Raw genomic sequence first — 57,671 nt, forward strand, 5'->3', positions numbered from 1 at the left:
TGCTATGCGGTGACGAGCTAGTTCTTGAAGCAGTGCGCGCGAAATTCCTTGGATGTAAAAGTTATAATAAAGATGCTCAAGCGTGCTTGCGTGCTTGTATTTGTTGCCCACTCGGTCGATGAGTTCGATATCTTTTTCACCTCCATTATCACCCTTGTCAAAGCTTTGCCAACACGTGCGAATCGCGTGCGAGCAGATATTAAGAGGAGTGAAATTTAGAAGTGTTACTTGCATTTTAGCTCTTTATTTATGAAATTTAATCTCGTAAATTTAGCTAAAATTTTTATGAAATTCAAGTCAGATCAGGGGCGTTGTATAGCCCCTATAATAGTAGATAATTAGTTTTTAAGCTGTAAGAGAGTGTTTAACATCTCGTTGCTTGTAGTGATCGTCTTTGAGTTAGCTTGAAATCCGCGCTGAACGACGATTAGCTGAGTTAGTGAGCGGCTTAGATCGACGTTACTCATCTCTAAGCTTGAAGCTGAAATTTTGCCGCGTCCGGAAGTATTAGCAGCACCTATTATCGGATCTCCTGAGTTTGCAGTCATTGCAAATAAGTTACCGCCTTCGCTTGTAAGACCTTCGTTATTTGTAAATTTAGCCACCGCAACTTGCGCAAGTCCCAAACTTCTACCGTTTGTAAATGTGCCTACAAGTGTACCTGACTCATCTATTCTAAGACCGTTTAATTCGCCTCCTGTATAACCGTCTTGGCTGATATTTGCAGTTGCTGAGTCGTTATCATAGCTTGTCATTCCGGTAAAGCCCATTGTATCGCCTAAATTTAGCTCTATATGTTGACCTGCCGATGAGCCGTTAGCCGCGCCAAATGTGATACTAGCAGGGCTATATGTGCCAAGCGAACCGTCGGCGTTAAATCTAATATATCCTGTTATTACATTTTCAGGTTTGCCGTCGAAATTTATCTTATTTGGCTCGGCAACTTGAATGATCATCGTCCATTCTGTTCCGTTATTTTCAGTGTAAGCACGTTTCGTAAAATCAATCTTTACGTTGTGTTTAGCGCCTAAACTATCGAATACATCTATGCTTGAGCTGTGGCTTGCCATATGCAGGCTATCTGTTACACGCTTTGATTCACCTGTGCTTAGTGAGCCTGCCAAAACGGCCATAGTTTTTTTGAATCCGATATTTTCAGTTATATTGTTTTTGGCATTACTTAGAGCTGTAACGGTTAAGTACATATTGTGGTCATTATCATCGGTATCATTGTTTGCAGTAGGTTTTGGATTATTAGTTGCAGGATCTATTGTGCCATCGGTTGCATCTGCGTCATCTTCATTAAATGCATCACCTTTTGGGTTTTTTATCTGAAATTGACCATATTCGTTTACAGTTACTTCTACGCCATCGTTTTTATTATCTGCTATTTTATCTGTGAAATCTGTTTGTTTAGGCGTGCCATCAGCTTCATTGCCGACTTTTTCTCCAATATAATTTACCCAAAGTCTTGCATCTTTTTGCATAGCTTCTCTTAAATCTTCTGTAGTTGTGACTTTTCTCTCTGTAGAGTCGTTATAAGTATGAGTTGAATTTGTCTTTGTTTTACTATACGTATATTGATAAGCTGTAATTATATTTGTAGTAACTAAATCTCCTATAGCTGTATTTGCTACAAGTTTTATATTTTTATTTTCAACTGATGCTCCTAAATTATTTCTGTTGGTTAATACAAGTTGATTTCCATTAGTTACGCTTGCTTCAACACCTGTTTTATTATATTTCTCATTTATTGCAGCTGCTAACTGGCTAATATTCTTAATATTGCCTAGTTTTATATTTTCTCCATTTAAAACAATATCAAGCGTTTGTGGAGCTGCAAAATTTCCAAGTGGGTCAGCACCTACGTTCAATGCTTTTGTCTTAGCATCAGAGTAGCTTATCCAAATGCCTTGACCATCTCTTAGATTATAAGCGTCTCCATCATTATTAAATAACACTCCTAGATCTGTTCCTCTTTCTCTTAGTCTTTGTTCACCAGTTTTTGTTACATAAAACTCATCTTCTCCAACATTATTTTCATCATGTATTTCATTATCTGTTTTAATGCTATCAAGAGGAGATTTTTCTACCCATCTAGTGTATTGATCAAGTTGATAGATAGGAATTTTTTTAGTTCCAACATCATCTCCACTATCTAAATTTGCTTTTAATGCTATCTCTTTAGTGGCTCTTGCCGGAGTCGTAAGTCCTGGCGGAATAATTATATTTTCTATCGGTCTTGTCGGATCTATCTCTCCCGTAGTTTCATCTCTCATCCAGCCTTGAACGATATGCCCGCCGTTATCTACGAAATTTCCGACACTGTCGCGTGAGAAGTCACCGTTTCTAGTATAAAGACGAGTTTTTCCACTATCTGGGCTAACTATAAAAAATCCATCGCCTTGAAGGGCAATATCGGTCTGTTTATCTGTAGTTTGAAGCGAGCCTTGCTTGAAAATTTTTGTAGTAGTATTAACCTGTGTTCCAAGGCCTACTTGCATAGAGTTTAAACCGCCATGTTTATTTTGAGGAGCGGTAGATACGCGAGAAGTTTGATATATAAGATCATCAAAATTTGCTCTACTATATTTAAAACCTATGGTGTTTACGTTTGCTATGTTATTACCTTCGACATCCATTGCTATTTGGTGAGCCTGAAGTCCCGTAACTCCAGACCAAAGAGATCTCATCATAATCTTATCCTTTTATGCAATTTTTAAAAGATAAAAGCAAAAGATGTTCCAAAAAATGTAAATAGAGTAAAGAATAGTAATTAAATTTTATAGCCTACCAGTCAAGTATAGCAGGCTATAAAATTATAGGGATTATAATATCATTGCTCCTATAATACCACCTATTATAAGTGGAATATTAAAGAAAATAAATGTCGGCACGCAAGTATCGTAGATATGGTTGTGCTGTCCATCGGCATTTAGACCTGCTGTTGGTCCGAGTGTGCTATCACTTGCAGGGCTTCCAGCATCCCCAAGTGCTGCAGCAATACCAACTAAAAGAATAATAGCCGGAAATGAAAATCCTAAAGATATAGAAAGCGGAACATAGATCGCAGCTATAATAGGTATGGTGCCAAAGCTAGTTCCTATGCCCATAGTTACAAGTAGTCCTATGGTTAGCATCATTATAGCTCCTCCTAATTTTCCACCAGCGATATTGCTAGCAAAATTTACAAGTTGTTCGATACCGCCACTCTCTCTTAAAACAGAGCCAAAGCCAGCTGCAACAAGCATAATAAATGCGATAAAGCCCATCATGGCTAGACCGCTATCCATGACTTTGTCTATCTTGTTATACTCTATGCCACCAAAAGCCACCATAACAAGAAGTCCCAAAAGTGCCCCAAGAGGCATACTTGATGTGTAAATTTGCACTACAAACGCTACTATGGCACCTCCTAACACCGCCCACTCTTTCTTTGTCATTTTTAGGCTTTTAGCTAATTCCGCTTCTTGCATCTCTAAATTTTCAAAGTTTGTATGTTTATATTCTCTTTTTTTAGAGTAAAATATAGAGATTGCCAAAAATAGGCCTACTAGCATTGAAAATCCGCCTATCCACATTACACTTTGAATATCTGAAATTTCTACATTTACGCCATTATTTGCAAGTTCTTTTTTTATAATACCGTGAAAAATAAGTCCAAAACCTACACTAAGGCTTACATAAGGCGCTTTTAAACCAAATGTCAGAGCTGTTGCTATAGCACGTCTATCTATATTTAATTTATTCATAAGAGGTAAAAGTGGTGGAATAAGTATAGGTATAAACGCTATGTGAACCGGGATTAAATTTTGAGAAAAACACGCTATTGCAGCAATTATTAATGAAAAATATGCACGAGTGCTGCTTAAAATTTTAGTTATACTATTTATTAAAATAGCCGTTAAATTCGTATTTGCGATAGCAGCCGCAAGAGCTCCTAATAAAATATAGCTAAGAGAAGTCTCTAAATTTCCTTTCATACCGGTAATTAGAGTAGAGGTAGTAGCTGTAAGGGCATCAAAAAATGCACTAAAGCTAGCAAATCCGTTATGATACATCAAACCGGCGACAAGCGCTGAAACCAGAATCGATAATAATACATTAAAGCGAAGCAGACAAAGCACAGTCATAATTACTATGCTTACAACAACGGGATTAGAGAGCATAAAATTTCCTTATTTTGATGAATAATTGGTTATTATACCTCTATTTGTCTTAAATTTATAAATTATTAAGTTTGATTTTGAAATAAATTTGAACAATAATTTATGTAAAAAAACATATTTCAAGCAAGGTAAGATTATTTTATACCTAATATAATAAAATAATTGATAAAATCTATAAAATTTTACTAAAAGGAAAGACATGAGAAGCGATATCATAAAAAAAGGCTACACAAGGGCGCCTCATCGCTCTCTTTTGCGTGCTACGGGGCTTAAGGACGAGGATTTTGATAAGCCATTTATCGGCATTGCAAACAGCTTTATAGAGATAATTCCGGGGCATTTTTTCCTAAATCGCTACTCTGGAATTTTAAAAGACGAAATTCGCAAAAACGGCTGTGTGCCGTTTGAATTTAACTGCATAGGCGTAGATGATGGTATCGCGATGGGTCACGGCGGTATGCTTTATAGCTTGCCAAGCCGCGAGATCATCGCAAATTCGGTTGAAACTGTCATGAACGCTCACAGCCTAGACGCGCTTGTGTGTATGCCAAACTGCGATAAGATCGTGCCTGGTATGATAATGGGTGCGCTTAGGGTAAATGTACCGACCGTATTTGTAAGCGGCGGACCGATGAAAAAGGGTTACACCAAAGACGGACGTCCGATCGACCTTGCTACGGCGTTTGAAGCGGTGGGCAAATTTGAGACTAAAGAGATAAGCGAAGCCGAGCTAAAAGATATCGAGTGCAACGCCTGTCCAAGCGGTGGAAGTTGCAGCGGAATGTTTACTGCAAATTCGATGAATACGCTTTGCGAGGCGATGGGTATAGCTCTAAGCGGCAACGGCACGATACTAGCACTTACACCTGAACGTGAGGAACTTGTGAGAAAAGCGGCGCGTAGAATTTGCGAGATCGCGCTTGATGAGAGATTTAAGATACGCAATATCCTAAACGCAAAGGCCGTTAGAAACGCACTTGTAGTTGATATGGCGATGGGCGGAAGCAGCAATACCGTGCTTCATATGCTAGCTATTGCGCGTGAGGCGGGAGTGGATCTGCAAATTTCAGAGTTAAATGAAATAAGCTCAAACATCGCTCACATAGCCAAGATAAGCCCAAGCTTGCCAAACGTGCACATGGAAGATATCGGGCGAGCGGGCGGAATGAACGCGGTTATAAAAGAAATTTCGCGCCGAGATAACGGAATGCTTCATTTAGAAAATTTAACCGTTTCGGGTGAAACTCTGGGCGAACGAGTCGGTGCTAGCGAGATAAAAGATGAAAGCGTGATCCATAAAGTCGAAAATGCTTATTCGCAGGTTGGCGGACTGGCGATTTTGTTTGGAAATTTAGCCGAGCAAGGATGTGTGATAAAGACGGCAGGCATCGTGGGAGAGCGTAAATTTAGCGGTAAAGCGGTCTGCTTTAACTCTCAAGATGAGGCGATAGAGGGAATTTCAAGCGGCAAGGTAAACAAGGGCGACGTGGTAGTTATCCGCTATGAAGGTCCGCGCGGAGGTCCCGGAATGCAAGAGATGCTAAGCCCTACTAGCCTAATCATGGGTCGCGGACTTGGTGCGGATGTGGCGCTGATAACGGACGGTAGGTTTAGCGGTGCCACAAGGGGACTAAGTATCGGACACGTAAGCCCTGAAGCGGCTGAAGGCGGTATGATAGGACTGCTTGAAGATGGCGACATAATCGATATAGACGTGGATACTTACAGCATAAATGTGCGACTAAACGAGGCTGAAATTTCAGCTCGCAAAGCGAAATTTAAACCGCTTGAAAAAGAGCTAAATTCTCGCTGGCTAAGACAATATCGTAAGCTTGTGACAAATGCGAGCAGCGGCGCGATTTTAGAAGCTTAAATTTCGGAGTTATATATGAAAAAAATCATAGTATTTTTAAGCTTTTTAGCAGTTCTTTTAGCAGATGAATGTATTGATGCAAATAGTTGTTTTGAAGAGGGTAGCAAGGCAGCATTTTCAGGAGATTATATGCTATCTAATAAATTTTATAAAAAAGCTTGTGAAATGGGGCATCAGGGTGCTTGTGAAAGAATGAAAGAGTATGAGGACAAAAAAGAGGCGATAAATATGCAAGTCTCTGCTGAGCAGTTTAATGTAGTTAAAAAATCCTGTGAAGGCGGAGATGTAAAACAGTGTGAGAGTCTGGCTACATTTTATATGTCCGGGAAAGGAACAAAACAAGATTATAAATCTGCTTACGAGATAGCTAAGAGTTGGTGCGATAAGGGAGAGACGAAATTTTGTACTCTTGCAGGAATGCTTAATGATGATGGAGTTCTTGGTGAGGCTAATTATCAAGAGGCTATGAAGTATTATGAAAAGGCTTGTGAAAAGCTAGATGCTCAAGCTTGTACAAATTTAGGTCTTATTTATATCTCTGGGCGTGGTGTGAGCGCCGATATGAATCTTGGAGTATCTTATATCAACAAAGGCTGCGAGAATGGCGATGTAAATGGCTGTGTGGTGCTTGGCGAATTTTATTTTAAAAATAAAGATTATGAAAAAGCCAAGCCGTATCTAAAGGCTACTTGCGAGAATGGAAACGGCGTTTCTTGCATGTATATGGGTATAGCCTTGATGCCAAAGGATTTTAGGGGTCAAATAAGCGTAGAGGCCGCTGCATACTTCGATAGAGCTTGTAAGCTAGGTATTAAAGAGGGGTGTTTGTAAATTAGCATTTGTTAGTTAAAATTTATAGGCGAAACTTAACGCCTATAAATTTGATTATAAGATATTATTTTAATTGCTCTTCTTTTCTTCTTCTAAATTTTCAAAGTATCTTTCAGGGTATTTTTCAACCTGATTTACATTTAAAAGTACGAATTTGTAGCTCAAAAAAAGAGCAAGTATCCAAAGAAAAAAGAAAATAATTGCAGTTGTCATATTTGTTCCTTAGTATGCGTGGTGATCGTTTTTGATCTCATCTTGAGTGATTTTGCGACTATCTATAGCTCTCCAAACCACAAAGATATATGCCAATACAAATGGCACAATAAGACTTACGTAAGCCATCACTCCAAGAGTGTAGTGGCTAGAGCTTGCATTCTTTATAGTTAGCGAGCTTTGCAAATTTGAAAAAGACGGATAAAAGGCCGTATTATTTAACCCCGCTATCAAAAATAGCCCCATTACTACAAATACTACTCCGATTCCGTAAGGAACTACTCCGTAAATGCTTTTAGTAAATGCGCCTTTATAAATTCCATATAGCACAAGTCCAAGTCCTATTAACATTATAAGAGTAACGATTGGCATTTTTACTAAATTTAGTGCGTATTTAAAGCCTACTAGGCTTACTATACCCTCTCCGTCATACTCAAAGCCTGTTTTTGTAAATATCCAGATTATAAAAAGCAAGAAAAACGGCAAAAACAAGATAGTATTTTTTAGAACAGCTTTTCTGGCTTTTGCTCTAAAATTTTCATCCGAGATATTATTGATTAGATATAAAGCCCCGCCTACGCGAGATAGGAAAAACATCGCAATTCCAAGGGGATAGAGTAGGGGATTGGCAAGTGCCTCAAGACCTCTATATGGAGTTTTCCACTCCACGAAGTTATGCTCGCCTAGTGCAAAGTCGCTTCCTGAAAAAAATGTGCTAACGGCCATTCCTATTAAAATAACTCCAAGCGAGCCGTTTATATAAAGAAAAATTTCATAAGTTTTTTGACCTAAAAAATTGTCCGGTTTTTTTCTATACTCGTAACTAACGGCTTGCAAAATAAAGCAAAATAAAATTGCCAGCCACACCCAATACGCCCCACCAAAGCTAGTAGCATAAAAGAGCGGAAATGCAGCAAAGCATGCTCCTCCGAACATGACAAGGGTAGTAAATGTAAGCTCCCATTTGCGACCCACGGAATTTATTATCATGTCTTTTTCTATTTCGCTCTTTGGTAATCCAAATATAAGTGTTTGCCCGCCTTGAACGAACATCATAAATACTAAAAGCCCGCCTAACAAGCTAACTATAACCCACCAATAAATTTGAAGTATTTCGTGTGATAAACTAAGCATGACTTTCAAATCCTATCTTTATTTGTTTTAGCATTATTTTTATCTCGGCTATTAGTAGTGCTGTAAAAAGCACCGCAAATAGAGTAAATGAGATTTTGACATTTACGCTACCTAAATTTGTCGCACCTACACCCACGGTCATCAGGTCTTGTATGGCCCACGGCTGACGCCCCACTTCGGCTACTATCCAGCCAGCTTCTGCTGCGATATACCCCAGAGGAATTGTCCACACGCATATCCAAAGGAGCTTTTTAAAGCTTTCGATATTATTTGCCATGCATAGATACATAACTACGAAAAATAGAGCTATAAAGTATGTGCCAAGCATAACCATAATTCTAAAGCTGTAAAAGGTCAATGCTACAGGAGGCACAGCATCTGTCGGTTTTTCTAGATATCCGTAGCCTAAGAAATTCATATTGGCTTCAAGAAGATTTTGCGCTTTCGCCATAGCCTCTTTATCACCTGCCTTTTTAGCCTCTTGATATGTTCTTAGTGCGTCTACGGCGATCTTACCCTTTGTCATCTTGCTACTTACGCTCTCTATATTACGCTTTTCATTTCCAAAAACTAAATCGTCAATACCGGGAATAAAAGCGTTTATATCTCTTTTGCCTATAAGCGAGAGCATATAAGGTATCTCTACGTCAAACATAAAAGGACTTTGTCCGTCTCCTGGTTGTTTGTCTGGCTTAAGCATTCCAAACATCACAAGTCCTTGTCTGCTATCTCCCTCGTAAAGTCCTTCCATGGCTGCAAGCTTCATCGGTTGAGTTCTAGTTACTTGAAATCCGCTCTCGTCACCGCTAAATAGCAAGAATAAAGAAGTTACAAGGCCAAAGCTCGCCGCTACTATCATGCTTTTTTTAGCCATTATAATATGTCTTCCTTTTAGGATAAACCAGGCTGAAATTCCTATCACAAATAGAGCCGAGATAACATATCCGCTTGTTACTGTGTGTAAAAATTTAATAATTCCAACAGGACTTAATGCCACTTCAAAGAAGTTTTGCATCTCCATTCTTGCGGTGTCCGGATTAAATTTCATCCCTATTGGATACTGCATCCAACCGTTTGCTATCAAAATCCAAAGTGCGCTTAAATTTGATCCTATAGCCACAAGCCATGTTGAGATTAGGTGAAATTTTTTGCTAACTTTATCCCAACCAAAGAACATAACCGCAAAAAATGTACTTTCAAGGAAGAATGCCAAAAGTCCTTCTATAGCAAGCGGTGCACCGAATATATCGCCTACGAACCAGCTATAGTTCGCCCAGTTTGTACCGAATTCAAACTCCATGATGATACCGGTCGCAACACCTATTGCAAAATTTATTGCAAAAAGTTTAAGCCAAAATTTAGTTATATGTTTCCACTGCTCATTTCCAGTTTTGACATAAATACTCTCCATAATAGCTATGATAAAGCTAAGTCCTAATGTCAGAGGAACGAACAGGAAGTGATAGATAGCAGTTAGTGCAAACTGCGCTCTAGACCAATCGACAGATGCTAATTCGGACATTTTATTCCTTTGTTAAATTTAATATAACGAAGTCAGCCTTTTCTTCGTTTGTATTAAATTTTGTATTTAAATTTTCATCAAAGATAAAGACTTTAAGTATCCCAAACATTATTACAAGTTTTATCGCTATAAGAAGCCATAAACTCTTGCCAAGCCTCATATTCTTAAAGCCTTCTATATATAGTTCGGATATGTTTTTAAGGTATTTTTTAATCATAATATTAGATTTTATAATAAATTAACTTAAAAAATAATTTTAAATTTTAATTCAAAATCAAATTATAAGCTCTCAACCAATTATAAATTTTAAAAAGCTATAATTTGTCATTAAAATAAAAATTTAGAGGAAATTTAATGGATGAAGTAAATAAAAAAGCTCAAGATTCTCAAACCAAGTATATTTTTATAACTGGTGGCGTTTTGAGTTCTCTTGGAAAGGGTATCGCGGCGGCAAGTATTGCAACCTTGCTTAAAAATACGGGATTAAAAGTAAGTATGCTCAAAGCGGATCCTTATATCAACGTAGACCCCGGCACTATGAGCCCTCTTGAGCATGGAGAGGTTTTTGTAACTGATGACGGTGCAGAGACCGATCTTGATCTGGGTCATTATGAGAGATTTTTGGATAAGAGTCTTAGTCAGGATAATAGCTTTACTACTGGTAGAGTATATAGCTCGGTTATCGAAAAAGAGCGCAGAGGCGATTATAAGGGCAAAACTATTCAAGTTATTCCTCATATCGTGGGTGAAATTGTAGAGCGTATCAAAAAGGCTGGCAGAGGACAAGATATCTTAATAGTAGAGATCGGCGGAACCGTAGGAGATATAGAAGGACTACCTTTTTTAGAGGCGATTCGAGCTCTACGTATAGAAGTAGGCAGAAAGAATGCGATGAATATTCATCTAACTCTTGTGCCTTTTATTAAAGTTGCGGGAGAGCTTAAAACTAAGCCCACTCAGCATAGCGTAGGAGAGCTAAGGCGTATAGGAATAAGTCCTGATATGATAATTTGCAGAAGCGAGCAGCCTTTAAATCGTGATCTTAAAGATAAGATAGCATCAAGTTGCGGAGTCGAGAGAAATTGCGTTATAGAAAGTCTTGATGCGCTTAGTATATATCAAGTGCCACTAGCGTTTTTAAAGCAAGACATTCTAACTCCTATTGCCGAACTTTTAGAGCTTGGAGATCTTAAAGTCAATATGGAGACTTGGGATAGCTTAGTAAAGCGAATAATAGCTCCTACCAAAGAGACTGCTATAGCCTTTGTAGGTAAATACGTAGATCTTAAAGAGAGTTATAAGAGTCTTACCGAGAGCATTATCCATGCGGGTGCGAATTTAGACACTAGAGTAAATTTAAAATGGATAGATAGCGAAAAAATAGAGTCTGAAAATGTCGATGAGCTATTAAGGGATGTCGATGGAGTATTGGTTGCCGGAGGATTTGGTGAACGCGGTATAAGCGGCAAGATAGAGGCTATTAAATTTGCTCGTGAACATAAAATTCCATACCTTGGAATTTGCCTTGGCATGCAGCTTGCAATGATAGAATTTGCTAAAAACGTGCTTCATTTAGAAGATGCAAATTCGGTCGAATTTAATCAAGAGTGTACAAATCCTATAATCTACCTTATCGATAGCTTTATCGATGCAAATGGAGAAAAGCAGATCAGGACCTATCAGACCCCAATAGGCGGCACTATGAGGCTTGGGGCTTATACTTGCGATATTAAGCCAAATTCGCTTTTGAGTAAAATTTATTCAGGCTCAAAACAAGTAAAAGAGCGTCATCGACATCGCTACGAGGCAAATCCTAAATATAGGGCGGAGTTTGAAGGTGCTGGAATGATAGTAAGTGGTGAGAGCGAGGGGCTAATAGAGGCTATAGAACTAAACTCGCATCCATGGTTTTTAGGCGTACAGTTTCACCCGGAGTTTACATCTCGCCTTGTAAAACCAAATCCCGTGATTTTAAGTTTTATTGATGCGTCAATAAAAAATCATGTTGAGTAAGAGTGATATTAGGGAGTTACTGAATCAAAGATTTAGCAAGGATTTGCACAAAAGGCTTTCAGAAATTCCCATGCCCTGCATGCTTAAAGATATTTACAAGGGCGCAAATCGCATAAAAGAGGCGATTGAAAATAGAGAGAAAATTGTCATAGTGGGTGACTATGATGTGGATGGTGTAGTTTCTAGTGTAATAATGGCCGAGTTTTTCGATGATTTAGGAGTAAGCGATTATTTTGTGCGTATTCCAAATCGATTTAGCGACGGATATGGATTAAACGGTCAAATTGTCGAAGAACTAAAAGACGTAAATCTTATTATTACAGTAGATAACGGAATATCGGCAAATGAAGCTGCTGAAATTTGTAAAAAACGTGGAATCGATCTTATTATAACAGATCATCATATGCCGCCTGAGGTTTTACCTGAGGCTTATGCGATAATTAATCCAAAGCAGAAGGATTGCGCCTTTCCTAATATAGAAATTTGCGGTGCGCAAGTGGCTTGGTATATGGTAGGTGCGCTAAAAGATGTGTTAAAAATAGAGTATGATATGGCCAAATTTTTAGATCTTTTAGCTATCGCGATAATTGCTGATATGATGGAGCTTAGGGATATGAACCGTATGCTTGTGCGTCTTGGAGTTAATAAATTAAATAGCTCGAATCGTGCCGCATTTACCGCTATTAAGCAATTTTACGGGAAAGAGAAATTTGAGTGCGATGATATAAGTTTTTTAATAGCTCCGCTTATAAATGCATCAGGTAGAATGGATGATGCGATAAATTCTTTTAATTTTTTGCATACAAAAAACATAGATAAGGCAAATGATTATCTTGATATGATAGTTGAATTTAATAATTCTAGAAAAGAGGAGGAGCGCACACTCTATGAGAGTTCTTTAAAGGATGTTAGCCATGAGGATCGCATCATAGTAACATGGGGTAAGGATTGGCACGAGGGGGTTATAGGTATCGTCGCAAGTCGTCTTGCTAAGCACTTTAAAAGACCCGCTATAGTATTTAGTATAGATGAAAATCGTGCAAAGGGTAGTGCAAGAAGTGTCGGAAAGCTCGATATTTTATCTTTAATAGCTCAGCACGAGAACTTGCTTGACGGATATGGCGGTCACAAAGGCGCAGCAGGTATCGTTATAGATCCAAATAATCTAGAGGCTTTTAAAATGGCTATAAACCAAACTTGTTTTTTGATGGATATACATGAATTTATAAATTCCGATGAGCTTTTAGGAGAGATAGATGCAAACGAGATTGATTTCGAGCTGCTTGAAATTTTAGAGTATTTTGAGCCTTACGGACAAAAAAATCCTCGTCCTTTATTTAGATTAAATGGAGTTTCGGTAAAAAATCATAAACTAATAGGCAGAGAGCAAAATCACTTAAAGCTTATATTACAAAAGGATAACAAATGCCTCGAGGCGTTGTTTTTTAACTTTACAAGACATCCTCATATAGGTGATAGTATCGATATAGTGGTATCTATATCTAAAAATTCCTTTAGGGGGCTTGTGACACCTCAGCTTTTGGTAAAAGAGATTGTGTAGATTAAATAAAGCTAAATAAAGGATAAGAGATTAAAAAATATATTTTTGCCTTATATGTTATATTTTTGAGTTCTAGTTTATTTGCATCTTGCGAAAGCACTCGGATGAAGGATATTGTGGGTATCTTAAATAAAAATACTCCTCAAAAATTAGATCGTGTGACTACATTTATTAGTGCCGTTTGCAATAATGGAAGCCTTATATTTATTAATGAATTAAGTAATGCGGATGAAGTTAGATTTAATAAGTTTGATAAGACCCAAATGCCTATTTTTAAAAAAATTCAATCTAGCGCACTTAAGAGTATTTATTGTGATTTGTTGTCAGAGATTCATGACTTTACAAATAGTATTATTTGGACATATAATTTGGCGGATAGTAAATTGCAGAGTTTGAGTTTACAAAATCAGATTGCAAAAGGTAAAATGTAAAATTTTACCTTATATACTCCTTTTATCCACTTTCTTGCGGATTTTATTTACAAATATATCTAGTTGCTCAATATTTTCAGCTTCACTCACTCCTAGTGGCTTAAGTGCGATATGGACATTTTTGATTATTTTTTTGATCTCAAGAGACTTTTTTATACATGTATTTACATCTCCGATTATGCCGTTTTTAAAGAATTTTTCTCCGTCAAAGAAATAATCTCTCTCTTTAATAATATCTTCGTATTTTGACCTATCGAAATTTGGAGATTTATTACAAGAAGATGCTGCGCGCATAGATTTTACAAAGTGATCTATCGCCGGAATAGCTCTTTCGTTCGCTTCTTCATCGCTATCTGCGGTAAAAAATGTTCTTAGTAAAACAACTTCAGGATCAAATCCGGCAATTTCTTTATATCTATTCACTACGCTTTGGCACTCATCAAGATCTACTCCTTGAGACAGTAGCAGTCCCCATCCTCTATGAGCTGCAAAATCAATCGTTTCCTTTGAAGCGAAAGTCGCTATATAGGTTGGAATATGATTTTGCAATGGTTTTGGTTCTATATCCACCTCTGAAAAACTTATGAAATCACCATTGAAACTAACGGGTCCTTTTGAATTTAGAAGTAAATTTATAGCCTCGGCACACTCTATTAGTTTTGGTCTCAAATTTTCAGTAGTTGTTTTAAAATGCTTAGAGTCAGGCGCGAAAGCCCCCTTGGCAAGACCTAAGTTTATCCGGCCATTGCTTAAAATATCTAACGTCGCCACCTCCTCGCTAAGCCTTATGGTGTTATAAAAAGGCGCCAAAAAACCAGCCATACCTAGGCGAATTTTTGTTGTCTGAGCAATAGCGTTAGCAAGTAGCAGCGATGGTGAAGGGCATAGACTAAAGTCGTTAAAATGATGCTCTGCGAACCAAGCCTCGTCCAGACCTATTTTTTCAGCATGTTTGACTAAATTTATCTGCTCTGAAATTGCCTTTTGATAGTTTTTTCAAAATTTTCAAATAGACAAAATATTCCACATTTCATATCTTACTCCCTGCCGCTTAAAAGCGGAACAAATAGACACTCGTCAAATACGCTCTCTTGGATATTTCCGTTTATATCTTTTTGAAATTTTACTATATACTGTTTGCCGTTTTTCTTTACCGGAGCTACCAAAATACCTCTGTTTTTTAGCTGATTAAATAAATTTTGTGGCACCTCCTCGGTTGCGGCTGAGAGCATTATCCTATCATATGGCGCATAGCTTTTCCAGCCGTTATTTCCATCATCATATCTAACATGAATATTTCTAATTTTAATCTTTTCAAAGCGTGCCTTTGCCTCTAATGCAAGCTTTTCTATTCGTTCTATGCTAAAAACCCTATGGGCAAGATGAGCCAATATGGCTGCTTGATATCCGCTTCCGCAACCTACTTCTAGGACATTATCGGCGTTTTCTGCTTCAAGCGCTAGAGTCATTTTGGCTACAGTAAGAGGGGAGCTTATCCATTGATTACCGCTTATTGGTTGTGCGTCAAGCTTGTATGCGTGCGTTCTAACGGGAGCAAATATCTCTCGCGGAGTTTCGCAAAAGGCCTTGTATAGCTTTGGGGAAAGATTGACATTATCGGCAATTTCATCTGCCATATTGATACATTTTGATTTTTCTAAAGGTGTCATTTTCTATAAAATTCCTAAATTTTCTTTTATTTTTATGATTAAATTTCTATCAAATTTTGCTTTATTTTTTAGCTCGCCGGTAGGCATAAAAACGCCTGCGAATTCAAGATCAAGCGAGCTTGAGGCTACTACAAAGCAGTTATTTGCAATAGCAAGTGCTTTACAAAGGCTTATGTAGGCATCTTTGCGCTCTTTGCCCCACATTGCCGGCACAAATATTATCTCGCACTCTTTTAGCTTAGCCCATAATTCGCTAAATCTAAGTTCGAAACAGATTAATGCGCCAAATTTTATGTCTTGAAAATTAAAATGCTCTATAGTCCTTTCATTTCCTTTGTCAAATTTTTTATCTTCTAAATTCGGTTTAAAAAGCTTGCATTTAGGCTGAGTATAAATAAGCCCGTCTTGGCTTAAAAAAGTAAATTGATTATATGATTTTTGATTTAAAGTATCTGATTTTTTGTGTTCATTGGCTAGGTATGTAAAAGTAAGGAATTTATTTTCCCCGAGAGCTCTTTGCAAATTTTGTATCAGATTTTCATTAAAGTTTTTATCAAGACCCTTAAAATCATATCCGCTTATGCAAAGTTCGCTTGCTGCTATTATTGAGTTTTTAGGAGCTTCTTTTATAAAATTTATCAGTTCGTCCGTGCGCTCCTTAATACTCTTTGCCCGTAACGATACGGGCAGCAAATTTAAGTCTTCGTTAGAAGTCGTCAAAGCTTAGGCTTCCTTTTGAGTAGTTTGTGACCTTGCTTTCAAAGAAATTTGCCTTTTGATCATTAAATTGAGCAAAGTCATCGACCCATTTTATAGGGTGTTTGGCATTGTATATTCTATTTAGTCCGATAGCCACAAGGCGCTGATCTATAAGATAGTGGATATACTCTTCGATAATATCGTCCGTAAAGCCCATGATTTGATTTTGAGTGATGTATTTTCCCCACTTTATCTCAAGCTCTCCGGCCTTTTTAAACATTTCGTAAATTTTGTCCTCTATTTCAGGAGTAAATAGATCGGGCCTCTCTTTTCTAACAGAATTTATCATATTTTGAAATAGTAAAAGGTGAGTTATCTCGTCTCTTTGAATGAAGCGTATCATCTGAGCCGAACCTAGCATCTTGCCCGCTCTTGCCAGGGCATAGATTGCCGTAAATCCGCTATAAAAATAAATTCCTTCTAAAATTTGATTTGCTACCATTGCAAGTAGAAGCTTTTCGTCTGTAACTTCTCCCGCAAGCTCCTCGTATACGCTTGAAATGTAATCGTTTTTCTCTCGCAAAACATCATCATATTTTTCCATTTCGTAGATGAGATCGGTGTTGTCGCAGATTGCCTCTACCATAACAGCATAGCTTTTGGAGTGGTTTGCCTCTTCGTAGGCTTGGCGAGCTAGGCAGGCGTTAATTTCTGGTGCTGTTATATATGGGTTTATATTATCGGCTAGGTTGTTTGTCTGAAAGCTGTCCATAGAGATGAGCTGGCTCCATACCAGATCATACATCCTCTTTTCAGCCTCCGTTAGATTGTGTGCATAGTCGCGCACATCGTCTGTCGTATCAACCTCTTTTGGAAACCATGTATTTGCCTCCATTAGATCCCAAAGCTTAAGCGCCCATTGATATTTTGCCTTGGTGAAATTTAAAATCCCGTGAGGATTTCCGTTAAATACGCGTCTATCTGTCAATGTCTCATTGGAATTTGGATTATAAATTCTTTTTCTATCCATAAAATTTGCCTTAAATATTGGTGTTTGAAATAAAGCGATTTTATCTAAAAGTTTTTGAAAACCTACTTTAGCGTAATTTGCTAGACTATCGCTTTAAATTTATTGCAGTTTTTATTAGATCGTCGCTTGTGGCTATGCTTTTTGCATTTGCATCATAGGCTTTTTGTATAGCTATTATCTCTGTTAGGGCTTGAGCGAGATTGACATTTGACATTTCAAGCATATTGCTTGCGATCTTTGATCCGTAAGTTGTCTTTCCCTCCGCATCTTTATAAAATATCGCATCTCCTGAGTTTGCGCTCTTTGCATAGATATTATCGCCTAGTTTGGTTAGCCCTTGGTCGTTTTGAAAGTGATACAGTGCAAGTTTGGCTACCGAAAGAACTCCGCCGTTGCTAAAGCTCGCCAGGATATTTCCACTGCTATTTGTATGATATTCTTTTATGATTCCCTCCATGGCGCCATCTTTTGTTACCGATAAGGTTTTTGGATTTGGAGTGCTTGTAAGCCCTGAATATCCGGCTGGAGTCTGTGAGCCAAAGTCAATTTTTAATGGTATTTCGCCGTTTTTTATATCACCTAATGTATTTTCTACTAAAGTTCCGTTTTCGCCAAAGGCTAATGTGCCTTTTGAGATTGAAATCACGCTTTTATCAGGCGCCGTAACTGTAGCCACAGCATCCCAAATAGTTGAATTTCCAGTTGCTGGAAGGCGTTTGGTGAAATCTATTGTAAGTAAGTTTTTGTCACCGTTTTTGGCGTATAGCTCGGTTACAAATTTCTCTTGATTTGCCTTCTCTTGAGTTGTGGTAAGAGTGGCTGATATGTTAAGCGGTTTAGTTAGATCAAAAGTTGATGGCAAAAGCTCATCTATCTTCCAGTTTCCGTCTTTGTCAATCGCGCTTATTAGTGTTGTTTTAACTCCGTTTGCATCGGTTAAATTTACCCTTACCATATTTCCCTCTTTGGGTTCAAATATGGTTTCGTTTGGAGTGATTTGTCCGCTTAATTTTATTCTTTTATTAGCCTCATCAACATTGCTTGTGTAGCTATTTTCATCTATCGCGACCTCTACTTGCTCTCTTATGCTTTCCGAATTCAGATTGCCTTTATAAGATACGTTTGTAGTGGCTTTAGCTGGCAAGTATAAGAAGTCAGGAAGCTTTATCTTGCCTTGAGAGCTTACGTCTCCTAAATCAAGATCGCCAAGTTCGCTTAGGGTATAGGCATCAAGATATGGTGTTACGGAATTCGTTTTACCAAAAATTTGCAGAGCGTTTTTACTTGGAGTGGCTTTTGAAAGGGTATTTTGAGTACCCATTACATATCTTCCCTCGTTATCTACTAAATATCCATCTTTATCTACGCCGAACGAACCGGCTCTTGTGTAGTATGTCTCTCCGTTACTATCCAAAACCCCGAAAAATCCTTCGCCTTGTATAGCCATATCAAGCTTATTATCTGTAGGCATCATTGAGCCTTGCTTATAAAAGCTAAGAGCTGTGGTAGCGCCCATAGAGCCAAGCCCTACTTGATCTGTCGTAGGATTATTGCCTGCGTTGGCCACACTTTGATAAAAGGTGTTTTTAAACTCTGGAATAGAGGCGGTAAATCCTACGTTATTTATATTAGAGATATTGGTTGCCCATACATCCATACCGAAGCTATGGGTTTTAATCCCGCTTATACCGTTGTAAAAACCTCTTATCATGACTTATCCCTCTTTTTTGGTTGGCTCTGTAAATTCTCTAATCTTATCCATTGCTACATATAGTCCGCCTACTTTTATCTGAGCCTCTCCGTTAACAAATTTGATCCCCTCCACAGGATACTTGCCTATGCTAGAATTGTGTTCTTTACCATCTTTATCCTGATAGCTTATCTCGACTCCGTAAACTCCGGCTTTTACTTCATTGCCGGATTGATCCTTGCCGTCCCATTCAAACTCCATAATACCAGCCTTCGCATTTCCGAATTCTATCTTTCTGATAATTTGTCCGTCTGTATTTTTTATTTTTATAGTTCCTGTTTTGCCGTCCGCTTCTAAAAACGCCATCGAGGTTATCGTAGACATGCCATCTTCTTTGATTATGGAGCTTTCGCCCAAAGTAGCCATTTTGCCAAGAGCGGAAACCGCATACATACTTGTGCTAGCCTTTAGCTGCTCGGCTAGCTTTTTCATCATCTGGTTTGTATTCTCTTGAGTTTCAAGTGTAGCAAGCTGCGAGGTTTGAGTTAGCATCTTTTCGCTATCCATCGGACTTGTGGGATCTTGATACTGAAGTTCTGTTAGTAAAAGTTTCATAAAAGCATCCTTATCAAGCTGTGCGCCGGGGTTTGTGCCATCAGCTTTAGCTAGAGCTTCAGCCTCTTTTTTTGCCTTTAGTTTATCAACTGTAAATTCGTTTGTAGGTATTTTATTATTTGTGTTTATGGCCATATTTTTATCCTTTTAAATTCTTATATGTATCTTGGTAATACGATTTCAAGCAAAGGCTGTTCCGCTATTTGCATCTCTTCGCTATCACTAAAATTTGATCCCTTATATGCCTTGCTTCCTTGCTCTCTTTTATGATTTTGATCGCTGAAATTCATCTCAAGCTCAGTAAAGCCCATATTTACTAGGCTGGCTTTAAATTCCGCCTGATTTTGCAAAAATAGATTCATGGTCTGAGTTGTGGAGTTGAAATTTATATGCAGATTGTTTCCGCGATTCACCATCGTGATCTCAACTTCGCCCAAATTTAGAGGATTAAGAGTTATATTAAACCTCATAAATGGCGATTTATAAGCATCTACTTGCTCTTTTAGAGTGGTATTAAAGTTATCAAAGGTCTGCCTTACAAGCTGTAAATTTTTACTCTGACTTCTAGCATTTTGCATTATCTCGCGCACTATTGAATTTAGCTCGCTTTCGCTATTTTGGCTATTTTGTTCGCTGCTATTTTCGCTTTGTTCTTTTTCTGGATAGAGCAGGGTTTGTAAATTTATCTTGCTTGAGTTTAAATTTTTCTCATCGCCTTTTAAATTCTCATTTTTAATCAGATCTGTTTTTGTAAACTCTTTTTGAGTATTTTGAGAAATTGCCTCTTTTATGGTTTCATTTGAGGCTACGCTTTTGTTCAAATTTTCATTTGAGAGTTGATTTTGGGACTGTAAAACCCGAACATCCTTTAAGGTTTCACTATTTTTTAGCATCTGCTTATCTTGTAACAAATTGGATTTAGCCTCATCGCCCATATCCTTAGAAATCTCTTTCAGTAGTCTATTTAATTTTGTAGCTTCATCGATACTTCTTGTGAGCTCAATCTCATCTTCTATTTTTGCTTTTAAATCAGCGTTAAATATCTGCTTTTGTGGAGTAACCTGAGTAAAAAAGTTATTTTTAGCCAAATTTGGAAATTTCGCGTTTAACTCGCTAACCTGTTCTTTTGTGACAGTTATCTTTTCGAGTCCTAAATTTAACTTTTTGGCTATATGGATAAGCTCTTTTATGTTTTTAGCATTTTTTAGCTCGTTTATATTGCTTTCGACAGATAAGACCTTGGCAAGCTGAGTGCTAAAATTTGGAAATTTACTTATCTTTTCTCCTCCGTTTAACATCTCTAAAATTTGCAAAAGCTGCATAAAGGTAGCATTTTCAAAAAGCTCTGAAGCCGCATCTTCTCCTAAAATTTCTTTTGCATTTATAATCTCTTTATTCTGCTTGGCTTGACTCTTTTTTTGAGCGGACATATTTACGGAATTTGCTATATCTTTTAGATCTTTTTCGCTTAAATTTTCACCCTTATTGGCTGCAGCCTCAAGAACCATGGATAAAAATTCGCCATTTTCCTCGTTGTTTTGATTGGTATTTGATTGCTGCTTGATACCTCCGGCTATACTGGCGTCAAAGGATAGGATACTATTTTCTGCGGTTTGCATAATTCGCCCCTTTAGATTTTTACTTCTAAAGTATATGCAAAATTTATTCCAAAATTGATTAGAATTAAAAATCGGATGAATTTATTTTTTGTAGTATTGTCAAAGGATATAAATACCCTTTGACAATTAAGCTTACCATCTATATTTGGCGGTCAAAGTGGCGCGCAATCCTTCGCCATAGTAGCAAAAGTATCCGTCGCATCCCGAAAAATACTCTTTATCTGTTAGATTATTTACGTTTATAGAAGCACTAAAATTTTTATATTGATACTCAGCCATTGCATCAAGCAAAGTATATGATGCGGACTCATATCCGCTTACGCTACCATCGGGAATAGAACTTGTATATCTTATACCGCCACCCAATTTTAAGTTTTGGTTATCGGATATATTAAATTTATATGTTAAAAACGATGATAGTGTGTTTTTAGGAACTAAAGGAGTTTTGGCTACTATATCTCCCTTTGCCCCGCTATGTGTTTTTGAGTCTATATAGTGAGTATATGATATAAGCCAATTTAAATTATCAACTAAGTTTAAATTTGAGCTTAGCTCCAACCCTTTTGTTTGTTGTTTTCCTGCTTGGCTTTGGATATATAGTCCGCCAACCATACCTCCTACAAGAGAGTTTTTCTCCTCTATATCAAAATACGATAGGCTAAATTCACCGTCAACAAAATCAGGAAGGTATTTTATGCCGACTTCATATTGTCTGCCTTCTATAGGCTTATATCCTACGGCACTGTTGCTGCCCACTACCGGAGTAAATGATTCGGAGTAGTTTATAAAAGGCATCAGTCCAAGCGTATCAAGATTATACATCAATCCTACTTGATAAGTGGTTTTTGATATGTCGTAGTCGTTTTTAGTGCCTAAAGTATCTGAATTCTCTTTTAATTTATCGCGGCGAACAGCTGAGGTGATTATTAGATTATCAAAAAATGTCGCTTGATTGTTTATATAAAAACCAAGCTGACTTTGATCCACTATGTAGTCATACGGAGCAGTTGTTCTTGCTACTATAGGTCTTTGTCCGATAGCAAAAGGTGTTATGCTATCAAATCCATATTTTCCGTTAGCTTTGATCTTGCGATAGTCTGTGCCTATAGTTAAACTATTTTTAAAATTTTGACTATCAAAGTCATACGTTAGACGGTTGTCAAAGGTATGGGTATTTACGTCCGCGTCTATTTGTGTGCGTCCAAAAAAGCCTACATATAGCGTAGCCATTTGCTCTTTTTCTTCTCTATTAAATTTATAGCTTGATGAAAATTTGAAGCTATCGTTAAATTTATGCGATAACTCATACCCTGCTGAATACTGCTCTCTATGCAAAAAATCGCTTGCAGAGCTAGTATTGTCTTTTCTTGAGCTTTTTTGCACGCTAGGATACGGATAAAAGCCCGTTACACCCGTGCCTTTATCTTTTGTATAGCTAGATAGAAGTGTTAAAGTTGTCTCATCTCCTATTAAAAAGAGCAACGACGGAGCTAAATAGTAGTGTTCGTTTTTTGTGAAATCCATATCTCCGTGCTTTTTCTCGTAATTTCCGACTAAGCGAAATTTTACTTTGTCGGTAGCCAGATTATCGCTAACATCAAAAAACACGCCTCGCTGATTTTTATTTCCGAGTTTAAGACCGACTTCTGCAAACGGGGTATTTGTCGGGCGTTTGCTAACTAAATTTATAACACCGCCCGTGCTGGAAGCACCATAAAGAAGCGAATTTGCACCCTTTACGATCTCGATACTCTCAAGTCCGTAAAGATCGTGTTGGGCACCTAAATATCCGCCCTTATACGGAGTTGAGCCGTCTAGCGTAACGGTTGCGTTAAATCCTCTAAGCTTAAGCCAATCGGTAGTATCTAAGTCTGTACCGTAAGGATTGATGAAGCCAGCTTCGTATTTAACGGCATTATCAAGTTGAGTTGCGCCTTGTTCGACTATCTTTTTTTCATCTATTACGGTGGTAGTTCCGGGATGCATAAACTCTATCTTGCCGCTTCCTTTAGCTACCGAGCCTACGACTGAAATTTCATCCAACTCAACACTCTCTGCCGCTAGTAAAGCGCAAGCACTCAAACTAAGAAGCAAACCGCTTCTAAAACTATTTTTCATTAATTCTCCTTTTTAAAATTTGTTCTAATCTATCAAATCTATTTTTATAAAACGGTTGTAAGAGATCTTTTTGTATCTCCTAAAATTTTTAACTTTATAAATAAAGCCGCTTAAATCATCTTAAAAATAGAGTTGATAAATTTATCCTCCTATAAAAATTTACAATTTACTTTAATCTCCTAGTCATTATCACAAAATATATGCTTCCGATAATAGTAGCCACAAGTCCCGAAGGTATCTCGTAAGGGCTTATCAAAGTGCGTCCTATAAAATCCGCCGTTACCATTAAAATTCCACCTATTAAAAGTGCCGAAATTATGTGTAAATGTATTCTATAAAATCCTAAAAACGAAGCTATATGCGGAGCTAGTAACCCAACAAAGCTAATAGGTCCGATACTTAAAGTCGCAATCGCACTAACAAAGGCGCAAATTAAAAATAGAATAATCCTATACTTGGTCGTATCTACGCCTATACTTGACGCACTTGCCTCTCCAAGAGTGAGTATAGAAATCTCGCGCGAGTAAAATAGTGCCGCCCCTAGTGCAAAAATCGCTACGGCTATCATCGCCAAAGCCCAAGATAAAGTAACAGAATACGTGCTTCCGGAAGAGTAGGAGATGAAGTTGTATATCCTGCTGTCACCCGTAGCTAGAAGTATCTTTTCAATAGAGCTTACAAACGCCATTATGGCAATGCCTGTTAGGATAACTTTTTGCGGTAGCATTTTGCTCTTATAATTTATTGCTACCATAAATCCAAGCATAATGCACGCTCCCATTACGCCAAAGATTATGCTCATGGCGGGCATAGTAAATATCGCCGCTAGCACGCCCAAGCTAACGCCAGAATTTATACCTAAAAGCTCCGGAGATGCCATGTCATTTTGACTAAGACGCTGTAAAATCACGCCTATCACACCCAGCATCGCACCGCTTGTAAGTGCCGCTATTACCCTGCTTATACGCACGCTAAATATATCAAAGACAAAATCGTAAGAACCAAAAAATAACGAAACTAAACAGATAGCTATTAGGCTTACGCCTAAAGTCGGCAATATAAATTTACTAACAGGTTTTGCAGGGGTTTTATCCTCGCTTTTTGCTGCGCTTTCTCCTTGTTTAATACTATAAAATACGAGCCATAAAAGAAGAGGAGCACCCAAAAATGCACTTATGCCGCCAGCGGGTAAATTTATCCCGCTTAAATTTAAGATGATGATTAAAATTTCATCGGTAACGCCGAGTATAAGTCCGCCACATAAAAATGCCGATATTAGTTTGATGCCAAAATTTCTAAATTTAAAGCGGTCTATAACCGTATAAGCCCCAAGTCCGATAAATCCTATGATGCCTACGTATGCTACTACTACGGCGGTAAGATAAGCGGCTATTAAGAGTCCTATGATACGAAGCAAATTTACATTTACTCCAAGCGATTTACAAGCGCTATCGCCAAGCATAAAGAGATGAAAAGAGCGTGAAAAATAGGCTATCATAATAAGTGCCGGGATAAAATAAGCCATCATCATTAGAAGATTATAAACCCCGTCTTGTGCGAGATCCCCACTCATCCAAACGGCTAAAAAGAAGCTCTCTTCTTGAAAAAATAGCATAAGCAAAGTCGTAAGCGAGCCAAAAAATAGCCCTATGATAAGCCCCGAAAGCGTCGTAGTAAATACCGAAAATCCACGCCCCAAAGAGATTAAAAATAGTATAAACAAGGCTGCTGTCGCTCCGATAAAGGAGTTAAATACGCTATTAAAGCCTAAATTCGGGAAAAATAAAGCTCCCGCCAACAAGAAAAATCCCGCCCCGCTACCAACTCCGAGTGTGCTATCACTTGCTAGCGGATTTTGCGTGATCTGCGCCATGAGTGTAGTAGCAAGAGCTAAAAAGCCACCGCTTAAAAAGGCAACCGCAATACGGGGTAGGGTGTAGTTAAGCACCACCAGCTCTTTTATCTCGCTTGGTTGTGTATTTAAAGCGTTTATTTGAGACGATACGGCAAATATGGCTAGAGCGATAAAAGCTGTAAATAGAAATACAAAAAGACTTTTCATCTTAGTCCGTCTAGTAGCATGGTGGCAAATCTTTGCATGGAGATAAACCCACCCGCACTCCACACAGGCTTGATTTTGATATAATCGTTAAAAAACCCCAAAGCTCTGTAAATTCCGTTAAATTTAATTTCCCGCTCAATATCCACGGGATTTGGTTCAATCACGACCAAGCGAGTGTTTTTGGGTATAGAAAATAGCGACGTAATAGGGATTGTGGCTATACCCCAAAGATTAAAGTCAAATGCGTCACCAATCGCATTTTTAAGCCCAAGCTTTTCTAGGCTTACCCCGTAAATGCTGTTTTTCCCGTAAATTCTAACCCTTTTATTGTCTACAAATTGCACAACAGCAAAGGGTCTATCTCCGAATTTGATAAATTCATTCAAAAGCTTTTCAAAAAACTTCTCATGCTGTTCAATAAGCTCCTTTGCTTTACTCTCTTTATCGATTATTTTAGCTATTTTGTTTGTGGCTTTTATCAAATTTTCATACAAATCTCCTTCTTTATATGCGTCTATTACGGCTATATTTGCATATTGGACTAGAGTATTTTTGTTAAATTCAAAAAATGAGGGGATGATGATGACGTCTGCTTTAAGTTTTATTAGGTTTTCTAAATTCGGCTTCATTCTAAGCCCAAGATCAATAACCTCTTCGTCCAAATTCGGCTCTTTTACCCAAATTTTATAGTTTCTTTTGTCGCCGATTGCCGCTATTTTATACTCAAGAAAGCTTAAAATTTCAGCCGCCGTCCAATCAACGGCAACCACTCTTTTTTCACTCGCAAAGGAGACTAGGCAGAGTAAAAGTAAAAATAAAAATTTACGCATCAAAATACGGCTACACGCTGGTTTTTAGCAGGATGAGTAATAATACTAGCCTTGATACCGTAAATATCTTCTAGTCGATTTTCATTCATCACGTTTGAAGCCCTATCGTTAAAGATCACTTCGCCTGATCTAAGAGCGATGAGTCTATCGCAGTAAAGTGAAGCCAAATTTATATCGTGAATGACGATTATCACGCCCTTTTCTAGCTCCTTGCAAAGTTTTGATATGAGATACATAACCTCAATTTGATAGGATATATCAAGCGGAGCTAAAGGCTCGTCAAGTAGCAGAAATTGACTTTGCTGAGCTAAAAGCATAGCTAAAAATAGTCTTGATTTTTCTCCGCCTGAAAGCGTTCTTACCTCTTGATCTTTAAATTGAAGCGTCTTTGTCGCTTTAAGGCATTTTAGCACTATCTCTTCGTCTTTTGATCTATCTCTTACAAATCCGCTTTGATGAGCGTATCTGCCCATGTTTACTAGCTCAAAGCCGTTTAAATGAGAGGTATCAGGTAAAATTTGAGGTAGATAGGCTAGATTTTTAGCAAATTCCTTTGAGCTGTATTCTTTGATATTTTTGCCATCTAGTCTTACTTCTCCTCTAAAACCTTTTTGTTGATTGGCTAAAATTTTAATAAGCGAGCTTTTTCCTGAGCCGTTATGTCCGATGAGTCCATAAATTTTACCGCTTTGAAATTCCAAATTTAATGAGTGTAAAATAGTTTTTTGATCTATCGTTAAACTTAAATCGTGTGTGGTTAGCATAAAAAATGATGCCTCTGATTATTTATAAAAACGAATGATTATAATGAAAATTAATTTAATTTAGAATTAAAGCTAAAAACCACTAAAACAAAATTTTAGCCTTTTTTGGATAAAATCGGCTGTTAGTTTAAAAAATAAACGGAGAGAAATTTTGGAAAAGATTAGAAATATAGCCGTCATCGCGCACGTTGATCACGGCAAGACGACGATGGTTGATGAGCTGCTTAAACAATCAGGCACTTTTAACGAGCATCAAAACGTCGGCGAGCGTGTTATGGATAGTAACGATATCGAAAGAGAGCGCGGTATCACGATCCTTTCAAAAAACACCGCGATAAAATACAAAGACACAAAGATAAACATCATCGACACTCCGGGGCACGCGGACTTTGGCGGTGAGGTTGAGCGTGTGCTAAAGATGGTTGACGGCGTGCTTTTGCTCGTAGATGCGCAAGAAGGCGTTATGCCCCAAACCAAATTCGTCGTTAAAAAGGCTCTTTCTTTGGGTCTTCGCCCGATAGTTGTGGTAAATAAGATAGATAAGCCCGCAGGCGATCCTGATCGCGTAGTAAATGAAATTTTTGATCTTTTCGTGGCTCTTGAAGCAAATGACGAGCAGCTTGAATTCCCTGTTGTTTATGCAGCTGCTAGAAACGGTTATGCAAAGTTAAATTTAAGCGATGAAAATGTCGATATGAAGCCGCTTTTTGAGACGATTTTAGCGCATGTACCTGAGCCAAGCGGAAATTTGGAAAATCCTTTGCAGCTTCAAGTTTTCACGCTTGATTATGACAACTATGTCGGCAAAATAGGTATTGCGAGAATTTTTAACGGCAAAATTTCTAAAAACCAAAACGTAATGCTAGCTAAGGCAGACGGCACGAAATCAACGGGTAGAATTTCAAAACTCATCGGATTTTTGGGGCTTGAAAGACGCGATATAGATGAGGCCGGAGTCGGCGATATCGTAGCGATTGCGGGATTTGACGCGCTTGATGTGGGCGATAGTGTGGTTGATCCAAATTCCCCTATGCCGCTTGATCCGCTTCGTATAGAAGAGCCAACTTTAAGCGTTGTTTTTTCGGTTAACGATAGCCCGCTTGCAGGAACTGAGGGCAAACACGTAACGTCAAATAAGATTGATGAGCGACTTGCAAACGAGATGAAGACAAATATCGCGATGAAGTATGAAAACCAAGGCGAAGGGAAATTTAAAGTTAGCGGGCGGGGCGAGCTTCAGATAACGATCTTGGCTGAAAATATGCGCCGAGAGGGCTTTGAATTTTGTCTTGGCAGGCCGGAGGTTATCGTTAAGGAGATTAACGGCGTTAGATGCGAGCCTTTTGAGCTGCTTGTGATTGATGTGCCTGATGAGTTTAGCGGAACGGTTATCGAAAAACTCGGACGCAGAAAGGCTGAAATGGTCTCGATGAGTCCTACGGGTGACGGACAAACCAGAATCGAATTTGAAATCCCTGCGCGCGGACTAATCGGCTTTAGAAGTCAGTTCTTAACAGATACCAAAGGCGAAGGCGTGATGAATCATAGCTTTTTGGAATTCCGCCCGCTTAGCGGAAGCGTGGAGCAAAGAGGCAACGGCGCGCTGGTTTCTATGGAAAACGGCGTAACGCTTGCGTATTCGCTATTTAACCTGCAAGATCGCGGCGTGCTTTTTGTCGATCCGCAGACTAAGGTTTATGTCGGCATGATAATCGGCGAGCACAGCCGTCCAAACGACCTTGACGTAAACCCGATCAAGGGCAAAAATTTAACCAACGTGCGCGCAAGCGGAAGTGATGATGCGATCAAGCTGGTTCCACCTCGCAAACTTAGCCTTGAGCGCGCTCTTGAATGGATCGAAGAAGATGAGCTGGTCGAAGTAACGCCTGTAAATATTCGCGTCAGAAAACGCTATCTTGACCCGACTATAAGACGCAGAATGGCGAAATCTAAGGAGTAAAATTTAGTTTTATGCGTCTTAAGAGATATTTTAAATTTTTTCTTTGACGTATTTTTTTTAGTTTTTAAGTTTTTTAAAGTACATAAAATTCAAAGATTAATATATTAAAATTTTTAAAGAGATTTTTTATTATTTTATATAAAATAAGTATTGTTTTGTTATAATTTAAATTAGGTATTTTAAAGGGTTGTAATGGGAAATTTTATATGGTTATTGATCTTTGTTGCTATTTTAGCCGTTTATGGAATAATTATTTATAACTCATTAATTTCCAAAAGAAATCAGGTGTCAAATATTGAGGCTGGAATTGATGTTCAACTAAAGCGTAGATATGATTTGCTTCCAAATTTAGTGGCTACTGCAAATCAATATTTGATTCACGAAAGAGAGCTTTTAGAAAAGATCACAGAACTGAGGTCTAAAGCTAAAAATGCAAAAACTCAACAGGAAAAATTTGATTTAAATGCTAAAATTTCAAATTTATTGCCAAACATTCAGCTTATGCTTGAAGCTTACCCTGAGCTAAAAGCAAATGAGAATTTGCTCTACTTACAAGAGAGTTTAAATGAAGTAGAAGAACAAATTTCAGCTGCCAGGAGAGCGTATAATTCGGCAGTTGAGATATATAATAATGCCGTTGAGATGTTTCCTTCGAATTTAGTCGCAAGTCTTATTGGATTTCAGAAAGTTAAATTTTTTGATATTCCTTGGACTGAATCCAAGAATCACGATGTAGGCGAACTCTTTAAGCGCAGCTAGTGATCAAATTACTTCATAATTCAGTATTTTGTTTTATTTGTTATTTTTTTGCAGAATATAATCTCTAAAAATATGGGCTAATTAGTTTAGCCCATTCTTGTCATCATCTTTGATACCTATTTTTTCTTTTGTATTTTTTATGAAATTTTCAGCAGCTTTATAAAATTTTTCTCCTAGTTCTTTTGACTTGCTTTTTAAATTTTCTCCTAAATTACTGCTTAAATTTTCCATCTTTTCACCAGCTTTTTTCTCAAATTCATCTATCTCTTTTTTAAGTGATTCCAGCTTTTTACTGGCATCAAAATTCTCTTTTAGCTTCTCGCTTTTTTCATCAAGTTCGCGTTTAAGCTCTTCAAATTTCATAGTCGCTGTTTTGACAAATTTGTTGATATTTTCGTTTGTTTTAAGCTCTTCTAGCCTAATGTTTAATTGTTCGCTTAGCTCGTTTTGAATACGTTTAAATTTCGCATAGTAGCTATCAAGAGAATCTTCTAAAATATCGTTTATTATGCTCGCTGATGGCTCTTCGGTCTGTGCCATTAAGTCTTTTAGCATCTGAATAAAGTCCTCTTCTATTCCTATTAAATCTTTAACAGAATTTACTAAAATTTGGCTATCCGGAGCAAATTTCATATCGTCTTTAAATTTTTCAATAGACTTTGTAACCCCGTCTTTTGAGCCTACGATAGCTCCATATATCAGATCTTTGGCGAATAGATGATCCTCGTTTGCTATTACCGTCGCAGTTTCTATAACACTTCCTGAAATTTCTAAAAATCTTTGTTTGTTAAAATTTCCTTCATTTATTGCGCCGTAAACGATGTTTTTGGCTATTTCCGTAGCAGTATCTCTTACATCTTCTCCCTTTTCTATCGTCGTTAAAAAAGCGGTTTCTGTTGTTTCTTTCAATATCTCAAGCATTTGCAGATCAAGGAACATCGCATCATTTATTTTGCCTATTATCTCGTTTTTGTTTTCAAAATTGCTGTCTTGGATATAGTTCTCGACTGCTTCAAGAGAGCTTTTTATGCTATCTTTTATATCGTTTTTTTGATTTAAAATTTGCTTTTCTACCTGCTCTTTTTCGTAAATAAGCCTATATAAAAACTGTTCTTTTGATTCTGTAGAGGCATCTATAAGTCCGTCTATAAGGTTTGATATGCTTTTTGCATTTAGTAAATTTTCATTTTTTAAGATTTGGCACATATCTGAAAAAGTATGTAAAAGCTCTTGATTTAGCTCTTTTTGACATTTGATATCTTTGAATTTTTTCTTGCCAAGATCGAAAGCAAGCTCTCTAATCAAAACTAAAATTTGAGGATTATCTTTGTTTTCCGCGATTGTATGTAAAAAAATCTTATTTTGCATAATATCTCCTATAATACGTATTTTGAAACATGCCTTAAGGCCGAAAATAGTTCCAAGCGCTCCTCGTTGGAATTGACTATAACACTTAGATTGTAGCTTGTATATTTGCCCTCTTTGCTTGATTTTGAGACAACTAACTTATGCTCTCTGTCACCTACAATATCAAGCACGATTTTATGTGCATTTTGATCTTTTTCAAATATTACTTTATATTCCCAAAAATTTGGATATTCTATCTTTGGCTCTTTATTTAGCTCGCAAATATTCGCCACTTTTACCTCCGCTTTTACTTTCAAGCATTATGTCTGTTATCTGCATGGTTTTATCAATAGCCTTTATCATGTCGTAAATAGTTAAAAGACCTATGCTAACTCCGGTTAGCGCCTCCATCTCCACGCCTGTTTTGCCGTCTATCTTGACGCTTACTATGAGTTTAAATGCCGTAATTTCCGGGATTTCTACTATATTGCAATCTATACCGCTTATTAGTAGAGGATGGCACATCGGGATTAGTTCGCTTGTCTTTTTTGCTCCTGTTATTGCCGCTACTACTGCTGTTTGCAATACAGGACCCTTTTTGCCGGTATTTTCTTTGATAGTATTGAATGCAGCTTTGCTCATTTTGATTATTCCGCTTGCTACAGCTATTCTCGTAGTTATCGATTTTTCACTTACATCTACCATTTTTGGACGATTTTTTTCATCTATATGTGTTAGCATTTACTTCCTTTAATGTTTTAAAAGATTATATCAGAAAAAGTTTAAGGAGAAAAAAATACGCCCCTAAAATAAGGAGCGTATTTGAGTTGTTACAAAAAGGAGGTTTTTCTTGTCGGACAATGAAATCATATCTTAGGGGGTTAAATTTTAACTCAACTTAAAGTTAATGATTTAAAAATTTATCTAATATAATCTATAATTTATAGCGTTAAAAATTTAAAAGGCCAAGCATGCTTATTATAAATTCTAAACTTCCTACTACAAATATTAAAGTTGCAAAAATTTTGCCAGAGCTTATACAAGGCTTCATATATCACAATCTGCCGGAAAGCGAACATGTCGGATATAGACATAAGACAGGAAAAATATTTAAAAAAACAAATTTTGATTTTAGCTTGAGGGGTTTAAGTTTACGGATAAGATTTACCTCTTACGAGCCAAAATTTGAAGAGCTTATAGCTATGGAGATTTTAAAAAACGGCCTAAAACTAGGTGAAATTCATCTACTAGATACCTGCATATCTATATCTTCTCATAGGGTCGGCGATTTAGATGGCGGTAGTGTTTTGTTAAAGGGCTATGTGGCTTGCGCCATACAAGGACTTTTGGGATACAAAATCTATCTTGAGCCTCAGGATTCAAGGCATCTTGAAATGATGAAAACTAATGCGCTACAGAGATTTGAGACCATCAAAGGATATGAATACGGCGGCGAATTTGAGCTTAATTTGAAATGGCAAAACCTTTATAAGCCTATTTTGTTTTATTATGGCAACAATAATGCGCCAATGCGTGCATGGCAGGCCATATGGGAAATAAAGGCTGATAGCGAGATGATAAATTTGATGCTCGATACAGGCGTAGGAGGCGGGTGTATGAGTGTGGGAACCGGATTTTTGGAGGTTGCGGAAAAATAGAAACATTATATTAATAAATTTAAAAAAAATAGTTTTATCTTTATAAAATTATTTTATAAAAATCAGGTATAATTTCATATAAATTTTTATTAAAGGTTTTTTGTTGGGCGATATTATAAAAATTTTATCTGCCATAGGATCAGCTTACAGGCAAGATGAAAAGCGTATCAAGAATAAAGTATATGAATATGATAGTGTAAAGGCATATCTTTGTGATATCAAGACACAAACAATATCTCCTAAATTTTATATTCCACAAGATAATTCTTTTGATGATGACCTGGTGATTTGTAGATTTGGGGTGGGATCAAATTCTGGAAATTTATTTCCAAACTCTCAATTTTTATCAAAAGAAGTGAATAAGGATGAGGCAAAATTTATAAAAGCTTCTTTAAGATCCATTAAAAATCTTTTATCGTATTTTGAGGATGAGGAGATTAAAAACAATGATATTTTAAGTATATTATCTAATATTGATGAGAATTTTTTTGATGGTATAATCGAATATATTAAAGGGCTTGAAGAATACAAAGATAAGAGCAAGAAAGTAGCTACATTTTTTTGTCTGTCTTTTGATGAAAAACCCATATCTGCTTATTTTAAAGATATTTTTGAAAAACATATAAAAAAAGACCAAAAAGAAGAAAATATATCTTATGGGTATGATATTTTAACAAATGAGCAAGGAGTGGGAGCTGATGCTAATTTGGCATTTTGTTCAGTAAATGAATTGCCGGATAGTTTAAAAAGTATCAAATCAAAACTACTGCCATTAAATTCACATAGCGCAAATAAAGTTAGTATAGGTTTTTTGGCTGTTGATAAAGAGCTTTCACATAATTTTTATGGATCTAAGATGGTTATTTTGCCAACAATTATCTCAAAAGACGAAAGGCTTTTAAGAGAGATTTTAAAAATTTTAGAAGATACCAAAAAGAATGATATTGAGCAGGCAAGGCAGTCAGAGGAGATTATAAATTTTGCACTTGAGAACGTCGCAGAAAAAGAAAAAGATATTCCCGTATTAAATACCATACTGTTTTATAATAAAAGCAATTCGGCTATTGATGTCTTGCTTCAGATAGATGATGTTTTGCCATCTTATATATCAAAAATTGCAAATAAGATGGCAAGCTGGGGCATAAAAGCTTTTAAGCACAAAAATGCTAAAGAAGATGGTGAAATAATATATCTTCAGAATCTTTTTAACAATAGTCTTGAAATTATGAATTTTTTATTGTCTCAAAATAAAACTGACATAGATATCATGATGCAAAAATATTTTGAGCTTATATATTATGGAAATGTTAATAAAAAGTATCGTTTTATTGTAGATTGGAGTAAATATTTTAATAACTACTATCCACAAAGAAGTATCGAGTCTATAGCAAAGTATCAAAATTTATTTAATGAAATAGATGTTTTAAATAATAAAATTACAATCCAAAAGGAGTGCAATTTGGAAAAAATAAAAGACAAAAAAGAACTCATAGGTTTGCTTATTCAAGAAAATGAATTTGTAAAAAATAGCAGTATTTTGCAAGGTGCATATCTATTAGGCATGATGTCTTCAGCACTTATTAAATGGCAGTATGCGATAAGCAAAAGTACATCTTTTTCAAGATGGCTAAACAATATTGGAGTTATAACAAAAGAGTCTTTGGAGAGAATTTGGACTAAGTGCTATGAGGTGCAAGGCAAACTAGAAAATACAGCAAAGCATTCTAGCTCTAATATACATGATATAAAAGAGTGTTCAAAAGAGGTTTTGTCAAGCGCATTTTTATCAAAAGAGGTGGTAAAGAGCTCCTATGTTACGCTTGCGTTTGCAATGGGCGGAAGTGATTTTAATAAGTTTATAAAAGATGAGAAACAAGGAGAGCAAGATGAATAAAAAAGAGATATTGTTTTTGTGGGATGGTGAAAACTTTAATCCAAATGGAGATATGCTAAAGGAAAATTCGCCAAGGGTTGATGACGAAACAAATATCGCAGAGGTTACCGATGTCCGTATAAAGAGGACTATTAGAGATGAAATTATGAAAAAAGATGAAAATTTAATATTTGTTAAAGAGTACAAAAAAGAGGAAAATATTTTAGATTGCAAAACCGCAATAAGAGAAGTGATAAATATCAAGCAAGATAAAGCTAAAATAGAAAGCGATATTTTGTCTAAATTTATAGATATTCGAGCATTTGGTGGAGTTCTGCCTATATCAGATAAAGATGAGATGAAAAAAGACAAAGATATCAAAACGGCGGGTATCCAGTTTACTGGACCTGTTCAGTTTAGAATCAGTAAATCTTTGCACAAAGTCCAGGTGCAGCACATAAAAGGCACAGGGGCTTTTGCTAGCGGAAGCGATAAAAGCGCAAAAACTTTTAGAGAAGAGGATTTTTTAAGCTACGCTATATTTGCAACTTATGGTATTTTTGATAATAACAATGCTAAAAATACTAATTTTAGTGAAGATGATGCAAGCGTAATTTTAAGGGCTTTATGGAATGGTACAAAAAATCTTATAACTCGTTCAAAGATGGGTCAAACACCTAGATTTATGTTGATAGTAACATATAAAGATGACACTTTTGCGGGCGATTTAAGTAATAGTATAAGGCTAAAAAGTGATAAAAGCGACGAGGCTATAAGAAGCATAAATGACTACACTGTAGACTTTTCGAGTTTAAAAGCAAAACTTCAAAGATATAATGAACATATTCAAAAAGTTGAATATATAAGCGATTTTGATTTTGAAAAAAATAATGCATCTGAATTTGACATGAGTTGGCAAAAAATAGGATTTTAAATGAGTATCGTTGCCTTTAGATTAGTCGGTGATTATGCTCACTTTTCACATCCTGCGACTATTTACTCTAGTCTTACATATCCTGTACCGCCAAAAACTTCTATTATGGGTTTTTTGGGGGCAATAATTGGTGAAAAGGAGTATTATAAGCTTAATAATATTAGATATAGCGTAAAAGTTAATAACCAAATATCTAAAAAGAGCTTTGTTTTTAACGGTATCAAATTTGCCCTTTCATCAAACATGCACATAAAAGAAGGCTATCAGGATTCAAGCGAAAAAAAGCAGTTTTATAGAGAACTTATAAAAAATCCCGATTATACAATTTTTTTGGATCTAAAAAATTTGGATGAGAGATATAAAGAGTTAATAATTAAAAATATAAAAGAACACAAGAGTGTTTTTACTCCGTATCTAGGAATAAATTTTTGTATAGCTGATTTTGAGTATATGGATGTAAAAAACTACTCTTTAGTGGAAGAAAAAGAGAGCGAGATAGATACATTTGGTGTGCTTGATGATTTTATATTTGATCCACAAAATTATGATGTAAAGCTTACAACTGCACGTATGGCTTGCTCTTGTGAAGAGTTTAGGGTGTTTAAAGATTTTAAAGATTTTATTGTAAAAATTAAAGGTGAAAAGCGTATAAAATCTAAAAATAATGGGAATATTTACAAGATAGACGAGAATAGAGTATATTTTGTTTAGTGAGTTTTTGTCCCATCCGGATAAGTCCTTTGTATCACATATAACAAATATGCTATATGCAAATGATGATGATGCACAAAGATATGTCAAGTTATTTCATGATATAGCTAAACTCAAGTCTGATTTTCAAAAGTATATTAGATGTGGAGATGCTAAAGGGCTTGAAAAAGACCATTCTCTTCTTTCTGCATATATATTTCTTTTAAATTCCTCTCTAGATGAATTAACTAGTGCCTTTTGTTTTTTATCTATAGTTTCACACCATGGAGATGTAGATAATTTTTATGAGTTGATAAGTCCAAATAAAAATTTTGGTTCTTCGTTCCAAAATTCAAAAGAGCTAAAATTTTTGGATGAAGTGGTAAGCAAAGCCACTGGGTTAGATATTTATAAAAATATAAAAACTAACGAACAAGAGCTTATAACAAGAGCAAAAAATATTTATTATTTTATACTAAAAAATAAACTAAAAGGCTTTGGCTATAATGATTTTATAGAGTTTAAGAGGATTTATTCGTCTTTAATATATGCAGATAAATTTGAGGCTATTTTTAGTCAAAAATATGAAAGCTTAAGTCCTGTCAGTATTAATGAACTGGACTCTTATATAAAGCATCTTGAAAATAAAAATTTCAGCTATAAAAGAAGTGAATTTAGAAAATTTGTATTAAATAATTTTGATAAAAATCATAGTCTTTTTACACTAACTGCGCCAACTGGTTACGGTAAAACTTTAACCGCTTTAAATTTTGCTCTTAAATTCCAAAAAGAACGACTCATATATGTTCTCCCCTTTACTTCCATAATAGATCAGACATATGAGATTCTAAACGAAATTTATTACAATAGTAATGAGATATTAGTATCGAAAGCACATCATAAAACAACTGTCGATGAAAATACTCCAGAGGATAGATACTCAAAGGTTAAATTTTTCATGGATTCTTTTAGTGCTAATATAAATGTAACAACCCTATATCAGCTTATTTTTGCCATATTTGGTAATAAAAATAAAGATAATGTTAAATTCAATCAGCTTAAAAATAGTGTAGTTATAGTGGATGAGATTCAAGCTCTACCCTATAAGATTAGGACCGATTTTATAAGGCTTTGCGAGATTATTTCAGAAAAATTTGCAACAGTTTTTATATTTATGTCCGCAACTATGCCTCTTATAAAAAGTAAAAAGTTTAGAGAAATTTCTGACCCAATATATTTTAAAAATCAAAACAGATATGTTTTAAAATGGCTTGATATAGGCGGTATTGAAGCAAATTTAATATGCAAAATCAAAGAGAGTGCAAGAGATAAAAATATTCTAGTGGTGGTAAATACTATTAAAAAAGCGCAAGAGCTATTTTTGCAATTTTGTGATGAATTTGAGTGTTTTAGCTTAAATGGGTATATGCATGATTATCATAAACAAAAGACAATAAAGCACATTAAAGATGCTATAGATAAAAATAAAAAAGGATTAGCAAGTCCGATTTTGCTTATTTCTACTCAGTCTATTGAGGCGGGAGTGGATCTTGATTTTGATATAGGTTTTAGAGAAATTGCTCCCATAAGTTCAATAATACAAACAGCAGGGCGTATAAATAGAAATTTTAATACAAAAGGTACTCTTTATGTATTTGATGATATTTGTGGCTATTCTGATACAATTTATAATGATTTGAAGAGAATTGGTGATAATATTTTAAAAGATACGCTAATGAAAAATGATATAAATGAAGACGAGATAGTTGTTTTGGTGGATAAGTTTTTCAAAAAAGTGGGTGAGAATTTGGAGATTCCCTGTCTTGAACAAGAAATAAAAGAGTTGGCATTTTTTGACATAAACACGTCTGTTGAAAATATCTTGAAAGATGACTACAAGACCTTGGTTATTATGGAGCCTGAAAACGGATTTATCAAAAATATTGAGACTGAAATTTTTGCTTTAAAAAATAATCATAATATTGATATATTTAAAAAAAGAGATATGCTAAAAAATATAATCAAGAAAATTTCAAGATTTGGCATCAATATTACCAGTAAAGATATGAAAAATCTACGTTTGTTTGAGATAAAGTGTTTAAAAAATATATTTTATCTGCCGTTTGGCGACACTATGTACAATAATTCTTTTGGGCTAAAAAAGGATATTAATTTAAATGTTACAAAAGAGATGTTTGAGTGATGTTTGATCAAGACGAAGTGACTGGTACCTTGGTAAATTATTATACGACCTGTAAGCGTGAAGCTTGGCTTTATGCACACCATATATATCCTGATCAAGAGGATGAAAATATGGCTTTAGGTAGGACAATAGCGGAGATAAAAGAGCAGAATTTGCAAGATTTTGCCTTCTCAAATCTGAAATTTGATAAGCTTTCAAAGGAGCGCGGACACTATTTGGTGACCGAATATAAAAAGAGTTTAAAAAATCCGGAAGCAGGCAAGATGCAGTTGTTGTTTTATCTCTATCTTTTAAAAATCGGATTAAGGCTAAAAGATGTAAAAGGCAGGCTGATAAGCGGCAAAAGCGTGTTCTTAGTAGATGCAAGTGAAGAAAATTTAAATATGATAAAAGAGATTTTAATCGATATAGAAAAACTTGTAAATATGCCAACAGCCCCAAAATTTGAGTATAAAAAGATATGCGATAATTGTGCATATAGAAATTATTGTATGTGAGATAAGCTTTGTATGTAATACTATTTTATGACATTGTGGGCGCAGAGTTTAAAGAGAAAAACAATGCAAATCGCATAAGAAAAGCAGTGGAAAAATATCTGCCGCGCGTGCAGTTTTCTGTTTTTGAGGGCGAGATAAGGCAGAGTGATTTTAAGAAGTTAGCCGCAATCTTGCAAAAAGAGTGCATAAAAGAGCTTGATTCCATCATCATATACACATTTAACTCGCTTAAATATTCAGATAGAATAGTAATCGGGCAGGATAAAAATCAATCACTTTTTAGCTAGGATAAAATATGCAAAAAAATGATAGAACACACTTTATTTTAAATCCTGGGCGATTAAGACGGCAGGATAATAATATATATTTTGATAAATATGACGATGAAATGTCGGTTGTAGCGACTAAAATTTTGCCTATTAATGCTGTAGACGAAATTTATATACTGGCAAAAGTTGATATGGATAGCTATACTATGGCATTTTTAGCCGACAATAACGTGCTTTTGCACATATTTAGTCCCTATCAGAGCTTTCGTGGCAATTTTTTTCCAAATACTTCAAATTCAGTAAATAAAAGCGGATTTGTGCTTTTGCAGCAATTAAGATCTTTTGATGATGAAATCAAAAGGAGTTATATAGCCAAAGAGATAACAAGAGCTCATATTTTAAATGATGCACTTAACTGCAAGAAGTATGGCGTAAAATTTGATACCGCCCCTCATATATCGGCGCTTGAAGCTGCTAAAACAATACCGGAAATAATGGCCGTAGAGGGCTCTTTTCAAAAGCTATATTATGAAAAATGGAATGAAATAATAACCGACCAAAAGAGCTTTAAATTTACCGTTCGCTCCAAGCGTCCTCCGGCTGATAAGATAAATAGCTTTATAAGTTATGTAAATACGCGTATCTATAATGTATGCTTGAGTGAAATTTATAAGACCGAGCTTGATCCTAGAATCGGCTTTTTACACGAGCCAAATTATCGTTCTTTAAGCTTGCATTTGGATTTGGCTGAGATTTTTAAACCTATTTTAGGTGATACTCTAATATTTTCGATGTTGAATAAAAAAGAGATTACTGCAAAAGATTTTGAGACTAATGCCGGAAGGATAAAATTTACAAATGAAGCAGTGCAAAAAATAGAGATGAAAATGATATCTAAATTAACGGATCAGATAGAAGCAGGAGGACAAAAGCTTACATGGAGACAGATTATTCGCAGAGAAGCAAACCGGCTTAAAAAATGTATATGCGAAAATGCACCATACGAAGGATTTGTATATCAATAAAGCTTTGCTTAAGATTTTTTAATGCTTGTATTTTAGGGTTTTGTATATTTTTGCATCATTCAATTTAATTTATTTGTAAGTAAAATGCATATAGACTTGTGTTTGAGAATTGCCCTATAATTATATATTTGGGTGCTGTTAGAATTTGCCTTTTAGGCTTTGAAACTATGAAATTTCCTCGTCGTGAAGAAGAGCTAATATGTTAGAATTTGCCTTTTAGGCTTTGAAACTTCAAACACAAAAAACAAGCACTTTATCGAATACTTGTTAGAATTTGCCTTTTAGGCTTTGAAACAAAGAAACCGAGGAATTAGACGAGCTTTCAGCATGGGTTAGAATTTGCCTTTTAGGCTTTGAAACTAAAATAGAGGTTATAGAGGATGATAAATCCGTCTGTTAGAATTTGCCTTTTAGGCTTTGAAACTATGGATTTTCTGATTTAGATGATTTGCTTACTGCGTTAGAATTTGCCTTTTAGGCTTTGAAACTCACTGTCTTTAAATCTTTGAGGTATCACAAGATACGTTAGAATTTGCCTTTTAGGCTTTGAAACTTAAGCAACGTAAGGGCAAAGGCAAGAGCAACAAAAGGTTAGAATTTGCCTTTTAGGCTTTGAAACTAGCAGATAGCAGGACAAAAAGGGCTAAATATGCAAAGTTAGAATTTGCCTTTTAGGCTTTGAAACTATTTAATAAAGATAGAGAATTTTTAGGAATTGCAACGTTAGAATTTGCCTTTTAGGCTTTGAAACTGTATTTCACTCTTTGAGAAGATATTGGCTCTCGAAGTTAGAATTTGCCTTTTAGGCTTTGAAACCAGATTCAAGTTTTGAATAGTTTGGCTAGTGCTAGTTAGAATTTGCCTTTTAGGCTTTGAAACTTCTTGTTCCAGAGGAAACATATACATATTCCCCAAGTTAGAATTTGCCTTTTAGGCTTTGAAACTATTTTTTCCGTATACCTTGCACCTCTACATCTTTAGTTAGAATTTGCCTTTTAGGCTTTGAAACTCTGCTCTGCAAGCCGCAGCCATAGTGTGCGATCACTGTTAGAATTTGCCTTTTAGGCTTTGAAACTTTTCAAAATCTATATCGCTCCATTCAAGAGCCAGGTTAGAATTTGCCTTTTAGGCTTTGAAACTCTATTAGCTCTTTGTTGGCTCTCTCAAGCTCTTCTTGTTAGAATTTGCCTTTTAGGCTTTGAAACATGCATGGAGCAAGAATCAAAGATCTCTTGGCTTTAGTTAGAATTTGCCTTTTAGGCTTTGAAACAAAAGCAGCTCAAATTTGCCGAGCGTGCCGTCTTGTTAGAATTTGCCTTTTAGGCTTTGAAACTGTCTTACCCTTGCGCCTACTTCATACGATGTATCACGTTAGAATTTGCCTTTTAGGCTTTGAAACGGGGTTAATGTTGGTAAGCATTTTAATGCTTATTCTGGTTAGAATTTGCCTTTTAGGCTTTGAAACTTGGCACTGCATCGCTTTAGCACCGCCGGCAGTGTGTTAGAATTTGCCTTTTAGGCTTTGAAACCTCCCCAAATGTTCTAATCAACAACAATAAAAACATAGTTAGAATTTGCCTTTTAGGCTTTGAAACAGAGCAATGCATTTTTTTATGTAGCTTGCGAAATAAGTTAGAATTTGCCTTTTAGGCTTTGAAACCCTGATGAAATAAAAATGAAAATAAAAAGAAATTTGTTAGAATTTGCCTTTTAGGCTTTGAAACATCTTAATTAGTCGCAAATGATGTCTTTGTAATGCCGTTAGAATTTGCCTTTTAGGCTTTGAAACTTAAGCCCATAAAAGAGCTTTAAAGGCTCGTAGAGAGTTAGAATTTGCCTTTTAGGCTTTGAAACACATCATAGCCTAGTATATTTTTTATCTCATTTAGTGTTAGAATTTGCCTTTTAGGCTTTGAAACCTTTGCAAGATAGTTTCAAAATAAGAAGCGGTAAAACCGTTAGAATTTGCCTTTTAGGCTTTGAAACCGGCCTGAGAATTGAGCCTCTCTGATCTGACTGAAAGTTAGAATTTGCCTTTTAGGCTTTGAAACTGTGGAGTGCGAAAGAAGATGAAGAAAATTACTTGTTAGAATTTGCCTTTTAGGCTTTGAAACAAAAATCTCAATGTATAAATAAAAGAGGTAATCCTGTTAGAATTTGCCTTTTAGGCTTTGAAACTTATTTGCGAGGGCGAAAAAGATGCGCTAAATTTACTCGTTAGAATTTGCCTTTTAGGCTTTGAAACTGGAACTCCTTACGGGCCTGTATTCTTCTCAAAAAAAGTTAGAATTTGCCTTTTAGGCTTTGAAACTGAGAAAAACCGGAGCAGTCTTCACTGTCAACACGGTTAGAATTTGCCTTTTAGGCTTTGAAACTTTCACTTCCTAACGATTATAACGTTATTGAAGCTTGTTAGAATTTGCCTTTTAGGCTTTGAAACATATATAGAACAAAGAGTAATTTTTTTAAAGAATTGAGTTAGAATTTGCCTTTTAGGCTTTGAAACAAGGCGTCGATAGCGTAAAAGATGACGGCATAGTGAGTTAGAATTTGCCTTTTAGGCTTTGAAACTGAAGAAAAAGGGATCCGTTTTTGTTGTAAATCCGTTAGAATTTGCCTTTTAGGCTTTGAAACTGGACGAGGAGTAATAAAACATGAGAACTAAATTTGTTAGAATTTGCTTTTTAGGCTTTGAAACTAAACAGTATCAAGAGCGTCAGAGTATTTAGATTTAGTTAGAATTTGCCTTTTAGGCTTTGAAACTTTCGCCTACATAAGCATAGTCTGTTCGTTCAAGCTGTTAGAATTTGCCTTTTAGGCTTTGAAACCAATGTAACGATGTAACGCTCCTAGAGAAAGAAATAGGTTAGAATTTGCCTTTTAGGCTTTGAAACACGTAACGGGCTATCAGGGTGATGGCGGCGAGGATAGTGTTAGAATTTGCCTTTTAGGCTTTGAAACTACATTAGGCTTTGAGTGATAATATCTCCGCTGTGTTAGAATTTGCCTTTTAGGCTTTGAAACCTCTTACGATATTTTTAGTATGATGAATTCTTGGGTTAGAATTTGCCTTTTAGGCTTTGAAACTAAAGAGCGCAACCGCCATCACACAATCAAGTAATCGTTAGAATTTGCCTTTTAGGCTTTGAAACAAGACTACTAGCGTGTAGAATTTGCAAAAGTCGCGTTAGAATTTGCCTTTTAGGCTTTGAAACGCCCTGAGCTCATCACTTAGGTTATAGCGATCAAAGTTAGAATTTGCCTTTTAGGCTTTGAAACTATAACCGATGGTAAGATTAGGTTATGAAAAAGAAAGTTAGAATTTGCCTTTTAGGCTTTGAAACCATATATGGAATATGTATTTTTTCTAATACATCTTGTTAGAATTTGCCTTTTAGGCTTTGAAACTATTCAAAACAAAAAAGGCTTTAAAAACGATAGTGTTAGAATTTGCCTTTTAGGCTTTGAAACGGTCTGAGAGGCTCACTTCACAAGGAGCAAAAAGTCGTTAGAATTTGCCTTTTAGGCTTTGAAACAAGGCAGATTCAAACCAAAAGACGCCAGTGCAAAAGTTAGAATTTGCCTTTTAGGCTTTGAAACTTGATACGGCTAAAAAATGGACAGGCGCAGTTGAGTTAGAATTTGCCTTTTAGGCTTTGAAACCTACTCTTTGGTGTCTTTTCGCCTTGTCAATCAAGGTTAGAATTTGCCTTTTAGGCTTTGAAACTAGTCTCTGCCAAAAACTCTGTACTCGCCGTCTTTGTTAGAATTTGCCTTTTAGGCTTTGAAACAAAAAGGTGCATACTCTGGCAATAGTTTTTCAGATACGTTAGAATTTGCCTTTTAGGCTTTGAAACATCCTGACTCAAGGCCAAGTAATCAAAAAGACGGGGTTAGAATTTGCCTTTTAGGCTTTGAAACTTTTTTCTCTTTTTCTGTTAATTTTTTATTTTCTTGTTAGAATTTGCCTTTTAGGCTTTGAAACACGAGGCTTCGGGATTTACTAAGGCCATTACCGGGTTAGAATTTGCCTTTTAGGCTTTGAAACAAAAAGAGTGCGGACAATATAAAACAGTTTTATTTTTGTTAGAATTTGCCTTTTAGGCTTTGAAACTATTCAATAGGACTACTCTTTAATCCTGCCTTGATCATCGTTAGAATTTGCCTTTTAGGCTTTGAAACTGCTAACGCCCTAAAGGCTGCGAAAGAGGCATACGGTTAGAATTTGCCTTTTAGGCTTTGAAACTTATGAATTTTTAAATCTCGCATTACTTCCTCAAAAGTTAGAATTTGCCTTTTAGGCTTTGAAACTAGTAAAGAAAGCACCGAATAAGATACCAAATAGGGTTAGAATTTGCCTTTTAGGCTTTGAAACATGTTTCAACCATGGTGCCCATTAGATATTCAGAAGTTAGAATTTGCCTTTTAGGCTTTGAAACTCTTGTCTGCTTCTTAAAATTTCGCTCTTTTCTATGTTAGAATTTGCCTTTTAGGCTTTGAAACTAATTCCGTTTATACCGTGCGTTATTCAAGTTTTATGTTAGAATTTGCCTTTTAGGCTTTGAAACACCATATTGAAAAAACACTAGACGGTAGAAAATTTAGTTAGAATTTGCCTTTTAGGCTTTGAAACTAAAATAGGCATGACACGCAGATTTGATCCTATGTTAGAATTTGCCTTTTAGGCTTTTACTGAATAGATAAAAATAAAAAACAATTTGGAGGTAATTAAAGCATGACTTTAAAAGAAGTGAGTGAAATAACACAAATACCTTATTCAACTTTGGCATATTGGAATAGATGTAGCGACTATAAAAAGAGCCTCATAAATTTTCTAAAAGCTAGTGATAGATCAGTACTTTTAATGTATTTTCAAGAAAAATCGCACTCTAAAAAAGGTGCTAAAATTTCTATTTATAATTTTATTTTTTGAATTATCATTGTTTTTAAATAGAAAATTTATGTATCGGATAAAACTTGACATATTTGAGATTTTATATATATTTTAAATTTTATTCATATAATATTATTTTAATTTGCTATCCAAAGGTATTAGATGAAAAAAATTTTAATCATCGCGGGCTCTTGTAGCAATGGTGGAGCTGGAATTCAAGCTGATATCAAGGCTTGCTCACATTTTGGTTGCTATTCAGCTACCGCAATTACAGCACTAACTGCTGAAAATTCCAATAAGATAAAGAATATAATTTCGCTTGATGCAAATTTTGTAAAAGATCAGCTTGATATGCTTAGTGCCGAGTTTGATTTTGATGCTGTTAAGATCGGTATGCTTTTTAATAAAGAGATAATGGATGTAGTAGAGAAATTTCTACATCACAATAAGGCTCCTGTGGTTTTAGATCCTGTATGTGTATCAAAGATGGGGCATAGGCTAATTAAGGATAGCGCAATTGAGAAACTAAAGGAACTTATGCGATTTGCCACTGTGTCAACTCCGAATTTGCGTGAAGCTAAGGTGCTTTTTGGTAGTGATTTTTCAAATTTGCCTTGCGATACCGTAGTAAAAAAGCATATATTAGATAATAAAAGCATAGATATTCTGTATGGCAAAGACGGAAGTGTAAGTAGTTTTGAGACTCTTTTAGCCGATCCTTTGGTTATTATTGGGGCGGGATGTACTTTTTCTAGCTCATTGGCTTGTCTTTTAGCTCAAGGAAATAGTATAGAAGATGCTATTAAAAAGGCAAAAGAATATATTTATAATGCTATTATAAGTGGAGTTGATACAAAACTAGGCTCAAGAAAACTACTAAACCATGGAGCAAAAGCCTAATATTTGGCTTTTCTTTCAAAATAAATACACTTTTATTTTGAATATAGTTGATAAAGACTATTAATTTAAATTTTGGTTACGAAAAAGTATAATCCAAGCAAAGGATCTTTAATGCTAGATTTTATAACTAAGAAATTTTCTAAGCCGGAAGGTAGGTTCTCCGGACTATTTTTAAATCTTATGAACAAAGGACACAAAAAAGCTGAAATTTGGGCACTGTCTAAGATTGAGATAAAAGACGATATGTGCGTGCTTGATGTCGGTTGTGGAGGAGGGCTCAATCTCAAAAATATCGCAACCAAACTAAAAATCGGACAGGTTTTTGGTGTGGATTACTCTAAGGACTGCGTAGAATATAGTAAGAAATTTAACCAAGAAGCCGTTAGTGATGGTAGGATGCAGATACTGGAGGCTTCGGTTGAAAATTTGCCTTTTGAAAACGGTAAATTCGATATTATAACTGCCTTTGAGACGATATATTTTTGGCCTGATTTAAGGCAAAATTTAAAAGAGATATACAGAGTTTTAAAACATGGTGGCTCGTTTTATATATTCGCAGAATTGGCGCTAGATGAAAAAGCCAAAATTTGGGAGAAAATAGTACCAAACATGCGCGTTTGTTTGGCTGATGATCTTTTTGATATGTTAAAAGAAGCTGGATTTAACAAGACTCAAAATATCGCGCATGAAAACGGTAGATGGAATTTGTACGTCGCGATTAAATAGTTTGCTTTTTGCTAACGGCAGCGGAGTTTGTAAGCAGATCGTGTAAATTTAGCTTGTCTTTGCGGAAAAAGCATAGACAAATTCCAACTAAGCTAAAGCCTGCTAAAACAAAGCAGATATAGCGAAGCAGAGCGTGAAAGAAGCCTAGCTTTTGTCCGTTTTTTAAATTTACAAGGTAGATATCTTGGCTTTTGTAGCCCGGAGTTTGCGCTTTGATGCTTTGAAAAAGGCAGATGATAACGCCGAATAAAAAATTTGTGATAAAGATCGCCAGCTGGTTGTTTTGAAACTCGTTTTTGCCGTCTAAAACGGCATAAGTCGTGATGTAAAGAATCGGCATAAGTATGAAAAAAACATCGGTTATAAAGGCTTTTATGCGTGAAGGAATGCTTGCGATGACTGCTTTTTGCTTTGCCAAATTTTCTCCTGTTTTGATATGAAGTCCGTGCAGTTTAGTAGAGCTAAATTTGTCCCCGCCAAGACTGCACGGAAATTTTAGTTGCCTCTACTTCCCGGCTTTATAGCTATACTGCCGTCCTTGCATAGCGGGCAGTTTTGTGGTTCGTAAATTTCAAATTCAAAATTTCCAAGTGCAAATATCGGCAGATCGCTTGGTAGCTTGCAGCTTGGCTTACGCTCACTCTTTAAATTTGTTAGCGGACAAAAGCCTCGGTTGGCAAGTGCCGCAAACGCAACAACTTCTCCGCCAAGATCTTTTATGATGTTTGCCGCTTCAAGTGCGGAGCCACCAGTAGTGATGATGTCTTCGCAGATGATAAATTTCTCGCCCTCATGCACCTCAAAGCCGCGACGCAGAGTCATCACGCGATCAACTCTTTCTGTAAATATAAATCTCTTTTTTGCTGCGCGAGCAAGCTCGTATCCTGCTAAAATTCCGCCTATCGCAGGCGAGCACACAGTGTCAAATTTCACCCCAGACTCAGCTATCACGCGTGCTAGTTCCTCGGCTAGTTTGCCCGCTATCATCGGATTTTCAAGTACTTTTGCGCTTTGTAGATAAAATCGCGAATGGTTGCCACTCGTTAGCAGAAAATGCCCCTTAAGATAAGCGCCCGCCTCTTTATAAATTTGCTCTAAATTCATCATAAAAACCCCTTAAAAATTTAAGCAAAATCTTAGCAAATAAGCACTTAAGTTACAATAACAATTATTATATTGGATTGGTTTCAAAGGAGAGAATTTGCCCGTTAAATACGGGCAAATATCTTATATCTTAAGAAGTTCGGTCTCTTTTTCTTTGACTAAAGTATCGATTTTAGTTGTGTATGTGTCAGTGATTTTTTGAACTTCGTCGTGAGCTTTTTTACTCTCGTCTTCGGTTATCGCTTTGTCTTTTTCAAGTTTTTTAATCTCGTCGTTCGCGTCTTTTCTTATGTTTCTAACACTTACTTTTGCTTTTTCGCCCATAGCTTTTGCGTGTTTTGCATTTTCTTGGCGTTGCTCAACCGTCATAGGAGGGAAAAACAGCTTCACGCTCTCGCCGTCGTTGTTTGGCGTTACGCCTATATTTGCCGCAGAGATCGCTGCCGTGATAGTTTTTAGCATAGATTTCTCCCACGGAGTTATGCTAATCGTGCTTGCATCGCTTGTTAGCACGGTTGCAACTTGATTAAGAGGTGTCGCGCTTCCGTAATAATCAACAAAGATGTTATCAACTATGCTTATGTTTACTTTGCCCGTGCGAAGGGTTGAAAAGTCGCGCTTAAGACCGTCTATGCATCTGTCGCAAGACTCTTTTTGTTTGTTATAAATTTCATTCAGCATTTATGTCCTTTACTAGAATTTTTGTTGTCGTTTTGCCGTTTACTTTTAGGCTCATTCTTACTTTATATCTGTCGATAGGCTCTTTAAATTTGATCCTCATTTGACCGTCTTCAAGCTTTACTTTTTTAGTCCCTTTACTTGTTGCGGAAAAATATCCAAATGACGCATTTTCGTCGGTTTTAATTACAACCTCGTCTATTTTATTGTTTTTCGGATAGTCTTTTGGCATTACCCATTCGGCTTTTAAAAACTTGATAGCAAGAGCAGCCTTTAGATCGGTTCCATCCATAAGCGGAGTTCTGTCAAGCTCAAGCAAGTCGCTACCTTTGCCGACTGCGCTTGAATTTTGAGCTAGTAAAACCTCAAGCCCGTATTCTACGGACATATTTCTTACTTTATCGTTGTATTCTCCGTACGGATAGGCGAAATACTTTGGCTTATAGCCCATGTGCTTTTCAAAAATTCTAATACCGTCTTCAAAATCATATCTTAATCTATCATTGCTAAGTCCCACCATGTGAAGGTGTCCGTATGAGTGATAGCCGATTTCGCCGTATTTTACCGCCTCTTTGATCTGTTCAAAGGTCATGAAATCGCCGTATTTTTTGGCACTTGCTTCAACGTAAACCATCAAAGCAAACGGATATCCGTACTCGATAAATATCGGAAGCCCATTTTCATAAAAGCTCTTATATCCGTCATCTACCGTTAAAACTACCCATTTATCCGGAATTTCCTCGCCGTTTTTAAGAGCATCTACCAGTTTTGAAAGAGGCACCACCTCATATCCGTTGTTTTTGAAAAACTCAAACTGTTCTCTTAAATTTTCATTAGAGATATTGGTGCTTGGGTGTCTTGGATCGTTAAATCTATGATAGTTAAATATATGTGCGTCAGCCCAAAGAGAGCCTGCTGCAAGCAAAAACGCTAGGCAAAATTTTAAGCAGATATTTTTAAGCACTTTTTATCCGTAAAGTTATTTTGTAGGTGCAGCCGGAGCGGCAGGAACACTTGGTGCGACAGGCGCGGCCGGAGTTGCGCTAGGAGCCGGAACTGTGATGTTTTTCGTATCTACGCTATCAATTAGCGATTTTTTTGTTTGAGTGTTGTAAGTGTAACCTAAGGCAAGCGTGTTTAAGATGAAAATAACGCCGACTACAAAGGTAAATTTAGCCAAAAATCCCGCAGGGCCCTTTGCACCAAAGAGGCTTTCGTTACTTCCGCTATATGCGCCAAGTCCTATCGAAGAGCTCTTTTGAAGCAAAACGGCAACCGTTAGAATCGCTGCTAAAATGAATTGAAAAACCAAAAAGAATGAACTCACAAAAAATCCTTTAAATTTGAAAATAATTAGTAGCGATTATACTAAAAAAGTTTTAAAATTTCTCTAAATTTCTTTTTCGATTTCGTAAAGGTCGTATCTGATGGATTTAAAAATTTCCGAATTTGTAGTGTCGATAAGCTTAAAACACTCTTCCAAAACTCTTGCGCTCTCTTGTGCGCGTTTTAAATTTGCTATTTGTAGATCCGCTAAATTTGCTCTATCAAATTCGCTTTTTATGCTCGGTTTTAGCACGTCATTTTTAGCGTCACGGAATTTGATAAATTCGCTTGAGTCTATTTTGGCTTTGTGTCTGAGTGTTTTGATTTTAGAAGAGAGGACAAAGTCGTCAAAGACATATCTTCTGATGTCCTCAACGACTCTTAAGCCCTCTTTGAGTCTATTTAAATTTGCGTCAATTACTCTGTAAATACGCTCATTTAAATCGCCGCTCATTTTATTCTCTATTTAGGATTCCTAAAATTTTAAGCAGTGAAGTAAATAGATTTACAAAGTCAAGATATAGTGCAACCGCTCCTTCTATAGGAGTTTCGTAGTTACCGCGAATGATATTTTGTGTATCGTAAAGGATGTATGCACTAAATAAAATCGCACTTACGCTTGAGATAGCAAGTTGGAAAATCGGGCTTTTGAAAAATAGATTCATAATAGCCGCTACTATCACTACGATAAGCGTGATAAAGAGCATTTTGCCCATAGCTGTAAAATCTCTTTTTGTATTCATGGCAAACACGCTTAATGCACCGAATGCAACAGTCGTAAGCGTAAATGCTTGAGCCACTATGCTAGCGCCGCCCGGCATCGCTAAAACCGAAGCTAGAAGCGGAGTAAGCGTAAGACCGCTAACAAACGTAAATGCAAAAAGCAATACTAAATTTAATCCCGCTTTGCGTTTAGCCGCCATAAGACCGAATAAAAGCCCCAGTTCAACTACGACAAGACCGATGAATAGAGGTAAATTTCCTATAAACATATGCGCTATGCCAAGACCGACATATGCTCCAACGCTTGCTGCTAGAAGTGAAGCGGCAAACAGCTGGTAAGTCTGCTTGATAAACGTGCTAAGCGAGCTTTGAGAATACTCTCTCGCCAACTCTTGTTCGTGTGAGTTTGCATAATTTCTATTGTATAAACTCATCAATTCTCCTTATGTAATTTTTTATAAATTTATCCAAAAAATAGTAAATAAAGTATAAAAGATTTTTTAAAACCACCAAAAAATGTTATTTCACAAGCCGTTAACTAACCTTGAGAGCGTTTTTGATATAATTTAAAAAAATAAAATTTCGGAGTAGCGATGGAGGCACTTTTAGACGGCGCTGTTAAATTCATGGAAGAGGGCTTTTTAGAGCACAAAGAGCTGTTTGAAAGTCTTGGGCAAAAGCAAATTCCACATACTCTTTTTGTAGGCTGTATCGACTCGCGAGTGGTGCCAAATTTGATCACAAATACAATGCCCGGCGATCTTGTCGTGGTGCGAAATATCGCAAATATAATTCCTCCTTACAGAACCAGTCAGGAGTATCTGGCTACGACTTCGGCTATCGAGTACGCCTTGCAAACGCTAAATGTCGAAAACGTCATTATCTGCGGACACAGCAACTGCGGAGGATGTGCGGCGCTTTATCTTGACGAGAGTAAATTTAAAAATACGCCAAACGTGAAAAGATGGCTAAATTTGCTTGATCCGATTAAAAAGAGAGTCGAAGGGTTTTTGCCTGATCCTAAAGATAATGCAAGGAGAGAGTGGCTAACAGAGAGATTAAACGTCATAAATTCTTATGAAAATTTACTTACTTATCCTGATGTAAAAGCAAAATTTAGAGACGGAAGTCTTAAAATTTATGTGTGGCACTATATCATAGAAACGGGCGAAATTTATAACTATAACGTAGTTTCAAAGAGTTTTAGATTACTTGGAGTTGATAGATGAGAAAGATTTTTTTACTACTTTTTGGTCTTATATTTATATCTTTAAATTCTTTTGCGGATAGTCTTGACGATATTGATATAGTTTTGGCTATAAAAAAAATAGATGAGATAAATGCCCAGATAGAGGCTATAAAAGCTCAAGCCGTGGATAAAAATGAAACTGCCGAGCAAAATGTTCTTTTTAAAAGTGTTGCGACAAAAAAGAGTGAGCTTTTGGACAAAATACCATATTTGCTTATGGAGACAAGAGTAGATGATGAGAAAATTGCCCAATTTAGAAGCGATAAGTCCAAGCTTGAAACAAAGGTAAAAAGACTAAAAGCAGCAAATAACAAAAAGGCTTACATAGAGAGTGCGATCGAGCTTGAGAAGATGAATATGGAGGCATCTTTTTATAAAACCTTAATCGAGCTTGGAAAAATTTTTAGCGATGGAGCAAGAACCGCAAAGATAAAATCTGGTATAGAAGACGGCTTGCTTGACCTTCAAACGAACTCGTATGTTAGTATTAAAGAGCTCAAGTCTAGCATGGATGGTATGGGAATACAAGGATATATAAATGAATTTAACTCATTAGAGCTTTATAGGAAGACTTTTGAGGAGATTTTGATATATCTTAGGGATAATGCGGAGCTACTTAGCACAAACTACTTTTTTAGCGAGCTAAATTTAAAAACCGCCATAGGATTTATCAATCAGCAGATTCCTTTTGAGATGAAAGATGTGAATTTTGGCAAAATAATACTTATTCTTTTTGTATTTTTGTTTTTCATATCGTTTACAAGAATCTTATCTGCGATAACTTATAAAATTTTACTCTCTTTGTTTGTAAAGGATCATCAAGGAAAATTTATCAAAGATCAAGTCATGGGTATTGTAAAGCGTCCCATTTTCTTTATTTTGGCGGTTTATGCGATAGATCTTTGTGCCTCGATATTTTACTACCCAGCCCCCGTGCCTATCAAATTTGTAAATTACTTTTCTATAGTGTTTATTATCTCTTTTGCATGGCTTATTCTTAGCATATTGGATAGCTACGGTATGGTTTTTATAAGTGAGATAACCAAGAAGAGTGGAGGGCGAAAAGAGGTTATAAATTTAATAATTAAAATAGTCTACTTTATTATCATAGTTATTGCATTTTTACTTGTTTTAAGCAGGCTTGGTTTTAATGTAAGCGCTATAATAGCCTCACTCGGAATAGGTGGTTTAGCTATAGCTTTGGCAACTAAGGATATTTTAGCTAACTTCTTTGCCTCTATTATGATGCTGTTTGACAACTCTTTTTCTCAGGGAGATAACATCGTATGCGGTGATATAGAGGGTGTGGTGGTAGAGATAGGACTTAGAAAGACAACAGTTAGGACTGCCGATAATGCACTTATTTTTGTGCCAAATTCAAAACTTGCCAGCGATCCGATTAGAAACTGGACCAGAAGGCGACTCGGCAGACTTATAAAGCTAACTGTAGCACTTGAATATAGAGCTACTGGCGAACAGGTTAAAAAATGTGCAGAAGAGATTAAAGAGATGCTATTAAATCATCCTGATATTGCAAAACCAAACGATCTGGGCTCAAATGATATTCAAAACACATTAAGGCTTAGAAAAAATATAGTATCCATAGATGATTTGATAGGGTATAAGTCAAATTTGTTTGTAGCCGTAGATAATCTCTCCGATAGCTCTATCGATATATTGGTATATTGCTTTTCAAAGACGATAGTTTGGGGAGAATTTTTGAGCGTAAAAGAGGATGTTATACTAAAGATTATGAATATTGTCGAGAAAAATGGGCTAAGTTTTGCATTCCCAAGTCAAAGCCTATATATTGAAAATTTAAAAGATACTATGGATACTAAGAGTATAATAGACAATACAGTCACGATAAAGGAGAGCAAATGAGTGAAGAATTTGACTATGAAGATGAAGATCTAGATGAGTATTCTGACGATTTTGATGAAGAGAATGAGGGGTCGTATAACTACAATTATGATGAGAATGACTACGAATATGACGATGGAGATGAAGAGGAAGATAGTTACGAGATGTAATAAATTTAGAATTGAAATTTAAAAATATATATCAAGTAAGGGGAATTTACCCCTTACTATCAATGTCCATACATTAAATTTGGAAGCCATAGTGAAATTTGTGGTATGTATGTAACTAGTATCAAGCCTATAAATAGCGTTAAAGTCCAAGGTAGGCATGCCACAACAACATCTTTTAGATTCATTCCTGTTAAACCACTCGATACAAAGAGATTTAACCCCACGGGTGGAGTAATCATACCTATCTCCATATTTACTATAAGCAAAATTCCAAAGTGAACCGGATCTACTCCTAATTGAAGTGCTATAGGTAGCAATAAAGGCACCATAATCATAACAACGCTTGAAGGTTCCATAAATTGACCCATAACGAAAAGCAGTATGTTTACGATGATTAAAAATCCTATTTTGCCTATATTTGCCTCTAAAATTCCGTCAGAGATCGCTTGAGGAATTTGCTCACTGGTAAGAAGATATGCGAACACAACTGCATTTGCAATAATAAAAAATATCATAGCTGTAGTGAGTGCAGATTCAAGGCAGATACCCCAAAGATCTTTTATCTTAATATCTTTATACACAACAAGTGAGATAAAGAGCGCATATACGGCACTTGCGGCAGCAGCTTCTGTCGGAGTAAAAATACCTCCGTAGATACCGCCTATAACTACAACTATAATTAAAAGAGCCCAAAATGCTTTGGTAAATTTTTTGATTCTTTCGCTCCATGGCTCAGGCTTTGTAGCTTTAAAGCCAAGTCTTCTAGCGCCTATATATGTTTGGGCTATCATCATACCGCCTAGCATTATACCAGGCACAACCCCCGCCATAAATAGCTGTGCTATACTAACTTCAGCCGTAACTCCGTAAACAATCATAACTACTGAAGGAGGGATTAGTATTCCAAGTGATCCTGCTGTAGTAATGCCACCAACCGCATAAGCCGGAGGATATCCCGCCTCTTTGATGGCTACGAACATAATAGAGCCTATGGCCACAACCGTAGCAGGTGAGCTTCCTGAAACCGCAGCAAATATAACACAAGCAAATATAGCACTGATCGGAAGACCTCCCGGTAGATGTCCTACTACTGATTTTGCAAAATCTATGATTCTTTTAGCCGAACCACCCTTGCTAAGTAAATTTCCAGCCAAAATAAACATAGGAATTGCCATAAGTGCGAATTTGTTAATACCGTCAAATATGATTTGCGGAACAGTAGCTACATCAAGATCGGTAAAAAGAAGCATAGTAAGAACCGTGCTAGCGCCAAGAGAGACAGCGACAGGAACGCCAATTAGCATAAGTCCAAATAGACATACAAATAAAAATGCAATAGTCATACTATCTCTCCTTAGTCTTTCTTTATGGAGTCGCGAATCATCTCTGCTTCAGCGTTGATAATAACTTTATCAGAAGGAGTGACTGCTATTTGATAGACTTTCTCTCCTGCTCTATAGCTTGCTCCTAAAAATGCCACCGGAAGAACTAGCATAGGCACCCATTGCGGTATTCCTAAGTCAACACTCATAAAATTTAGCTCATACATAACATATAGATACTGTACGCTATAAACTACTATAAACATTAAAAAGATTGTAGTAAGGGCGCTAGAGAATACAAGATAAGCTTTTGCTATTGGTGAAGGGAATCTTTCAATTAGAATAGTGACTGATATGTGTATGCCTTTTCTAAAGCCATATGCGGCGGCAAAGAATGCAGACCAAATAAAAAGATAGTTAGTCGCTTCTCCTGCCCATGCCCATCCGGTATTAAAGACATAACGCATTACAACGTTTATAAAAGCAAGTAGCGTTCCCGCTACTATGCCTACTACGGCAATCGTCTTATTAACAGTTGCGATGCCGATATCTATAATTTCAAAGAATCTTCGCATAAAAACCTACTTTGTATTGATAGTTTTTTCTATCAGGTCTTTTCCTATAACTTTATAGAAGTTTGGATAGATAGTTTTCATAACCTCAGCCCATTTGGCTTTCTGCTCAGGGGTTAACTCTACTATCTCAAGTTTGCCTGTCTCGCTTGCATATTTTTTAAGAGCGTCTATAATTTTGGCATCCTCTTTCGCAGACTCTTCTCTTTCAAAAGCAGTAGCCTCTTTAAGAGCTTGAGTAACGTGATTTTTCATATCTTGTGGCAAGCCTTTCCAGAATTTCTCACTTAGAATAACCAAATATCCCAAATATCCGTGTGAAGATATTGTTAGAGAGTTTTGTGCTTCATAGAATTTTGAGTTATAAAAGTTTGACAATGGGTTCTCTGTAGCATCTACAACTTTTTGTTGAAGTGCAGGATAAACTTCAGAGAATGGTAGAACTTGCGGGTTACCGCCTATTACTTTTGTTTGCTCTTCTAGAACTTTTGAGCTCATAATTCTAAATTTCTGTCCTTTTGCATCTTCAGGAGCAACGATAGTTTTTTTGCTTGAACTAAAGTGTTTAAAGCCTGCATCCCAAAAATCAAGTGCTACAAAGCCTTTTTTAGCGATCATATCTTTAAGCTTTTGTCCAACTTCGCCACCTTGTACTGAGTATAGGTGAGCGTTATCTCTAAATATAAAAGGTAAGTCAAATAGTTGGAATTGGGGAACTATAGGAGTAAATTTAGAGAAACTTGGAGCAGCCATTTGAACGTTATTTAGTTTTAGTGCGCCAAATACGCGGTCATCATCTACTAGTTGAGCCGCAGGATAAACCTCAACTTTAATTGCACCTTGGCTAAGTTCGTTTACGCGTTTAGCAAAAAAGTCTGCGGCTTTACCTTTTGGTGTGGTTGCAGCAACAACGTGAGCAAATTTTATAGTGTATGTCTTTTGGGCGCCAAATGCGCTACCTGCTAGAGCACAAGTTAGGAATAGTGCCGAAAGGAATTTTAGTTTCATTATTGAATCCTTATTTATTTTTTTGATTCACTACAAAATTAATCATAGCTAGACGTAATTATAAATCATAAAATTTATAAATTGGCAATCTTGTTTCAAAAACTCTCAAAAATTTATTTTTATATGAGTAAATTAGTAACATTTTATTATTGTAATAGTAGATAAAATTTAAGTAATTTTATTAAATTCGATTATTTTTTGAAACAGTGTTACTAAAATACACTTAAATTTAAACTTTATAAATAATACTAATTTTATCCTATTAACAAAATAATTACTTTTTTATCATATAATCTCGAAAATTTTATTAAATTACAAGGAGAATCAAAATGTTTAATCTTAGAAAGCTTCCATTTGATCCTAAATCAAATGCTGTTGTAAGCGAAGAAACCTGTTCTTATCATCACGGTAAGCACCACCAAACTTACGTAACAAATCTTAATAACCTTATTAAAGGTACCGAATTTGAAAATTCCGGATTATATGAAATTATATCAAAGAGTTCAGGCGGTATCTTTAACAATGCTGCCCAAGTTTACAACCATGATTTTTATTGGGATTGTATAGCTAAAAAGAGCGATATGAGCGATGAACTAAAAGCAAGATTGCAAAAAGATCTTCCGAATTTTAAAGAGGAATTTTTAAAATCAGCTACTACATTATTTGGCTCTGGGTGGGCATGGTTAGTTTATAGTCCAAAATCTGACAAACTAGAAATAATCCAAACTAGTAATGCTCAAACACCTGTAACGGTGGGTCTGATACCTCTTTTGGTGGTAGATGTATGGGAGCATGCCTATTATGTAGATCATAGAAATGCAAGAGCTGCATATCTGGAGAAATTTTATGAGAACATTAATTGGGATTTCGTATCTGCTGCTTATGAGTGGGCTTTAAAAGAGGGTGTGAATTCAGTTAAATATTATATAGGCGAGCTTCATGCTAAAGGTTGCGGATGCGGCAAGGGATGCGGTTGCCACTGATTTTTTGAAGAGGTTTTTCCTCTTCAATTTTTTATAAAATACTCCCTTGTTTTACTTATTTTCTAAAAAATAAATATTTCATTACTCTAAAATA

Annotated in this window: 51 protein-coding genes, 1 pseudogene and 1 CRISPR repeat array (1 of these 53 cut by a window edge); of the genes and pseudogenes, 21 read left to right on the forward strand and 31 right to left on the reverse strand. The window is 36.2% G+C overall.

The genetic code is table 11. From position 1 onward, the window contains the following. From thyX to CDOM16190_RS06945, 3 genes are all read right to left on the reverse strand, one after another. Positions 1-234: the 5' portion of an FAD-dependent thymidylate synthase gene (thyX, locus tag CDOM16190_RS06935; RefSeq protein WP_170019575.1), read on the reverse strand. It extends 393 nt beyond the left edge of the window; 234 of the gene's 627 nt are visible here — the first part of the coding sequence; its start codon is at positions 232-234; its stop codon lies off the left edge, out of view. Between the two features lie 104 nt (positions 235-338). After that, positions 339-2,696: a flagellar hook protein FlgE gene (gene flgE / locus CDOM16190_RS06940; RefSeq protein ID WP_170019577.1), complete on the reverse strand. Its 2,358-nt coding sequence runs from the start codon at positions 2,694-2,696 to the stop codon at positions 339-341. Positions 2,697-2,828: 132 nt separating this feature from the next. Further along, positions 2,829-4,169, reverse strand: a complete 1,341-nt coding sequence (locus tag CDOM16190_RS06945; RefSeq protein WP_170019579.1) for a Na+/H+ antiporter NhaC family protein — start codon at positions 4,167-4,169, stop codon at positions 2,829-2,831. Between the two features lie 199 nt (positions 4,170-4,368). Here CDOM16190_RS06945 and ilvD point away from each other — a divergent pair, with 199 nt between their 5' ends. Next, positions 4,369-6,042, forward strand: coding sequence for a dihydroxy-acid dehydratase (gene ilvD / locus CDOM16190_RS06950; RefSeq protein ID WP_170019581.1), 1,674 nt, complete (start codon positions 4,369-4,371; stop codon positions 6,040-6,042). 15 nt (positions 6,043-6,057) lie between these two features. Next, positions 6,058-6,873, forward strand: coding sequence for a tetratricopeptide repeat protein (locus CDOM16190_RS06955; protein WP_170019583.1), 816 nt, complete (start codon positions 6,058-6,060; stop codon positions 6,871-6,873). A 69-nt stretch (positions 6,874-6,942) separates the two neighbouring features. Here CDOM16190_RS06955 and CDOM16190_RS06960 read toward each other — a convergent pair whose 3' ends face one another. The 4 genes from CDOM16190_RS06960 to CDOM16190_RS06975 are packed head-to-tail and all read right to left on the reverse strand — an operon-like array spanning position 6,943 to position 9,959. Next, the gene (locus CDOM16190_RS06960; protein ID WP_169975185.1) at positions 6,943-7,086 is read right to left on the reverse strand and encodes a hypothetical protein; all 144 of its coding nucleotides are present in this window, start codon (positions 7,084-7,086) and stop codon (positions 6,943-6,945) included. A gap of 9 nt (positions 7,087-7,095) precedes the next feature. Further along, positions 7,096-8,220, reverse strand: a complete 1,125-nt coding sequence (locus CDOM16190_RS06965; RefSeq protein WP_170019585.1) for a cytochrome d ubiquinol oxidase subunit II — start codon at positions 8,218-8,220, stop codon at positions 7,096-7,098. Next, complete coding sequence (locus tag CDOM16190_RS06970) at positions 8,213-9,742, reverse strand: cytochrome ubiquinol oxidase subunit I (protein ID WP_170019587.1); 1,530 nt, start codon at positions 9,740-9,742, stop codon at positions 8,213-8,215. Before CDOM16190_RS06970 ends, CDOM16190_RS06965 begins: the two co-directional genes overlap by 8 nt. Before the next feature lies 1 nt (position 9,743). After that, positions 9,744-9,959, reverse strand: coding sequence for a DUF4492 domain-containing protein (locus CDOM16190_RS06975; RefSeq protein ID WP_170019589.1), 216 nt, complete (start codon positions 9,957-9,959; stop codon positions 9,744-9,746). A gap of 137 nt (positions 9,960-10,096) precedes the next feature. Between CDOM16190_RS06975 and pyrG the strand changes: the two genes are divergently transcribed. The 3 genes from pyrG to CDOM16190_RS06990 all read left to right on the forward strand — a co-directional run bounded on the left by pyrG (position 10,097) and on the right by CDOM16190_RS06990 (position 13,747). Continuing rightward, entirely contained in the window at positions 10,097-11,755 is a 1,659-nt protein-coding gene (gene pyrG / locus CDOM16190_RS06980; RefSeq protein WP_170019591.1) for a CTP synthase, read from the forward strand. Further along, the gene (gene recJ / locus CDOM16190_RS06985; protein WP_170019593.1) at positions 11,745-13,316 is read left to right on the forward strand and encodes a single-stranded-DNA-specific exonuclease RecJ; all 1,572 of its coding nucleotides are present in this window, start codon (positions 11,745-11,747) and stop codon (positions 13,314-13,316) included. Before pyrG ends, recJ begins: the two co-directional genes overlap by 11 nt. 104 nt (positions 13,317-13,420) lie before the next feature. Further along, positions 13,421-13,747 carry a hypothetical protein gene (locus CDOM16190_RS06990; RefSeq protein ID WP_170019595.1) on the forward strand — a complete coding sequence of 109 codons (327 nt, stop codon included), beginning with the start codon at positions 13,421-13,423 and terminating at the stop codon, positions 13,745-13,747. Positions 13,748-13,756: 9 nt separating this feature from the next. On the opposite strand, the gene CDOM16190_RS06995 is transcribed toward CDOM16190_RS06990, so the two are convergent. From CDOM16190_RS06995 to CDOM16190_RS07045, 11 genes and pseudogenes are all read right to left on the reverse strand, one after another. Then, positions 13,757-14,725 carry an LLM class flavin-dependent oxidoreductase gene (locus CDOM16190_RS06995; RefSeq protein ID WP_170019684.1) on the reverse strand — a complete coding sequence of 323 codons (969 nt, stop codon included), beginning with the start codon at positions 14,723-14,725 and terminating at the stop codon, positions 13,757-13,759. Positions 14,726-14,784: 59 nt separating this feature from the next. Then, positions 14,785-15,417 carry a protein-L-isoaspartate(D-aspartate) O-methyltransferase gene (locus tag CDOM16190_RS07000; RefSeq protein WP_169975169.1) on the reverse strand — a complete coding sequence of 211 codons (633 nt, stop codon included), beginning with the start codon at positions 15,415-15,417 and terminating at the stop codon, positions 14,785-14,787. Positions 15,418-15,420: 3 nt separating this feature from the next. Beyond that, positions 15,421-16,137, reverse strand: coding sequence for a carbon-nitrogen hydrolase family protein (locus CDOM16190_RS07005; RefSeq protein WP_169975167.1), 717 nt, complete (start codon positions 16,135-16,137; stop codon positions 15,421-15,423). Further along, positions 16,124-17,146 (reverse strand): ribonucleotide-diphosphate reductase subunit beta, encoded by a 1,023-nt coding sequence (locus CDOM16190_RS07010; protein ID WP_170019597.1) that lies wholly within the window; start codon positions 17,144-17,146, stop codon positions 16,124-16,126. The genes CDOM16190_RS07005 and CDOM16190_RS07010 overlap by 14 nt, the downstream gene beginning before the upstream one ends. Before the next feature lie 85 nt (positions 17,147-17,231). Beyond that, complete coding sequence (locus CDOM16190_RS07015; protein WP_170019599.1) at positions 17,232-18,857, reverse strand: flagellar hook protein FlgE; 1,626 nt, start codon at positions 18,855-18,857, stop codon at positions 17,232-17,234. A gap of 3 nt (positions 18,858-18,860) precedes the next feature. Next, positions 18,861-19,586, reverse strand: coding sequence for a flagellar basal body rod modification protein (locus CDOM16190_RS07020; RefSeq protein ID WP_170019601.1), 726 nt, complete (start codon positions 19,584-19,586; stop codon positions 18,861-18,863). A 20-nt stretch (positions 19,587-19,606) separates the two neighbouring features. Next, complete coding sequence (gene fliK / locus CDOM16190_RS07025) at positions 19,607-21,070, reverse strand: flagellar hook-length control protein FliK (protein WP_170019603.1); 1,464 nt, start codon at positions 21,068-21,070, stop codon at positions 19,607-19,609. A 132-nt stretch (positions 21,071-21,202) separates the two neighbouring features. Then, positions 21,203-23,188, reverse strand: a complete 1,986-nt coding sequence (locus CDOM16190_RS07030; protein ID WP_170019604.1) for a TonB-dependent siderophore receptor — start codon at positions 23,186-23,188, stop codon at positions 21,203-21,205. 166 nt (positions 23,189-23,354) lie between these two features. Then, entirely contained in the window at positions 23,355-25,250 is a 1,896-nt protein-coding gene (locus CDOM16190_RS07035; RefSeq protein WP_170019606.1) for an iron ABC transporter permease, read from the reverse strand. Then, positions 25,247-26,080, reverse strand: a complete 834-nt coding sequence (locus tag CDOM16190_RS07040; protein ID WP_170019608.1) for an ABC transporter substrate-binding protein — start codon at positions 26,078-26,080, stop codon at positions 25,247-25,249. The genes CDOM16190_RS07035 and CDOM16190_RS07040 overlap by 4 nt, the downstream gene beginning before the upstream one ends. A 257-nt stretch (positions 26,081-26,337) precedes the next feature. Continuing rightward, positions 26,338-26,844: pseudogene (locus tag CDOM16190_RS07045) on the reverse strand (ABC transporter ATP-binding protein); the annotation flags it as partial. A 151-nt stretch (positions 26,845-26,995) separates the two neighbouring features. On the opposite strand from CDOM16190_RS07045, the gene typA reads away from it, so the two are divergent. Together typA and CDOM16190_RS07055 are read left to right on the forward strand one after the other, a co-directional pair. Next, on the forward strand, positions 26,996-28,804 hold the full coding sequence (gene typA, locus CDOM16190_RS07050; protein ID WP_170019612.1) for a translational GTPase TypA: 1,809 nt from the start codon (positions 26,996-26,998) through the stop codon (positions 28,802-28,804). A gap of 192 nt (positions 28,805-28,996) precedes the next feature. After that, the gene (locus CDOM16190_RS07055) at positions 28,997-29,563 is read left to right on the forward strand and encodes a LemA family protein (RefSeq protein ID WP_170019614.1); all 567 of its coding nucleotides are present in this window, start codon (positions 28,997-28,999) and stop codon (positions 29,561-29,563) included. Positions 29,564-29,644: 81 nt separating this feature from the next. Here CDOM16190_RS07055 and CDOM16190_RS07060 read toward each other — a convergent pair whose 3' ends face one another. From CDOM16190_RS07060 to moaC, 3 genes are read right to left on the reverse strand one after another with little or no spacing between them, the layout of a single operon-like run. Next, positions 29,645-30,931 (reverse strand): hypothetical protein, encoded by a 1,287-nt coding sequence (locus CDOM16190_RS07060; protein WP_170019616.1) that lies wholly within the window; start codon positions 30,929-30,931, stop codon positions 29,645-29,647. Between the two features lie 8 nt (positions 30,932-30,939). After that, positions 30,940-31,203, reverse strand: coding sequence for an HP0495 family protein (locus tag CDOM16190_RS07065; protein WP_170019618.1), 264 nt, complete (start codon positions 31,201-31,203; stop codon positions 30,940-30,942). After that, positions 31,178-31,651 carry a cyclic pyranopterin monophosphate synthase MoaC gene (gene moaC / locus CDOM16190_RS07070; RefSeq protein ID WP_170019620.1) on the reverse strand — a complete coding sequence of 158 codons (474 nt, stop codon included), beginning with the start codon at positions 31,649-31,651 and terminating at the stop codon, positions 31,178-31,180. Before moaC ends, CDOM16190_RS07065 begins: the two co-directional genes overlap by 26 nt. A gap of 230 nt (positions 31,652-31,881) precedes the next feature. On the opposite strand from moaC, the gene CDOM16190_RS07075 reads away from it, so the two are divergent. The 10 genes from CDOM16190_RS07075 (at position 31,882) to CDOM16190_RS07120 (ending at position 46,579) form a co-directional block, all read left to right on the forward strand. Continuing rightward, the gene (locus CDOM16190_RS07075) at positions 31,882-32,568 is read left to right on the forward strand and encodes a CRISPR-associated endoribonuclease Cas6 (RefSeq protein WP_170019622.1); all 687 of its coding nucleotides are present in this window, start codon (positions 31,882-31,884) and stop codon (positions 32,566-32,568) included. 103 nt (positions 32,569-32,671) lie between these two features. After that, a complete protein-coding gene (locus tag CDOM16190_RS07080) occupies positions 32,672-34,462 on the forward strand; it encodes a TM1802 family CRISPR-associated protein (RefSeq protein WP_170001004.1) in 1,791 nt (596 codons plus the stop codon). Further along, positions 34,455-35,375: a type I-B CRISPR-associated protein Cas7/Csh2 gene (cas7b, locus tag CDOM16190_RS07085; protein ID WP_170019624.1), complete on the forward strand. Its 921-nt coding sequence runs from the start codon at positions 34,455-34,457 to the stop codon at positions 35,373-35,375. The genes CDOM16190_RS07080 and cas7b overlap by 8 nt, the downstream gene beginning before the upstream one ends. Continuing rightward, positions 35,376-36,086 carry a CRISPR-associated protein Cas5 gene (gene cas5, locus CDOM16190_RS07090; protein ID WP_169975689.1) on the forward strand — a complete coding sequence of 237 codons (711 nt, stop codon included), beginning with the start codon at positions 35,376-35,378 and terminating at the stop codon, positions 36,084-36,086. After that, entirely contained in the window at positions 36,079-38,268 is a 2,190-nt protein-coding gene (cas3, locus tag CDOM16190_RS07095) for a CRISPR-associated helicase Cas3' (RefSeq protein ID WP_249934140.1), read from the forward strand. Before cas5 ends, cas3 begins: the two co-directional genes overlap by 8 nt. After that, positions 38,268-38,765 carry a CRISPR-associated protein Cas4 gene (cas4, locus tag CDOM16190_RS07100; protein WP_170019626.1) on the forward strand — a complete coding sequence of 166 codons (498 nt, stop codon included), beginning with the start codon at positions 38,268-38,270 and terminating at the stop codon, positions 38,763-38,765. The genes cas3 and cas4 overlap by 1 nt, the downstream gene beginning before the upstream one ends. An 8-nt stretch (positions 38,766-38,773) precedes the next feature. Continuing rightward, a complete protein-coding gene (gene cas2, locus CDOM16190_RS07105; protein ID WP_170019628.1) occupies positions 38,774-39,052 on the forward strand; it encodes a CRISPR-associated endonuclease Cas2 in 279 nt (92 codons plus the stop codon). Positions 39,053-39,060: 8 nt separating this feature from the next. Then, the gene (gene cas1, locus CDOM16190_RS07110) at positions 39,061-40,059 is read left to right on the forward strand and encodes a CRISPR-associated endonuclease Cas1 (RefSeq protein WP_170019630.1); all 999 of its coding nucleotides are present in this window, start codon (positions 39,061-39,063) and stop codon (positions 40,057-40,059) included. Positions 40,060-40,196: 137 nt separating this feature from the next. Next, positions 40,197-44,754: a CRISPR direct-repeat array (repeat unit 29 nt; unit sequence GTTAGAATTTGCCTTTTAGGCTTTGAAAC). Between the two features lie 361 nt (positions 44,755-45,115). Further along, positions 45,116-45,853 (forward strand): hydroxymethylpyrimidine/phosphomethylpyrimidine kinase, encoded by a 738-nt coding sequence (locus CDOM16190_RS07115; protein ID WP_170019632.1) that lies wholly within the window; start codon positions 45,116-45,118, stop codon positions 45,851-45,853. Between the two features lie 111 nt (positions 45,854-45,964). Next, positions 45,965-46,579 (forward strand): class I SAM-dependent methyltransferase, encoded by a 615-nt coding sequence (locus CDOM16190_RS07120; protein WP_170019634.1) that lies wholly within the window; start codon positions 45,965-45,967, stop codon positions 46,577-46,579. On the opposite strand, the gene CDOM16190_RS07125 is transcribed toward CDOM16190_RS07120, so the two are convergent. The 7 genes from CDOM16190_RS07125 to CDOM16190_RS07155 form a co-directional block, all read right to left on the reverse strand. After that, positions 46,572-46,997 (reverse strand): RDD family protein, encoded by a 426-nt coding sequence (locus CDOM16190_RS07125; RefSeq protein WP_170019636.1) that lies wholly within the window; start codon positions 46,995-46,997, stop codon positions 46,572-46,574. The genes CDOM16190_RS07120 and CDOM16190_RS07125 overlap by 8 nt on opposite strands. A gap of 77 nt (positions 46,998-47,074) precedes the next feature. After that, positions 47,075-47,683 carry an orotate phosphoribosyltransferase gene (gene pyrE / locus CDOM16190_RS07130; RefSeq protein WP_170019688.1) on the reverse strand — a complete coding sequence of 203 codons (609 nt, stop codon included), beginning with the start codon at positions 47,681-47,683 and terminating at the stop codon, positions 47,075-47,077. A 123-nt stretch (positions 47,684-47,806) separates the two neighbouring features. Next, positions 47,807-48,364 (reverse strand): ribosome recycling factor, encoded by a 558-nt coding sequence (gene frr / locus CDOM16190_RS07135; RefSeq protein ID WP_169975702.1) that lies wholly within the window; start codon positions 48,362-48,364, stop codon positions 47,807-47,809. Beyond that, positions 48,354-49,325, reverse strand: a complete 972-nt coding sequence (locus CDOM16190_RS07140; protein ID WP_170019638.1) for a polysaccharide deacetylase family protein — start codon at positions 49,323-49,325, stop codon at positions 48,354-48,356. Before CDOM16190_RS07140 ends, frr begins: the two co-directional genes overlap by 11 nt. Positions 49,326-49,340: 15 nt before the next feature. After that, a complete protein-coding gene (gene secG, locus CDOM16190_RS07145) occupies positions 49,341-49,688 on the reverse strand; it encodes a preprotein translocase subunit SecG (RefSeq protein ID WP_169975705.1) in 348 nt (115 codons plus the stop codon). A gap of 63 nt (positions 49,689-49,751) precedes the next feature. After that, positions 49,752-50,141: a thiamine-phosphate pyrophosphorylase gene (locus CDOM16190_RS07150; protein WP_170019640.1), complete on the reverse strand. Its 390-nt coding sequence runs from the start codon at positions 50,139-50,141 to the stop codon at positions 49,752-49,754. Position 50,142: 1 nt separating this feature from the next. Then, positions 50,143-50,844, reverse strand: coding sequence for a Bax inhibitor-1/YccA family protein (locus CDOM16190_RS07155; RefSeq protein ID WP_170019642.1), 702 nt, complete (start codon positions 50,842-50,844; stop codon positions 50,143-50,145). A gap of 159 nt (positions 50,845-51,003) precedes the next feature. Here CDOM16190_RS07155 and CDOM16190_RS07160 point away from each other — a divergent pair, with 159 nt between their 5' ends. From CDOM16190_RS07160 to CDOM16190_RS07170, 3 genes are read left to right on the forward strand one after another with little or no spacing between them, the layout of a single operon-like run. Further along, positions 51,004-51,639: a carbonic anhydrase gene (locus tag CDOM16190_RS07160; protein WP_170019644.1), complete on the forward strand. Its 636-nt coding sequence runs from the start codon at positions 51,004-51,006 to the stop codon at positions 51,637-51,639. After that, on the forward strand, positions 51,636-53,543 hold the full coding sequence (locus tag CDOM16190_RS07165) for a mechanosensitive ion channel family protein (protein WP_170019646.1): 1,908 nt from the start codon (positions 51,636-51,638) through the stop codon (positions 53,541-53,543). The genes CDOM16190_RS07160 and CDOM16190_RS07165 overlap by 4 nt, the downstream gene beginning before the upstream one ends. Next, the gene (locus tag CDOM16190_RS07170; RefSeq protein WP_170019647.1) at positions 53,540-53,692 is read left to right on the forward strand and encodes a hypothetical protein; all 153 of its coding nucleotides are present in this window, start codon (positions 53,540-53,542) and stop codon (positions 53,690-53,692) included. The genes CDOM16190_RS07165 and CDOM16190_RS07170 overlap by 4 nt, the downstream gene beginning before the upstream one ends. Positions 53,693-53,751: 59 nt before the next feature. Here the strand turns inward: CDOM16190_RS07170 and CDOM16190_RS07175 are convergent, their stop codons facing one another. From CDOM16190_RS07175 to CDOM16190_RS07185, 3 genes are read right to left on the reverse strand one after another with little or no spacing between them, the layout of a single operon-like run. After that, positions 53,752-55,035 (reverse strand): TRAP transporter large permease, encoded by a 1,284-nt coding sequence (locus CDOM16190_RS07175; RefSeq protein ID WP_170019649.1) that lies wholly within the window; start codon positions 55,033-55,035, stop codon positions 53,752-53,754. 11 nt (positions 55,036-55,046) lie between these two features. After that, complete coding sequence (locus tag CDOM16190_RS07180; RefSeq protein WP_170019651.1) at positions 55,047-55,589, reverse strand: TRAP transporter small permease; 543 nt, start codon at positions 55,587-55,589, stop codon at positions 55,047-55,049. A gap of 6 nt (positions 55,590-55,595) precedes the next feature. Beyond that, positions 55,596-56,594, reverse strand: a complete 999-nt coding sequence (locus CDOM16190_RS07185) for a DctP family TRAP transporter solute-binding subunit (protein WP_170019653.1) — start codon at positions 56,592-56,594, stop codon at positions 55,596-55,598. A gap of 329 nt (positions 56,595-56,923) precedes the next feature. Between CDOM16190_RS07185 and sodB the strand changes: the two genes are divergently transcribed. After that, positions 56,924-57,577: a superoxide dismutase [Fe] gene (gene sodB, locus CDOM16190_RS07190; RefSeq protein WP_170019655.1), complete on the forward strand. Its 654-nt coding sequence runs from the start codon at positions 56,924-56,926 to the stop codon at positions 57,575-57,577. The last annotated feature ends 94 nt before the right edge of the window (positions 57,578-57,671 follow it).

This window comes from Campylobacter sp. RM16190 (genome assembly GCF_012978835.1).
Lineage (GTDB): Bacteria > Campylobacterota > Campylobacteria > Campylobacterales > Campylobacteraceae > Campylobacter_A.

Excerpts from the sequence above, each read along its gene's own strand:
- flgE (WP_170019577.1), bottom strand. The coding sequence starts at position 2,696 with ATGATGAGATCTCTTTGGTCTGGAGTTACGGGACTTCAGGCTCACCAA.
- CDOM16190_RS06945 (WP_170019579.1), bottom strand. The coding sequence starts at position 4,169 with ATGCTCTCTAATCCCGTTGTTGTAAGCATAGTAATTATGACTGTGCTT.
- ilvD (WP_170019581.1), top strand. The coding sequence starts at position 4,369 with ATGAGAAGCGATATCATAAAAAAAGGCTACACAAGGGCGCCTCATCGC.
- CDOM16190_RS06955 (WP_170019583.1), top strand. The coding sequence starts at position 6,058 with ATGAAAAAAATCATAGTATTTTTAAGCTTTTTAGCAGTTCTTTTAGCA.
- CDOM16190_RS06960 (WP_169975185.1), bottom strand. The coding sequence starts at position 7,086 with ATGACAACTGCAATTATTTTCTTTTTTCTTTGGATACTTGCTCTTTTT.
- CDOM16190_RS06965 (WP_170019585.1), bottom strand. The coding sequence starts at position 8,220 with ATGCTTAGTTTATCACACGAAATACTTCAAATTTATTGGTGGGTTATA.
- CDOM16190_RS06970 (WP_170019587.1), bottom strand. The coding sequence starts at position 9,742 with ATGTCCGAATTAGCATCTGTCGATTGGTCTAGAGCGCAGTTTGCACTA.
- CDOM16190_RS06975 (WP_170019589.1), bottom strand. The coding sequence starts at position 9,959 with ATGATTAAAAAATACCTTAAAAACATATCCGAACTATATATAGAAGGC.
- pyrG (WP_170019591.1), top strand. The coding sequence starts at position 10,097 with ATGGATGAAGTAAATAAAAAAGCTCAAGATTCTCAAACCAAGTATATT.
- recJ (WP_170019593.1), top strand. The coding sequence starts at position 11,745 with ATGTTGAGTAAGAGTGATATTAGGGAGTTACTGAATCAAAGATTTAGC.
- CDOM16190_RS06990 (WP_170019595.1), top strand. The coding sequence starts at position 13,421 with ATGAAGGATATTGTGGGTATCTTAAATAAAAATACTCCTCAAAAATTA.
- CDOM16190_RS07000 (WP_169975169.1), bottom strand. The coding sequence starts at position 15,417 with ATGACACCTTTAGAAAAATCAAAATGTATCAATATGGCAGATGAAATT.
- CDOM16190_RS07010 (WP_170019597.1), bottom strand. The coding sequence starts at position 17,146 with ATGGATAGAAAAAGAATTTATAATCCAAATTCCAATGAGACATTGACA.
- CDOM16190_RS07015 (WP_170019599.1), bottom strand. The coding sequence starts at position 18,857 with ATGATAAGAGGTTTTTACAACGGTATAAGCGGGATTAAAACCCATAGC.
- CDOM16190_RS07020 (WP_170019601.1), bottom strand. The coding sequence starts at position 19,586 with ATGGCCATAAACACAAATAATAAAATACCTACAAACGAATTTACAGTT.
- fliK (WP_170019603.1), bottom strand. The coding sequence starts at position 21,070 with ATGCAAACCGCAGAAAATAGTATCCTATCCTTTGACGCCAGTATAGCC.
- CDOM16190_RS07030 (WP_170019604.1), bottom strand. The coding sequence starts at position 23,188 with ATGAAAAATAGTTTTAGAAGCGGTTTGCTTCTTAGTTTGAGTGCTTGC.
- CDOM16190_RS07035 (WP_170019606.1), bottom strand. The coding sequence starts at position 25,250 with ATGAAAAGTCTTTTTGTATTTCTATTTACAGCTTTTATCGCTCTAGCC.
- CDOM16190_RS07040 (WP_170019608.1), bottom strand. The coding sequence starts at position 26,080 with ATGCGTAAATTTTTATTTTTACTTTTACTCTGCCTAGTCTCCTTTGCG.
- CDOM16190_RS07055 (WP_170019614.1), top strand. The coding sequence starts at position 28,997 with ATGGGAAATTTTATATGGTTATTGATCTTTGTTGCTATTTTAGCCGTT.
- CDOM16190_RS07060 (WP_170019616.1), bottom strand. The coding sequence starts at position 30,931 with ATGCAAAATAAGATTTTTTTACATACAATCGCGGAAAACAAAGATAAT.
- moaC (WP_170019620.1), bottom strand. The coding sequence starts at position 31,651 with ATGCTAACACATATAGATGAAAAAAATCGTCCAAAAATGGTAGATGTA.
- CDOM16190_RS07075 (WP_170019622.1), top strand. The coding sequence starts at position 31,882 with ATGCTTATTATAAATTCTAAACTTCCTACTACAAATATTAAAGTTGCA.
- cas7b (WP_170019624.1), top strand. The coding sequence starts at position 34,455 with ATGAATAAAAAAGAGATATTGTTTTTGTGGGATGGTGAAAACTTTAAT.
- cas5 (WP_169975689.1), top strand. The coding sequence starts at position 35,376 with ATGAGTATCGTTGCCTTTAGATTAGTCGGTGATTATGCTCACTTTTCA.
- cas4 (WP_170019626.1), top strand. The coding sequence starts at position 38,268 with ATGTTTGATCAAGACGAAGTGACTGGTACCTTGGTAAATTATTATACG.
- cas1 (WP_170019630.1), top strand. The coding sequence starts at position 39,061 with ATGCAAAAAAATGATAGAACACACTTTATTTTAAATCCTGGGCGATTA.
- CDOM16190_RS07115 (WP_170019632.1), top strand. The coding sequence starts at position 45,116 with ATGAAAAAAATTTTAATCATCGCGGGCTCTTGTAGCAATGGTGGAGCT.
- CDOM16190_RS07120 (WP_170019634.1), top strand. The coding sequence starts at position 45,965 with ATGCTAGATTTTATAACTAAGAAATTTTCTAAGCCGGAAGGTAGGTTC.
- pyrE (WP_170019688.1), bottom strand. The coding sequence starts at position 47,683 with ATGAATTTAGAGCAAATTTATAAAGAGGCGGGCGCTTATCTTAAGGGG.
- frr (WP_169975702.1), bottom strand. The coding sequence starts at position 48,364 with ATGCTGAATGAAATTTATAACAAACAAAAAGAGTCTTGCGACAGATGC.
- CDOM16190_RS07150 (WP_170019640.1), bottom strand. The coding sequence starts at position 50,141 with ATGAGCGGCGATTTAAATGAGCGTATTTACAGAGTAATTGACGCAAAT.
- CDOM16190_RS07155 (WP_170019642.1), bottom strand. The coding sequence starts at position 50,844 with ATGAGTTTATACAATAGAAATTATGCAAACTCACACGAACAAGAGTTG.
- CDOM16190_RS07160 (WP_170019644.1), top strand. The coding sequence starts at position 51,004 with ATGGAGGCACTTTTAGACGGCGCTGTTAAATTCATGGAAGAGGGCTTT.
- CDOM16190_RS07165 (WP_170019646.1), top strand. The coding sequence starts at position 51,636 with ATGAGAAAGATTTTTTTACTACTTTTTGGTCTTATATTTATATCTTTA.
- CDOM16190_RS07170 (WP_170019647.1), top strand. The coding sequence starts at position 53,540 with ATGAGTGAAGAATTTGACTATGAAGATGAAGATCTAGATGAGTATTCT.
- CDOM16190_RS07175 (WP_170019649.1), bottom strand. The coding sequence starts at position 55,035 with ATGACTATTGCATTTTTATTTGTATGTCTATTTGGACTTATGCTAATT.
- CDOM16190_RS07180 (WP_170019651.1), bottom strand. The coding sequence starts at position 55,589 with ATGCGAAGATTCTTTGAAATTATAGATATCGGCATCGCAACTGTTAAT.
- CDOM16190_RS07185 (WP_170019653.1), bottom strand. The coding sequence starts at position 56,594 with ATGAAACTAAAATTCCTTTCGGCACTATTCCTAACTTGTGCTCTAGCA.
- sodB (WP_170019655.1), top strand. The coding sequence starts at position 56,924 with ATGTTTAATCTTAGAAAGCTTCCATTTGATCCTAAATCAAATGCTGTT.